This window comes from Micromonospora sp. NPDC023966 (genome assembly GCF_040639095.1).
Taxonomy (GTDB): domain Bacteria; phylum Actinomycetota; class Actinomycetes; order Mycobacteriales; family Micromonosporaceae; genus Micromonospora.
In genome coordinates, this window is sequence record NZ_JBEZZJ010000016.1 from 57,672 (window position 1) to 115,342 (window position 57,671).

The 57,671-nt window shown below is 70.7% G+C and carries 47 protein-coding genes (2 of these 47 cut by a window edge); 28 read left to right on the forward strand and 19 right to left on the reverse strand.

The features are described from left to right. From AB0F68_RS21020 to AB0F68_RS21030, 3 genes are all read left to right on the forward strand, one after another. A protein-coding gene (locus AB0F68_RS21020) for a substrate-binding domain-containing protein (protein ID WP_357340852.1) crosses the window boundary here: on the forward strand, positions 1–963 show its 3' portion. 39 nt of this gene lie to the left of the window's left edge; the window shows 963 of its 1,002 coding nt (coding positions 40–1,002); its start codon lies beyond the left edge, outside the window; the stop codon is at positions 961–963. Between the two features lie 99 nt (positions 964–1,062). Beyond that, positions 1,063–2,754, forward strand: coding sequence for a family 43 glycosylhydrolase (locus tag AB0F68_RS21025; RefSeq protein WP_357340854.1), 1,692 nt, complete (start codon positions 1,063–1,065; stop codon positions 2,752–2,754). A gap of 131 nt (positions 2,755–2,885) precedes the next feature. Further along, positions 2,886–3,659, forward strand: a complete 774-nt coding sequence (locus tag AB0F68_RS21030; RefSeq protein WP_357340869.1) for a hypothetical protein — start codon at positions 2,886–2,888, stop codon at positions 3,657–3,659. Positions 3,660–3,737: 78 nt separating this feature from the next. Here AB0F68_RS21030 and AB0F68_RS21035 read toward each other — a convergent pair whose 3' ends face one another. Genes AB0F68_RS21035 through AB0F68_RS21075 form a run of 9 tightly spaced genes read right to left on the reverse strand, consistent with a single transcriptional unit; the run spans position 3,738 to position 12,510 of the window. Beyond that, positions 3,738–5,162 carry an FAD-dependent oxidoreductase gene (locus AB0F68_RS21035; protein WP_357340871.1) on the reverse strand — a complete coding sequence of 475 codons (1,425 nt, stop codon included), beginning with the start codon at positions 5,160–5,162 and terminating at the stop codon, positions 3,738–3,740. Continuing rightward, the gene (locus AB0F68_RS21040; RefSeq protein WP_357340873.1) at positions 5,146–5,421 is read right to left on the reverse strand and encodes a (2Fe-2S)-binding protein; all 276 of its coding nucleotides are present in this window, start codon (positions 5,419–5,421) and stop codon (positions 5,146–5,148) included. The genes AB0F68_RS21035 and AB0F68_RS21040 overlap by 17 nt, the downstream gene beginning before the upstream one ends. Beyond that, on the reverse strand, positions 5,418–6,569 hold the full coding sequence (locus tag AB0F68_RS21045; protein ID WP_357340875.1) for an FAD-dependent oxidoreductase: 1,152 nt from the start codon (positions 6,567–6,569) through the stop codon (positions 5,418–5,420). Before AB0F68_RS21045 ends, AB0F68_RS21040 begins: the two co-directional genes overlap by 4 nt. Next, positions 6,562–7,497 (reverse strand): ornithine cyclodeaminase family protein, encoded by a 936-nt coding sequence (locus AB0F68_RS21050; RefSeq protein ID WP_357340877.1) that lies wholly within the window; start codon positions 7,495–7,497, stop codon positions 6,562–6,564. The genes AB0F68_RS21045 and AB0F68_RS21050 overlap by 8 nt, the downstream gene beginning before the upstream one ends. After that, complete coding sequence (locus AB0F68_RS21055; protein WP_357340894.1) at positions 7,494–7,946, reverse strand: DUF126 domain-containing protein; 453 nt, start codon at positions 7,944–7,946, stop codon at positions 7,494–7,496. The genes AB0F68_RS21050 and AB0F68_RS21055 overlap by 4 nt, the downstream gene beginning before the upstream one ends. Beyond that, positions 7,927–9,213: an aconitase X catalytic domain-containing protein gene (locus tag AB0F68_RS21060; RefSeq protein WP_357340897.1), complete on the reverse strand. Its 1,287-nt coding sequence runs from the start codon at positions 9,211–9,213 to the stop codon at positions 7,927–7,929. Before AB0F68_RS21060 ends, AB0F68_RS21055 begins: the two co-directional genes overlap by 20 nt. Continuing rightward, positions 9,213–10,586: an aldehyde dehydrogenase family protein gene (locus tag AB0F68_RS21065; protein ID WP_357340899.1), complete on the reverse strand. Its 1,374-nt coding sequence runs from the start codon at positions 10,584–10,586 to the stop codon at positions 9,213–9,215. Before AB0F68_RS21065 ends, AB0F68_RS21060 begins: the two co-directional genes overlap by 1 nt. A gap of 49 nt (positions 10,587–10,635) precedes the next feature. After that, complete coding sequence (locus AB0F68_RS21070) at positions 10,636–11,640, reverse strand: proline racemase family protein (RefSeq protein ID WP_357340901.1); 1,005 nt, start codon at positions 11,638–11,640, stop codon at positions 10,636–10,638. 3 nt (positions 11,641–11,643) lie between these two features. Further along, entirely contained in the window at positions 11,644–12,510 is an 867-nt protein-coding gene (locus AB0F68_RS21075) for a dihydrodipicolinate synthase family protein (protein WP_357340903.1), read from the reverse strand. A 245-nt stretch (positions 12,511–12,755) separates the two neighbouring features. On the opposite strand from AB0F68_RS21075, the gene AB0F68_RS21080 reads away from it, so the two are divergent. The 7 genes from AB0F68_RS21080 to AB0F68_RS21110 all read left to right on the forward strand — a co-directional run bounded on the left by AB0F68_RS21080 (position 12,756) and on the right by AB0F68_RS21110 (position 19,190). After that, a complete protein-coding gene (locus AB0F68_RS21080) occupies positions 12,756–13,928 on the forward strand; it encodes a branched-chain amino acid ABC transporter substrate-binding protein (protein WP_357340905.1) in 1,173 nt (390 codons plus the stop codon). Positions 13,929–13,992: 64 nt separating this feature from the next. Continuing rightward, positions 13,993–14,886: a branched-chain amino acid ABC transporter permease gene (locus AB0F68_RS21085; protein WP_357340907.1), complete on the forward strand. Its 894-nt coding sequence runs from the start codon at positions 13,993–13,995 to the stop codon at positions 14,884–14,886. Further along, a complete protein-coding gene (locus tag AB0F68_RS21090; protein WP_357340910.1) occupies positions 14,886–15,923 on the forward strand; it encodes a branched-chain amino acid ABC transporter permease in 1,038 nt (345 codons plus the stop codon). Before AB0F68_RS21085 ends, AB0F68_RS21090 begins: the two co-directional genes overlap by 1 nt. Next, positions 15,920–16,738 (forward strand): ABC transporter ATP-binding protein, encoded by an 819-nt coding sequence (locus AB0F68_RS21095; protein ID WP_357340912.1) that lies wholly within the window; start codon positions 15,920–15,922, stop codon positions 16,736–16,738. The genes AB0F68_RS21090 and AB0F68_RS21095 overlap by 4 nt, the downstream gene beginning before the upstream one ends. Next, on the forward strand, positions 16,731–17,459 hold the full coding sequence (locus AB0F68_RS21100; RefSeq protein ID WP_357340915.1) for an ABC transporter ATP-binding protein: 729 nt from the start codon (positions 16,731–16,733) through the stop codon (positions 17,457–17,459). Before AB0F68_RS21095 ends, AB0F68_RS21100 begins: the two co-directional genes overlap by 8 nt. A 4-nt stretch (positions 17,460–17,463) precedes the next feature. Next, positions 17,464–18,474, forward strand: a complete 1,011-nt coding sequence (locus tag AB0F68_RS21105; protein ID WP_357340918.1) for a proline racemase family protein — start codon at positions 17,464–17,466, stop codon at positions 18,472–18,474. Then, on the forward strand, positions 18,471–19,190 hold the full coding sequence (locus tag AB0F68_RS21110; protein WP_357340920.1) for a GntR family transcriptional regulator: 720 nt from the start codon (positions 18,471–18,473) through the stop codon (positions 19,188–19,190). Before AB0F68_RS21105 ends, AB0F68_RS21110 begins: the two co-directional genes overlap by 4 nt. A gap of 160 nt (positions 19,191–19,350) precedes the next feature. On the opposite strand, the gene AB0F68_RS21115 is transcribed toward AB0F68_RS21110, so the two are convergent. Then, positions 19,351–21,837 carry a M14 family zinc carboxypeptidase gene (locus tag AB0F68_RS21115; protein ID WP_357340923.1) on the reverse strand — a complete coding sequence of 829 codons (2,487 nt, stop codon included), beginning with the start codon at positions 21,835–21,837 and terminating at the stop codon, positions 19,351–19,353. Positions 21,838–22,280: 443 nt separating this feature from the next. Between AB0F68_RS21115 and AB0F68_RS21120 the strand changes: the two genes are divergently transcribed. From AB0F68_RS21120 to AB0F68_RS21135, 4 genes are read left to right on the forward strand one after another with little or no spacing between them, the layout of a single operon-like run. Then, on the forward strand, positions 22,281–23,768 hold the full coding sequence (locus tag AB0F68_RS21120; RefSeq protein WP_357340925.1) for a TldD/PmbA family protein: 1,488 nt from the start codon (positions 22,281–22,283) through the stop codon (positions 23,766–23,768). After that, entirely contained in the window at positions 23,765–25,132 is a 1,368-nt protein-coding gene (locus AB0F68_RS21125) for a metallopeptidase TldD-related protein (protein WP_357340927.1), read from the forward strand. Before AB0F68_RS21120 ends, AB0F68_RS21125 begins: the two co-directional genes overlap by 4 nt. A 1-nt stretch (position 25,133) precedes the next feature. After that, the gene (rocD, locus tag AB0F68_RS21130; RefSeq protein WP_357340930.1) at positions 25,134–26,342 is read left to right on the forward strand and encodes an ornithine--oxo-acid transaminase; all 1,209 of its coding nucleotides are present in this window, start codon (positions 25,134–25,136) and stop codon (positions 26,340–26,342) included. Continuing rightward, a complete protein-coding gene (locus tag AB0F68_RS21135) occupies positions 26,342–27,367 on the forward strand; it encodes an SGNH/GDSL hydrolase family protein (RefSeq protein WP_357340932.1) in 1,026 nt (341 codons plus the stop codon). Before rocD ends, AB0F68_RS21135 begins: the two co-directional genes overlap by 1 nt. A 133-nt stretch (positions 27,368–27,500) precedes the next feature. Here AB0F68_RS21135 and AB0F68_RS21140 read toward each other — a convergent pair whose 3' ends face one another. Further along, a complete protein-coding gene (locus AB0F68_RS21140) occupies positions 27,501–28,649 on the reverse strand; it encodes a C45 family peptidase (RefSeq protein WP_357340935.1) in 1,149 nt (382 codons plus the stop codon). A gap of 135 nt (positions 28,650–28,784) precedes the next feature. On the opposite strand from AB0F68_RS21140, the gene AB0F68_RS21145 reads away from it, so the two are divergent. From AB0F68_RS21145 to acnA, 11 genes are all read left to right on the forward strand, one after another. After that, entirely contained in the window at positions 28,785–29,735 is a 951-nt protein-coding gene (locus tag AB0F68_RS21145; RefSeq protein WP_357340937.1) for a MurR/RpiR family transcriptional regulator, read from the forward strand. 130 nt (positions 29,736–29,865) lie between these two features. Next, positions 29,866–30,951, forward strand: a complete 1,086-nt coding sequence (locus tag AB0F68_RS21150) for an isocitrate/isopropylmalate family dehydrogenase (RefSeq protein ID WP_357340940.1) — start codon at positions 29,866–29,868, stop codon at positions 30,949–30,951. Beyond that, on the forward strand, positions 30,948–32,750 hold the full coding sequence (locus AB0F68_RS21155; RefSeq protein ID WP_357340942.1) for an aldehyde dehydrogenase family protein: 1,803 nt from the start codon (positions 30,948–30,950) through the stop codon (positions 32,748–32,750). Before AB0F68_RS21150 ends, AB0F68_RS21155 begins: the two co-directional genes overlap by 4 nt. A 76-nt stretch (positions 32,751–32,826) precedes the next feature. Then, a complete protein-coding gene (locus tag AB0F68_RS21160; RefSeq protein WP_357340945.1) occupies positions 32,827–33,720 on the forward strand; it encodes a GntR family transcriptional regulator in 894 nt (297 codons plus the stop codon). Between the two features lie 219 nt (positions 33,721–33,939). Next, positions 33,940–34,743, forward strand: a complete 804-nt coding sequence (locus AB0F68_RS21165; protein ID WP_357340948.1) for a hypothetical protein — start codon at positions 33,940–33,942, stop codon at positions 34,741–34,743. After that, on the forward strand, positions 34,744–34,959 hold the full coding sequence (locus AB0F68_RS21170) for a hypothetical protein (protein ID WP_357340954.1): 216 nt from the start codon (positions 34,744–34,746) through the stop codon (positions 34,957–34,959). Between the two features lie 560 nt (positions 34,960–35,519). Beyond that, the gene (locus tag AB0F68_RS21175) at positions 35,520–36,512 is read left to right on the forward strand and encodes a Fe(3+) dicitrate ABC transporter substrate-binding protein (RefSeq protein WP_357340956.1); all 993 of its coding nucleotides are present in this window, start codon (positions 35,520–35,522) and stop codon (positions 36,510–36,512) included. Position 36,513: 1 nt separating this feature from the next. Further along, positions 36,514–37,572, forward strand: a complete 1,059-nt coding sequence (locus tag AB0F68_RS21180; RefSeq protein WP_357340958.1) for an iron ABC transporter permease — start codon at positions 36,514–36,516, stop codon at positions 37,570–37,572. Beyond that, positions 37,569–38,600, forward strand: a complete 1,032-nt coding sequence (locus AB0F68_RS21185; RefSeq protein ID WP_357340964.1) for an iron ABC transporter permease — start codon at positions 37,569–37,571, stop codon at positions 38,598–38,600. The genes AB0F68_RS21180 and AB0F68_RS21185 overlap by 4 nt, the downstream gene beginning before the upstream one ends. 9 nt (positions 38,601–38,609) lie before the next feature. Next, positions 38,610–39,452 carry an ABC transporter ATP-binding protein gene (locus AB0F68_RS21190; RefSeq protein WP_357340967.1) on the forward strand — a complete coding sequence of 281 codons (843 nt, stop codon included), beginning with the start codon at positions 38,610–38,612 and terminating at the stop codon, positions 39,450–39,452. Then, the gene (gene acnA, locus AB0F68_RS21195) at positions 39,449–42,163 is read left to right on the forward strand and encodes an aconitate hydratase AcnA (RefSeq protein ID WP_357340973.1); all 2,715 of its coding nucleotides are present in this window, start codon (positions 39,449–39,451) and stop codon (positions 42,161–42,163) included. The genes AB0F68_RS21190 and acnA overlap by 4 nt, the downstream gene beginning before the upstream one ends. Positions 42,164–42,246: 83 nt before the next feature. Here acnA and AB0F68_RS21200 read toward each other — a convergent pair whose 3' ends face one another. The 6 genes from AB0F68_RS21200 to AB0F68_RS21225 form a co-directional block, all read right to left on the reverse strand. Further along, positions 42,247–43,974, reverse strand: coding sequence for an FAD-binding protein (locus tag AB0F68_RS21200; protein ID WP_357340979.1), 1,728 nt, complete (start codon positions 43,972–43,974; stop codon positions 42,247–42,249). Further along, positions 43,971–44,678: a VIT1/CCC1 transporter family protein gene (locus tag AB0F68_RS21205; RefSeq protein ID WP_357340982.1), complete on the reverse strand. Its 708-nt coding sequence runs from the start codon at positions 44,676–44,678 to the stop codon at positions 43,971–43,973. The genes AB0F68_RS21200 and AB0F68_RS21205 overlap by 4 nt, the downstream gene beginning before the upstream one ends. Before the next feature lie 231 nt (positions 44,679–44,909). Beyond that, positions 44,910–45,926: an MBL fold metallo-hydrolase gene (locus tag AB0F68_RS21210; RefSeq protein WP_357340984.1), complete on the reverse strand. Its 1,017-nt coding sequence runs from the start codon at positions 45,924–45,926 to the stop codon at positions 44,910–44,912. A 249-nt stretch (positions 45,927–46,175) separates the two neighbouring features. Continuing rightward, entirely contained in the window at positions 46,176–46,781 is a 606-nt protein-coding gene (wrbA, locus tag AB0F68_RS21215) for an NAD(P)H:quinone oxidoreductase (protein ID WP_357340988.1), read from the reverse strand. Positions 46,782–46,939: 158 nt separating this feature from the next. After that, positions 46,940–47,404, reverse strand: a complete 465-nt coding sequence (locus AB0F68_RS21220; RefSeq protein ID WP_357340991.1) for a nuclear transport factor 2 family protein — start codon at positions 47,402–47,404, stop codon at positions 46,940–46,942. Between the two features lie 183 nt (positions 47,405–47,587). After that, the gene (locus tag AB0F68_RS21225) at positions 47,588–48,490 is read right to left on the reverse strand and encodes a LysR family transcriptional regulator (protein ID WP_357340994.1); all 903 of its coding nucleotides are present in this window, start codon (positions 48,488–48,490) and stop codon (positions 47,588–47,590) included. A 102-nt stretch (positions 48,491–48,592) separates the two neighbouring features. Between AB0F68_RS21225 and AB0F68_RS21230 the strand changes: the two genes are divergently transcribed. After that, the gene (locus AB0F68_RS21230; protein ID WP_357340997.1) at positions 48,593–49,426 is read left to right on the forward strand and encodes an oxidoreductase; all 834 of its coding nucleotides are present in this window, start codon (positions 48,593–48,595) and stop codon (positions 49,424–49,426) included. A 76-nt stretch (positions 49,427–49,502) separates the two neighbouring features. On the opposite strand, the gene AB0F68_RS21235 is transcribed toward AB0F68_RS21230, so the two are convergent. Both AB0F68_RS21235 and AB0F68_RS21240 read right to left on the reverse strand, forming a co-directional pair. Further along, on the reverse strand, positions 49,503–50,324 hold the full coding sequence (locus tag AB0F68_RS21235) for an alpha/beta hydrolase (RefSeq protein ID WP_357341000.1): 822 nt from the start codon (positions 50,322–50,324) through the stop codon (positions 49,503–49,505). A 331-nt stretch (positions 50,325–50,655) separates the two neighbouring features. Then, entirely contained in the window at positions 50,656–54,744 is a 4,089-nt protein-coding gene (locus AB0F68_RS21240) for a carboxypeptidase regulatory-like domain-containing protein (RefSeq protein ID WP_357341003.1), read from the reverse strand. Positions 54,745–55,124: 380 nt separating this feature from the next. Between AB0F68_RS21240 and AB0F68_RS21245 the strand changes: the two genes are divergently transcribed. Then, positions 55,125–56,123 (forward strand): hypothetical protein, encoded by a 999-nt coding sequence (locus tag AB0F68_RS21245; protein WP_357341006.1) that lies wholly within the window; start codon positions 55,125–55,127, stop codon positions 56,121–56,123. Positions 56,124–56,328: 205 nt separating this feature from the next. Next, positions 56,329–57,671, forward strand: the 5' portion of a protein-coding gene (locus tag AB0F68_RS21250; RefSeq protein WP_357341009.1) for an FAD-dependent monooxygenase. 241 nt of this gene lie beyond the right edge of the window; the window shows 1,343 of its 1,584 coding nt (coding positions 1–1,343); it begins with the start codon at positions 56,329–56,331; the stop codon falls past the right edge of the window.

A 57,671-nucleotide genomic window follows, 5' to 3' on the forward strand; every position in this document is an offset into this window, starting at 1 on the left:
GCCGCGCTCGTCGCCACCTCGGCGTGCAGCGTCGAGGACGACCCCGGCAAGAGCTCCGACGCCTCGGCGAAGTGCGGCAGCGGCAAGGAATTTCTGATCGGCATGTCCCAGGCCAACAACGCCGAGCCGTACCGGCAGGTCATGAACGACGACGTGAGCAACGCCGCGAAGTCCGTGCCCGGTTTCAGGGTGGTCGTCTCGGACGCGGCTCAGGACAACAGCAAGCAGGTGGCCGACGTGGAGAACTTCCTCTCCCAGGGCATCAACCTGCTGATCATCTCGCCGAACGAGGCGAAGCCGCTGACCGCGGTGGTCAAGAAGGCGTACGACCAGGGCATCCCGGTCATCGTGCTGGACCGCAAGGTCGAGGGTGACGCGTACACGGCCTTCATCGGTGGCGACAACGTCGCGATCGGCCGGGCGGCGGGGGAGTACTACGCGAAGACGCTGCTGCCGCAGGGCGGCAAGGTCGTGGAGATCTCCGGCCTGCCGGGCTCCACCCCGGCCGCCGAGCGCGCCCAGGGCTTCCGGGAGGGCATCGCGAGCAACCCGAAGATCGAGATCGTGGCGAGCCAGACCGCCGAGTGGTTGCGGGAGAAGGGCCAGAGCGTCATGGACGCGATGCTGAAGGCGAATCCCCAGATCGACGCGGTGTACGCGCACAACGACCCGATGGCCGAGGGTGCCTACCTGGCGGCGAAGGCGGCCGGCAAGGAGACCGCCATCAAGTTCACCGGGATCGACGCCCTGCCCGTCCCCTCGGGCGGGATCAAGGCCGTCGAGCAGGGCCGCCTCCAGGCGACGTTCCAGTATCCGACCGGCGGCCGTGAGGCGATCGACATGGCCAAGAAGATCCTCGTCGACTGCGCGAAGGACGTCCCGAAGACGACCACGCTCGGCACCATGCAGATCACCAAGGACAACGCCGCGCAGACCTACACCACGCTCGGCGGCAAGCAGTAGAGCTTCGGCCCGGGCCCGCCGCCGAGGCAGGCGGCGGACCCGCGGCCGCGCACACGTCCGGGTCACCAGCACGCCACCCGTCGAGCTCTGGAGGAACGCATGCCCCGCCCACCGTCCCACGTCGGTCGGCTGTCCGCGCTGCTCGCCCTCGCCCTGGGACTGATCGTGGCCCCGGCGCCGGCCCGGGCCGCCGATCCCGCCGAGCCGAGCAACCAGCCGTACGAGAACCGGTCCGTCCAGGTCACCGCCGGCGAGTTCGTCAACGTGCACGACCCCAGCGTCGGCGAGAACGAGCGCTGGTACTACAACGACCACACCATGGTGCGTGACCGCGCGACCGGCCTGTGGCACGTCTTCGCCATCACCCACGCCGAGCCGGCCAACCCGTTGGACGAGAAGTTCTTCGGCCATGCCACGGCGCCGTCGCCCCGTGGCCCCTGGACGAAGCAGCAGTTCGCCCTGGAGGCCGACCCGAGCGCGGGGGAGACGCACATCTGGGCGCCGTACGTGCTGTTCAACGGCGGCACCTACTACATGTTCTACGCGGGCGGCACCGCCGACCACGAGGCGTACCGGATGCACCTCGCCACGTCGAAGGACCTGACGACCTGGACGCGGCACCCGGGCAACCCGCTCTTCACCGACGGCTTCGACGGTCGGGACCCGATGGTGACCCGGGTCGGCAACCAGTGGGTCATGTACTACACCGCCAACAGCACCCCGGCCGGTGGCCACCACATCGTCGCCTACCGCACGAGCGATGACCTCGTGCACTGGAGCGGCCGGCGGACGGCCTTCGAACACCCGGCCACCGGCACCTTCGGCGGGCCGACCGAATCGCCGTTCGTGGTGCACCACAACGGCTCGTGGTATCTCTTTGTCTGCTGCGAGAGCGGCTACCAGGACACCCGCGTGTACCGCAGCGAAGACCCGTTCCACTTCACCATCGACCAGCTCGCCGGCCGGATCGAGGCGCACGCCGCCGAGGTGGTCAAGGACGACTCCGGCACCGGCCAGTGGTACGTCACGGGCGCCGGCTGGGGTCAGGGCGGGCTCTGGCTGGCGCCGCTGAACTGGCGTACGCCGGTGGTGACGAAGGGGCGGCTCGTCAGCACGCCCTACTACCGGGCCGTCGTGCAGACCGCCCCCGAGTCCCGGCTGGTCTCCTACGAGGCCGACCCGACCGGCCGAGGCGCGTACCGGCCCATGACGGACTCGTCGTTCCGTTCCACGGCGCCCTACCTGGCCGTCGGGACCTTCGGGCCCACCGACACGGCGGGCGCCGCCCGGACCGTGACCGTCTCGGCCGACGGCACGGACACGCTCCTGGCCGGCATTCCGCTCGGCGACGAGCCGGTGACCGTCGACTGGCGCTTCCGGTTCGCAGCGACCACGGTGGACGTCGACCTCGTCTGGCACGTGACCGGCCCGACCAGCGCGCCGGTCTGGGAGGCCGCCTGGAACATCGACTCGGCCCTGCCCCGGCTCGCGGACCCCGCCGGCGCCGATCGCGACGGGGACGCGGCGGGCTTCACGCCGTGGACGCTCGCCACGGACGACACGACCACACTGGCGGTCGCGTACCGGGACGGGTCGGCCTGGAGCGAGGACAACCGGTGGTTCAACCGTCCGAGCGGCTCGATCGCCTGGCAGCCGCTGTGGCAGCCGGGCGGGCGGCCGCTGCCGGTCGGCGACCTCGCGGGCGGAACCTGGCGCATCGGCGTGAGCGGCACGCCCGCCGACACCGGGCTCGCGGAGGCGCTGGCCGCCTCACTGAACGGCGCGGCATAACCTCCGGCCCCGGGGCCGTCGGGCCCCGGGGCCGTCGGCGCATGAGGGGCCGTGAAGGGCGCGTGGGGCGAGCTGACCGGTTCGCCTCCCCTAGGGTCGGGTCGTCGAGGTTTCCGTGCGGGGAAGCGGGAGTGCTGTCCGTGATCGATGATCGGTGTCATGTGGGGCAGGCGGCGGCGGTCGTGCACGTTGCCGGACGGCAGGCGGGGCTGGACTACTACCTGCTTCTCGCCCGGACCGACGGCGCAAACCCAGGTGCCGAGGTGGAAGGCGTCCTGGCCGAGGAGTTCGTCCGGGACCACGATCACTCGACGGTGGGTCTGTACGGCACAGTCTGGACGCGTACGGAGTCTCGTTGGTTGAGTGCCGCGTCGTTCAGTCGTGCCCTGCGCACGGACCCGGATCTGCTCGCGCGCGTGGTGCCGACCGACCGGAGCGGCGCCGAGGCTGCATACCAGCGGCTCGGCGGTGGACCGATGCCGACCGAGGCGGCGCTGCGGGCCGGTTTCCTCGACTACGAACCGTTTGCGACTGCAGCCCCGTTGCGGCTGGGGCCGACGCACCCGCCGGACGGGTTCTGTGAGAAGCGGGTCTACCGGGTCCTGTTCGCCAAGGACCTTCGCGCCGATCAGCTGGCGGCCCTGAGGGCATCCTGGCAGACGACGCCCGACAGGGAGGATGCCGATCAGATGGTGTCAGGGATGCCCGCCGGCCGCCGGAAGGCAGGGGACGATCTCTTCACGTGGAATCTTCGACGGGTCGGCCGGGGCATCGCCTGGGCGCTCGATGTGACCGTGCTGCTGGCGACCAGAGCCGACGACGAGGTAGGGCCGATGCTGCAGAACCTGACCGTCGTCATGCGGCGGCAAGGGCTGGTACCCATGACCACCGAACGGTTCGCCTGATCATCGTGAACAGGCCCTGCGGCCACCCCTGCCGTCTTCACTTTCCGCAGGTCATCGGTATGGGGCCTCCCATCCTCCTCACTCAGCTGGCGGTGGATCGTTCTCCGTCGGGGAGGACGTTGCCAACGCGCCGAGGGTGAGGGGAGACGAGACGGGGCGTTCGGCGAAGCCGGAGGTGCGGGAGGCCTCTTGACCGAGGATGCAGCCGACGGCGTAGCCGCAGGTGCGTGCCTGGCAGTAACCCATGCCGGCCCGGGTGAGCATCTTCGCCGACCGGCCGTCGTGCCCGACGAGGTCCTGCCGCACGGACCGCAGTGCCCCGAAGGGAACCTCCTCGCAGCGGCAGACGGTCGTGTCGTCGGACAACCGGTCCACCCATCCAGGGGGCACCGGGTGGGACCGGTGCATCGCCTGCGCGAAGCGGCGGAGCGCCGCCCGCGAGCGGCGTAGCCGAGGTGCGATCGACGAGGCGCCCGCCGCGACGGTACCGGCGATCTCGCCTTCCACCGTCGCAAGCGCGGCGCCGCCCACGCCGCAGGCTTCGCCGGCGACGAAGACGCCCTCGACCGATGAGCGCTGCTCGTCGTCGACCTCGCAGACCAGCGACCCGTCGACATCCACGCGCGTCGCGCAGCCGAGCGCCAGCGGCAGCTCCAGTTGCGGGGTGAAGCCCCATCCCACGGCCAGCACGTCCACTGCGATCGTGCGCTCACTTCCGGGTAGCAACCGGCCCCGGCGGTCCGATCGCATGGTGGTGACCCGTTCCACGGCGTCCGTGCCGTGGGCGGAGACCACGACGGACCGGGTGAGGACCGGAATGCGGTGCCGCGCCAGCACCCGGGCGTAGCCGGCGCCCTCACCGAGCTTGCTGACGTTACGGATCACGGCGCCGAACTCACCCAGCCACGCCAACGGGGAGGCGGCCTCGTGAACGCCCACAACGCTCGCTCCCGACTCGGCCAGACCGGCCGCGACCGGAAGCAGGAAGGGGCCGGTTCCGGCCACCAGCACCCGCTGTCCGGCAACGACGCCGTGCCCCTTGAGCAGAGCCTGCACACCCCCCGCCGTCATCACGCCCGGAAGATCCCATCCGGGGAACGGGATCTGACGGTCGTACGCCCCCGGGGCCAGGATGAGCCGACGGCTGCGGAGCTCGGCGGCTTGTTCGCCTCCACCGGTCCGGTCGACCACGTGCACGACGAATTCGCGCCGGTCCCGGGTGACGGTCCACACGTGGTGCTGGAAGAACTGGGCAACGGCCGGGAGTCCGGCCACGAGACGATGATATGTCGCCAGGTCGTGATGAAGGTGGGCCACCTCGGCGGCGGACACGCCGTGCTCGCCGGGTGCCGGGTGGCGCCAGTACTGGCCACCGGGCGCCACGCCGGCGTCCACGATGGCCGTGCGCGCGCCGGCGCGGGTGGCGCTGGTCGCGGCGGCCAGCCCGGCCGGCCCGGCGCCGACCACGAGCACGTCGAACCTCCGCTCAGACTTCGAGGTCACCGTGACCGGTTCCTTCCTGCGTACTGACCTCCATGCCCGGCTCGGCGAGCCGGAGGCAGCCGCGCTCGTTCGGGCGCCCGTCGACGACGAGGAGACAGTCGAAGCACACGCCGATACCGCAGAACAGGCCTCGCGGCCGGCCGGCGCGTCGGGTGCTGCGCCACGACCGCACCCCGGCCGCGGTCAGCGCGGCGCCCACGCTCTGCCCGGGGCGGAAGGGGATCTGGCTGCCGTCGAAGGAGAAGTGTGGCTGGCTCATCCTGCGGTCACCTGCGCGAACCTCGATGGCGTGAACGCCGAGGGGTCGATGTCCGGCTGACCGTTGGTCAGCATCTGGCTGATCAGCCTGCCGGTCGCCGGGGCGAGACCGATGCCGGCGCCCTCGTGCCCGCAGGCGTGGAACACCCCGGGAACCCGGGGGTCCGGACCGATGACCGGCAGGTGGTCCGGGCAGTACGGGCGAAACCCGTGATAGGTGCGCATCAGCCTGACGTCGGCGAGGAAGGGGAAGATGCGTACCGCCAGCGCGGCCAGCCGCCGCAGCGCCTCCACGGACATGGTGTCGTCGAACCCCACCCGCTCCCGGCTCGCGCCGATGAGGACCGTTCCGCCCCGGGTACCTTCGACGACCGTGGACGTCTCCAGCCCGGCGACGTCGGACGCGACGTTCTCGACGTAGTCGGCGGAGTAGACCTTGTGCCGGACCACCCGGGGCAGCGGCTCGGTCACCAGGATGAACCCGCGGCGGGGGAGGATCGGGACCGGCGCGCCGAGCCGCTCGCCGACCTGACCACCCCAGGTTCCGGCGGCGTTGACGACCGCGTCGGTGGGATAGCGGCCGGTGCGCGTCCGGACCGCCGTGACGCGCCCGTCCGGACCCCGTTCGACCGACACGACCTCCTCGCCGCAGGCGACCGTGGCGCCGAGGGCCCGGGCCGCCGCGAGGAGTGACACCGCCGCGAGCACCGGCTGTACCTGCATGTCCTGGGGGTAGAGGACTCCGGCGGGCAGATCCGGGGCGAGGTTCGGCTCGTGGTCGTGGAGCTGGTCCGCGCTCACCGCGACCGTCTCCACTCCGGTGGCCCGTTGCCCCTCGGCGAACCGGGTCAGTGCTGCGGCACCCGGATCCGAGGTGGCCACGACCAGGCCACCCTTCTCGTCGAGTTCGAACGAGTCGGGGCCGAACTCGGCGGCCAGTTCCAGCCAGCGCGTACGGGATGCCAGAGCCAGGTTCAGTTCGGGGCCGGGTTCCTTGTCCGAGACGAGGATGTTGCCCTCACCGCGGCTGGTGGTGCCGCCGGCCAGCTTTCCCCGTTCGAGGACGGTCACCGACAGCCCCTCGCGCGCGGCATAGTAGGCGCAGGCGGCCCCCACGATGCCCGCGCCGACGATGACCACGTCAGGCATGCCCGTTCTCCGTCCAGCGCTGGTGGGCCAGATCGGCCACCACGAGGTCCTGCCAGCCCATGCCGACGCTCTTGAAAACTGATGAACCGGTGGTGGGTGTCAGGTGTACCGCATCGCGAAGCTCGATGAGGCTGTCCTCGCGGACGACGCCGGCGCGTACGGCCTGGATGATGTCGCCGGCTTCGCGCAGGGCGACGCCGTGGGACTCGACCACCACCCGTTCGGCAGAGCCGATCGTCGCGTCGTCGAGTTCACGGGCGTCCGGCTCGTGGGAGCCCACCGCGACGACACAGGTACCCGGGCGCAACCGGCGGCCGTCGAAGAGCGGCTGGCGGGCTGTGGTGGCGCACACCACCACGTCCGCATCCGCGACGTCGTCGTGGCTGCCCACGCGCGCGTCCAGACCGCTGTCCCGGACCCTGGCCACCAGGGCCGCCGCGCGGTCGGGGTCCCGGCCGGCCACCGTGACGCTGTCGAGGGGGCGAACGGCTCGCAGCGCCTCCACATGCCCCCACGCCTGTGGGCCGGAGCCGAGCACGACCAGGTGTCGCGCCTCGGGCGCGGCGAGGTGGTCCACCGCGACCGCGGAGACGGCAGGGGTTCGCAACGTCGTCAGGGCCGTGCCGTCCAGCAGCGCCACCGGCGTCAGCGTGGCCCGGTCGTAGAGCACGTACAGCGCCTGGACGCGTGGGATCCCACGGTCGGCGTTGCCCGGAGCCACCGTGCTCAGCTTCACTCCCACGCCGGCCGCGGTCTCGGCGGGCATCAGCAGCAGTTGTCCGTGCTCCACGTCGTGGATGGAGCGCTGCAGGGACGCCTGCGGATCGAGCCCGTCGGACAGGGCCTTCGCCAGTGCGGTGACGGCGTCGGCGAACGGCACCAGGCCGAAGATGTCAGCCTCGTCGAGGTACGGCAGTGCCGCGGTCATCGGCTTGTCGCAGTCACGGTTGCCGCGAGGGGCGCGGTGTGGGCGAGGACGGCGGCTCGGGTGCCGGTGTGCAGTCGTGCCAGATCGCCGGGGGCGAGCTGCACGATGGGCAGCGTGGTGCCGTAGATCTCGGCGGCGACAAGGGCCCCGATCACCAGGATCGCGTCGCACTCGGCCAGGAGAAGGGCCGCCGGCGCGTGCCCCGACCGGATCAGCTCCGCGAGCACGGCCGTCGAGGAGCTGGAGCCGCGCCCGACCTGCATCGCGAGGACCTGCCCGGCGACCGTGGAGCCGCGTTGCGGATGGTGAGCGTCGACGATCACTCCGCAGGGGTCGACCCCGCCCCAGAACGAGAGCGGTTCGTCGAGCGCGAGTACGACGCCGTTCGCCTGTCCCGGATGAAGGGAGCGGCCTGACAGCGTCACCGGGTCATCCCCACAGCCGCTCATCGCGCACCACCCTCCCGGCTCTCGCCGAGGCGACACACTCGGCCAGGCTTCCCAATACGGTGTCGATCCCGAGGTTGGCCGGCGCGTACCAGGCCCACTTGCCCGAGTTCGTCATCACGGTGCGGATCCCGTCGCGCAGCACCTGCGTCACGTACGTGCAGGTGTCGGTGAGGATGCGGCCCCCCGCGTCGCGCACGGTGTCGGCGTACCCGCGTGCCTCCGCCTCGGCCAGCACGGCCCGGCTGGTCGACACGAACACGTCAATCGACGAGCTGAACGACGGCCCGTCCCGCAACTCGCGCGCCAGCGCCGCGAACTCGGACAGCGAGAAGTGCGGGGTGCCGAGGCTGACGGCGTCGAGTGACTTCGTAGCGGCGGTGCTCAGCCGCTCGCGCGCCCGCCTGAGGTCGTGTGCCGTCACCGGCACGGTGGTGGCCGCAGGCCCGAGCACCGCGGCCAGCGTCGGCGCCTCCGGGGTCATTCCCACGATGTGGAACAGCGCGACGCCGCCGGCGGACGCGGCGGTCGCGCCGAGCGCCTTGACCCGGTCCTCGGTGACCCCGCCGTCGTTCAGGTCGCCCGGCAGGCCGGTGAGCGCCGCGACCCGGGTTCCGGCGAGTTCGCCGAGCAGCGCCCCGATTGCGGGCCAGGCGACGTCGTCGTCGAGCAGCGCAGCGGGGACCGCTGAGAAGTCGAGCACCAGCGCGGCGGCGCGGTTTCGCGTCAGGTGCAGGCCCGAGTAGGGGACCCGCCCGGCAACGCCGGCGGCGATGTCGATGAAGTCGCCGTACCGGTCCGTGCGCGCCCCGAGTACCGAGTTGACGAAGGCGATGGCGTTCGACTCCGCCCACGCCACGTGGCTGCCCTCTGCCGGGCGGTGGCCGGACTGGTACGGCGCGCACGACCAGATCGGCTCGCAGCCGAGGGCCACGTGCGCGTCCATGAGGCGGCGGCCGTTCTCGGCCACCTCGGGGTCGGCGCGTACCAGTCCGGGATGCAGCAGATCGAGAGAGCCGACGTTGAGCGTCGTGCGCACCCGCACCCGGGCGCCGAGGGAGACCAGCCGCTCGGTGAACTCCAGTCCCGCCACGCCGTGGTAGAGGCAGCCATCGGCGTGCGCTGACTCGATCGGCACCAGTCGTTCGGCCCCGTTCGCGCGCGCGACCCCGACGATCAGACGCATGCACATCGCGGTGGCCGGGCCCTGCTCTCCGGCCAGCATCGACTGTTCCTCGGCCGTGAGGACCAGGGCGTCGTCGCCGGGCATCAGGCTCCTTCGGCGGGGGCCAGCGTCACGGTGTGCAGCGAGGTGAAGAAGTCCTGCGCGGCCTTGCCCTGCTCGCGGCCGCCCACGCTGGATGCCTTCTCGCCGCCGAACGGCAGGTAGAAGTCGACCCCGGTGGTCGGTGCGTTGACCTTCACGAGGCCGGCTGCCAACGCGTCCGCCGTCGCGAGCGCGGCGGTGAGATCGCGCGTGTAGACGCCGGCGGCCAGTCCCTGTGGAACATTGTTGGCCACCGCCACCGCTTCCTGGAGCGTGGGCACCGCGTGCAGCGTGGCGATCGGCCCGAACACCTCGTCGCACGAGAGCGGGTGGTCGGCGGGGACGTCCTCGAGCAGGGTCGGACGGACGAACCAACCGGGGTCGTCGGTCGCCACGCCGCCGGTCAGGAGACGGGCCCCGGCCGCGGTCGCGCTGCCGGCGGCGGCCAGCACCCGGTCCCGGGCGGCTTCGTTGATGACCGGTCCCACCGCGGTCGTCGCCTGCGCCGGGTCGCCGAACCCGAGCGCCTCGATGGCCGCGACGAGGGCGTCCCGCATCGGCGCGGCGTCCCCAACGACGATCACCCGCTTGGTCGCTGTGCACTTCTGGCCCGCGAACCCCATCGCGGCCGCGGCGATCTGCCTGGCGGTGGACTCCACGTCGGCGTCGGGCAGGACGATCGCCGAATTCTGGCCGCCCATTTCCGCCTGTACCCGCACCCCGCGGGCCGCGGCCGAGCGCACCACGTCGCCACCGACCGCCGTGGATCCGGTGAACGACACCACGTCGGCCTCGGCCACGATCGCCCGGCCGGTGTCGCCGTCACCGGGAAGGACCGTGAACAGTCCCTCGGGCAGCACCTCGTCGAGCAGGGCGGCCAGCCGCAGCGCTGTCGCCGTGGCGTCCGGCGACGGCTTGAGCACCACGGCGTTGCCGAACGCCAATGCCGGTGCGGCCTTCCACAGCGGGATGGCGATGGGGAAGTTCCACGGGGTGACGAGCCCGGCGACGCCGAGCGGCCGGCGCCGGGTGAAGAGCAGACCGAGGGCCGACGGCTCGTGCATCGCGCCCACCGGGTCGTACACCTGCTGGGCGTAGTAGCGAAGGATGGCCACCGCCCGAGCCACCTCACCGCGCGCTTCGCCGAGGGGTTTGCCGACCTCGCGAACCACCAGTTGGGTCAGTTCCTCGGATGCTGCCGCCACCGCGTCGGCAGCGTCGGACAGTGCCTGCGCCCGGGCGGCCGCGGGGCCGCGCCCCCACTGGGCCTGGGCCGCGCGAGCGCGGTCGAACGCCTTCGCCACGTCGTCGGCGCCGGTCACGGGCGCCTCGGCGACGAGGTCTTCGGGTGCGTGCGGTGAGTAGCTCTTGATCACGAAGGCTCCCTCAGCGTCGGTACGTGGGCCGGGTGGGGATGAGGTCACGTCAAAGCAGGAAACCCGCTGAAAACGGGTCGTCCGGATCGAGGAAGTACTGTGCCGTGCCGGTCAGCCAGGCACGCCCGGTGATGGTCGGCACCACCGCGGTGACGTCGCCGGTGAGCCGGGTCTCCTCGACGATCCGGCCGATGAAGCGCGTGCCGATGAAGGACTCGTTGACGAAGTCGACGTCCAACGGCAGTTCGCCACGCGCGTGCAGCTGCGCCATGCGGGCGCTCGTGCCCGTACCGCACGGGCTCCGGTCGAACCAACCCGGGTGGATGGCCATCGCGTGGCGCGAGTGCCGGGCGTCCGAGCCGGGAGCGATGAGCTGTACGTGGTGACATCCGCTGATGTCGGGGTCGTCGACGTGGACGGGGCGGTCCTGTTCGTTGATCGCTTCCATGATCGCCAGCCCGGCGTCCAGCAGTGCCTGCTTGTGTCCCCGGTCGAACGGCAGGCCGAGGTCGTCGAGGTGGACCATCGCGTAGAAATTGCCGCCGTACGCGAGGTCGTAGCGGACCGTCCCGAAACCGGGCACCTCGACCGTCGCGTCCAACTGCTGCGAGTAGGACGGCACGTTGCGAATCGTGACCGCCTTGGCCGCGCCGTCGGAGACGGCGACCTCCGCGACCACGAGGCCGGCGGGCGTGTCCAGGCGGATTGTCGTGACCGGCTCGGTCACCTCCACCATGCCGGTCTCCACCAGCACGGTGGCGACCCCGATGGTGCCGTGTCCGCACATCGGCAGGCAGCCGGACACCTCGATGTAGAGCACGCCCCAGTCTGCGTCGGGCCGCGTCGGCGGCTGCAGGATCGCTCCGGACATGGCGGAATGCCCGCGTGGCTCGTACATCAGCATGGTGCGCAGGTCATCGCTGTTGTCGAGGAACCAGCGGCGGCGCTCCATCATGGTGGCGCCGGGCAGTGGTGCCACGCCGCCCGTGATGACCCTGGTCGGCATGCCCTCGGTGTGCGAGTCGACGGCGTGCAGTAGTCGGCGGCCGCGCATGTCTCAGGCCAGTCCGGCTTCGAGGGCCGCCTCGGTCGCGGCGCGGACCGACTGCTCCTGCTCGGCGGTCAGCGGCTGCCGCGGCGGCCGGCAGACGCCGCCCTTACGGCCGACGATGTCCATGGAGAGCTTGATCGCCTGTACGAACTCGGTCTTCGAGTCCCAGCGCAGCAGGGGGTGCAGCAGCCGGTACAGCGGCAGCGCGGTCTCCAGGTCCCCTGCCGTGGAGGCCTCGTACAGCGCCACGGTCGAGCGGGGAAAGGCGTTCGTGTATCCGGCGACCCACCCCTTGGCGCCTGCGATGCCGACCTCGAGCACGACGTCGTCGGTGCCGATCATCAGGTCCAGTCCGGGCGCGAGCTCCGAGATCTCGTAGGCCCGGCGCACGTCCCCGCTGAACTCCTTGACGCCCACGATGAGGCCCTCGTTGTGCAGCGTGGCGAGGATCCGCGGCGTCAGGTCGGTCTTGGTGTCGATCGGGTTGTTGTACGCCGTCACCGGCAGGCCGGCCTTGGCGATCTCGCGGTAGTGCTCCAGGACGGCCCGCTCGTCCGTGCGGTACGCGTTCGGGGGGAGCGCCATGACGGCCTGCGCACCGGCCTCGGCCGCCTGCTCGGCCCAGCGCCGCGACTCGAGGGCGCCGTAGGCGCCGACGCCCGGCATGACGACGAAGCCCTCGGGTGCGGCCTGGACCGCCACCTCGACGACCTTCGCACGCTCCTCATTGGTCAGCACCTGGTACTCGCCCAGGGACCCGTTCGGGGTCACACCGTGGGCGCCGTTGTCGGCCAGCCACCGCACGTGGTCGGCGTAGGCGTCGAAGTCCACGGACAGGTCGTCGCGGTAGGGAAGGGCGGTCGCGACGAGCACACCTTGCCAAGGACGGGTACGGGCAGCGGGGGAAGCAGTCATGTCGGAAGCCCTTTCGTGACGGTCAGTAAAATATCACACAGCAGTCCGATGGGCTCAAGTCACGCGTCGGTAACACCCTGACAAGCGCCTCTAGAGCGACGATGTGTCCTGTGCCATAGTTCAGTGCTACGTCACACAGCAGTGCTACCTGTCGCTACTTGGGCCGTCCACGTGATCGGTCCTTGAGGGAAGTGGGTTTGGACATGACGGCACACCTGACCCGCCGGCTGTCGCGAGTCGCCCTCGTGGGCGGCGCGGCGGTGGCGGCCATGATGCTCTCCGCCTGCGGCAACGGGCTCGCCTCCGGAGGGGGCGAAAAGTCGGACAACGGGCCGATCGTCCTCGGCATGCTGACGCCGCTGTCCGGCAGCAGCTCGGCCATCGGCCCCTACATGAAGAACGGGGCGCAACTCGCCGTCGACGAGATCAACGGCAAGGGCGGCGTCAACGGGCGCAAGCTCGAGCTCAAGGTCGAGGACGAGGCCTGCGACGCCAAGAGCGCCACGGCGGGCGCCAACAAGCTGGTCACCGCGGGGGTGAAGATCTCGGTCGGCGGCTACTGCTCGGGTGCGACGCTCCCGACGTTGCCGATCTTCGAGAAGGCCGACGTGCCCATGCTCATTCCGGCCGCCAACTCCAACGAACTGGTCAAGCAGAACAAGAAGAACGTCTTCCTGATCAACGGCACCGGCGCGCAGCAGTCCGATGCGGCGCTCAAGTTCATGAAGAAGGTGGGTGCCACCAAGGTCGCCCTCATGGACGACAACACCAGCTACTCCAAGGACATCGCCGACACCACCGCCAAGCTGCTGACCGGCTCGCCGGCGCTCGCCGGACGCGAGTCGGTCACCGCGGGTGAGAGCGACTACAGCGCCAACGTCAACGCCATCCTGAAGGGCCGGCCGGACTTCATCTACTGGACCGGCTACTACCAGGAGGGTGGCCTCATCATCCGTCAGCTGCGGCAGGCCGGCTACACCGGCAAGGTCATGGTGGCCGACGGGTCGGTCGACCAGAAGCTGGTGGACATCGCCGGCTCCGAGGCCGCCGAAGGCGTCTTCGCCACCATGACGCAGACCCCGGAGACGATCCAGGGCGCCGACAAGTGGATCGCGGACTACAAGAGCAAGTTCGGCGCCGCCCCCGGTCCGTACTCCACCCAGGCCTACGACGCCGTCCGGGTGGCCGCCGAGGCGGTCAAGCAGGCCGGCTCGACCGACGGCAGCGCCGTCATCAAGGCACTCGAGGGGATCGACGGTTTCCAGCTGTTCTCCGGGCCGCTGAAGTTCACGCCCGACCACACGCTCTCCAGCGGTGGCTTCCAGATCCTCATGGTGGAGAAGGGCAAGATCGTCCTCAAGGACACCCTGCAGTAGATGGCCTGCTCCTGGCGGCGCCCTCCCAGGAGCGCGCCGCCGGGGCGTTCCCCGGAGGGCTCCCATGACCCAACTCCTCTGGAACGGTCTCTTCGTCGGATCGTTCTACGCCCTGGTCGCCCTGGGCTACACCATGGTGTACGGCATCATCAGGCTCCTCAACTTCGCCCACGGCGACCTGTACATGCTCGGTGCGTTCGTCGGTTTCGGCGTCTTGAGCGTCGCCGGCGGGCTGGTGACCGGCCTCGGCTTCGTAGCGCTGCTCATCGTCCTGATCATCGCGATGCTGGTGACCGGAACGGCCGGCCTGCTGCTCGAGCGGATCGCCTACCGTCCCCTGCGCAGCGCGCCCCGGCTCTCCGTACTGATCACCGCGGTGGGCGCCTCATTCGCGATCGAGTACGGGATGCGCCTGGTGGCCGGGCCCAACCCGGAGGTCTACCCGGTCCGGCTGGCGGGCGACTCGATCAATCTGCTCGGCGCCCGCATCACCATCCAGCAGGCCAGTCTCATCCTGATCGCGGTCCTGCTGATGGCCGGCCTGCAATGGCTCGTCATGGGGACCGGGACCGGACGGGCCATGCGCGCCATCGCCCAGGACCCGACGGCAGCCCTGTACATGGGCATCAACGTCGACGCCGTCATCGCGCGCACCTTCTTCATCGGTTCCGCCCTCGCCGGCGCCGCCGGCGTGATGGCCGGCGGTTACTACGGGAAGATCGACTTCCTGATGGGGTTCATCATCGGCCTCAAGGCGTTCACCGCGGCCGTCATCGGCGGCATCGGCAACATCAAGGGAGCGATGCTCGGCGGCCTGGCGCTCGGCCTGCTCGAGTCGATCGGCACCGCCTGGATCGGCGGGCAGTGGCGCGATGTCTTCGCCTTCAGCTTCCTCATCATCTTCCTCACGCTCCGCCCGACCGGCATCCTCGGCGAGCGCGTTACGGAGCGTGTCTGATGACCACCAACCTCGCCACGTCACCCACCCGCGCCAGTGCGCTCTTCGACCGAATTCAGCAGAACCGCTACCTCGGCCTGATCGGACTGGCCGTCGCGGTGTTGGCGCCGTTCATCACCGCGACCAACTACGCCCTGTCGGTCATGACCTCCGCGCTGCTCTTCGTGATGCTCGCGGTCGGCCTCAACATCGTCGTCGGCTACTGCGGCCTGCTCGACCTCGGTTACGCCGCGTTCTTCGCCATCGGCGCCTACGTCAGCGGAGTCCTCGCCACCCGCTACGGCTGGCCGCTGCTGGCCACGGTGCCCGTCGTCATCGTCGCGGCGGTGGTCGCGGGCATCGTGATCGGTGGGCCCACCCTGCGGCTTCGCAGCGACTACCTGGCGATCGTGACGCTCGGCTTCGGGGAGATCATCCGGATCACGGCCAACAACCTCACCATCACCGGTGGGCCGTCGGGCATCTACGGGATCCCCGGCATCATGCTGCTCGGGATCGACCTGAGCGGCCCGGTCGGCCTCTACTACACCTGTGTGGTCGTCGTCGCCCTGGCCGTCCTCGGCGCGGCGCGGCTCGGACGCAGCCGGCTCGGACGCGCCTGGCGGTTCATCCGCGAGGACGAGGACGCCGCCGAGGCGATGGGCATCAACACGTACCGGGTGAAGCTGGCCGCCTACGTCGGCGGCGCCATCTGGGGTGGCCTCGCCGGCATCCTCTTCGGCGCCCAACTGTCCGCCATCTCCCCACCGAGCTTCACCTTCCTGTGGTCGGCCCTCATCCTGATGGCCGTCGTGCTCGGTGGCATGGGCTCGACGCCCGGGGTCGTGCTCGGCGCCATCTTCATCAGCGTGCTGCCCGAGCTTCTCCGGGAGGCCGCGGACTACCGGTACTTCGTATTCGGGATCCTGCTCATCGTAGTGATGATCTTCCGTCGGCAGGGACTGTGGCCGGCGCGGGCCGTGGAACGGCAGTCCCGGCGTGACCTGCGCAAGGCCGAGAAGCATGACGTGCGCAAGGCCGAGGAGGTAGTGCCGTGAGCACCCGAGGACCCGTACCGCTCCTGCGGGTGCAGGATCTGCACCTGGACTTCGGCGGCGTGAAGGCCGTCGACGGGCTGACCTTCCAGGTCAACGAAGGCGACCTCCTCTCACTCGTCGGACCCAACGGCGCGGGCAAGACCAGCGCGTTCAACTGCGTCACGGGCTTCTACAAGCCCACCGGCGGCTCGATCATGCTGCACGGCGCGGACATCACCGGCCTGCGGCCGTCCGCGATCGCGGCCCGGGGCATGTCGCGCACCTTCCAGAACCTGCGCCTGTTCGGTGAGCTGACGGTGCTCGACAACGTCCGCGCCGGGATGCACCTCCGGCTGCGGCAGAACGCCCTCGACGCGCTCCTGCACACGCCGCGGTTCCGGCGCTCGGAACAGGAGGCGACCGACGAGGCGAACCGTTGGCTCGACTTCGTGGGCCTGCGCGGTGACCGTGGTGGCCTGGCGCGGAACCTCCCGTACGGTGAGCAGCGGCGCGTCGAGATCGCCCGCGCCCTCGCCCGCGAGCCCAAGGTGCTCCTGCTGGACGAGCCCGCCGCGGGCCTCAACTACGGAGAGAAGAGCGAGCTGCTCGATCTGCTGCACCGCATCAGTGGGCTGGGCACCGCCATCGTGCTCATCGAGCACGACATGGATCTCGTCATGCAGGTGTCGCGCCGAATCGTCGTGCTGAACTTCGGCCGGGAGATCGCCGACGGCACGCCCGAGGAGGTACGCCGCGACCCGGCCGTGATCGAGGCGTACCTCGGCAAGGACGACGAGGAGGAAGCCACGAGCGAGGAGATGATGAGCCGTGAGTGACGCCGCCGGCCGCTGTGCACTCGAAATCGACGCCCTCGACGTCCACTATGGCCGCGTCCACGCCCTCCGGGGCCTGACCCTGACCGTCGGCGAGGGCGAGATCATCACTCTGCTCGGCAACAACGGCGCGGGTAAGACCAGTACCCTCGCCACCGTTTCCGGGGTGGTGCGGTCCACCGGCGGCACCGTGCGTGCGTTCGGCACGGACATCACCAGGGCCAAGCCCTGGGAGATCGTCGGCGCCGGGGTGGTGCACGTGCCGGAGGGGCGCCGCATCTTCTCCCGTCTGACCGTTCACGAGAACCTCCAACTCGGCGGCTACCTGGTGAACGACAAGGCCGCGGTCAGCCGCCGGATCGACGAGGTCTACTCTCTGCTGCCCCGGCTCGCCGAGCGGCGCAGCCAGCAGGGCGGGAACCTGTCCGGCGGCGAGCAGCAGATGCTCGCCGTCGGTCGCGCGCTGGTCGCCGGGCCCAAACTGCTGATGCTGGACGAGCCCTCGATGGGGCTCGCACCACTCGTGGTGGCCCAGATCATGGATCTGATCCGCCGCATCAACGCCGACGGCACCTCGGTGTTGCTCGTCGAGCAGAACGCCCGTGCCGCGCTCAAGATCGCCCACCGCGCGTACGTGGTGGAGAACGGTGTGATCACCCTGCAGGGAGCGGCCCGCGAGCTCGCGCGCGACTCCCGCGTGGTCGAGGCGTACCTGGGGGCCTGAGGCGATGCAGGACATTCGTGCCACCGACTACCACACGGCGGGAGAGCCGTTCCGCATCGTCACCGAAGGCGTCCCGGAGATTCCCGGCGCCACCGTGCTGGAACGGCGCGAACACGCCCAGCGCGATGAACAGGTCGACGCGGTGCGCCGGCTCCTGGTCAACGAACCTCGTGGCCACGCCGACATGTACGGCTGCTTCGTCGTGCCACCCGACGACGAGGGAGCACACTTCGGGGTGCTGTTCTGGCACAAGGACGGCTACTCGACGGCGTGCGGACACGGCACCATCGCGCTGGGTACGTGGGCCGTCCGGAGCGGGCTCGTGGACGCCGCCCCGGACGGGGAGACCGACGTCGTGATCGACGTACCGTCAGGCCGCGTCACGGCCACGGTCTCCTGCGTGGCCGGCGAGGTCCACGAGGTCAGCTTCCGCAACGTGCCCGCGTACGTTCTCGGTCAGGGCATCGCCGTGAACACCAGCCGAGGCCCGGTACGCGCGGACATCAGCTACGGGGGAGCGATCTACGCCTCCGTCGACGCCTCGGTCCTCGGGCTGTCGGTCAACCCCGAGCATTACGGTGATCTGCTGGCGCTCGGCCGCGAAATCAAATGGAAACTCAACGGCACCGAATGGGCGCGGCATCCGAGCGAACCGCGGCTCGACGGTATCTACGGCACCATTCTGTTCGAGGATCTCGGCCGACGGTCCGACGGCCCACACCAGCGCAACATCACCGTCTTCGCCGACGGTGAAGTGGACCGGTCGCCGTGTGGGTCCGGCACCTCGGCGCGGGTCGCGCTGCTAGCATCATCGGGGCAACTCGCCCCTGACCAGGTGCTAACACACGACTCGGTGGTCGGAACACGGTTCCTGGGCCGCGTCGTGCAGGAGTTGGAAGCAGAAGGCCGCCCGGCCTACGTTTCGGAGGTGCGGGGGATGGCCTACCGAACTGGTGAACATCATTTCGTTCTTGAGGCCAATGACCCCGTCGGACTGGGATTTGCGCTGCGATGAAGGAGACAAGGGGTGACACCGCGACCGGGCGCCTGGCCCCGGACGCCCTCTCTCTGCCTCAGTTCGGCGGCCGGCCCAACCTTCGGCAGGAGATCGCCCACATCCTGCGGGGCGCGGTTATCACGGGACAGATGCGGCCCGGCGTGCTCTACTCCGCGCCGACCCTCGCCGAGCAGTTCGGTGTCTCCGCCACGCCCGTGCGCGAAGCGATGCTCGACCTCGCCAACGAGGAACTGGTCACGATCGTTCGAAACAAGGGCTTCCGGATCAAGGAGCTCAGTGACCGCGACCTGGACGAGATCACGTCGCTGCGCGCACTGATCGAGGTGCCCACCGTGGCCGAGATCGCCCGGGCCATCAACGAGCCCACCAGGGCGGCGGTCGAGGAGCTGCGTCCGCTGGCGAAGGAGGTGGAGCGGCTCGCCGAAACCGGCGACCTCATCGGCTATGTCGAGGTCGACCGGCGTTTCCATCTCTCGTTGCTCGCCCTCGCCGGCAACCGCCATCTCATCGACGTGGTGGGGAACCTCCGGGCCCGCAGCCGCCTGTACGGCCTGCAGGGGCTCGCCGAGCGCGGCGAGCTGGGGCGTTCGGCCGCCGAGCACGAGCAGATCGTCGATCTGGTGGTGGCCGGGGACGCGCAGGGGGTGGCGGAGCTGATGCGACGCCACATCGGCCACGTTCGCGGCTCCTGGGCCGGCTACCACGAGCCCTGACCGGCAGCACCACGCGAAGCCCTGTCCACCGGGCGAACGGCGGGATGCCACATGAATCGTCGCTGGGACCAGCAAGGCGTGCACGCGACCATTGCCTCGTCAGCGAGGGGGGAACCCCACTGACGAGGCAATGATCACTGGAGGGCGTCGCGGCGCCTGACTACTGCTCGACGACCGTGATCGTCGCCGTGCGGTAGTTGTCGCGCTTGTCGTTGTTCGACGGGTCGTAGTTCTGCTCGATGTTGCCGGCGCTGTCGACCGAGAACCAGCGGAACGTGGTGGTCTCGGCCACGTGGAACACCTGCCCCGGCTCACGGAACTCGGTCGCCGCGTAGCGCGGCGACTCGAGGGTGGGCCGGCTGCCGTCCGTCGTGTAGTAGATGGTGGCCGGCTCGCTCGTCTCGAAGCGCACGTCGACGGGCCCGGAGTACGTCCCGTCGCCGGGAACGAGCCGGGACGTCGGCTTCTGGTTGTCCTTGCCCCACTCCGCCGCGATCCGGAACATCTCCATGATGCCGTTGGCGTATTCCATCGTCTCGGAGTGGCCGCTGACGAGGTCCGGGTTTCCCACCCACGCCGGCTGGAACGAACCGCCCTGCCAGTTGCCAGTGGCCGGGTTGTAGACCGAGCCGCCGACCTCCCAGCCGAAGGCGTAGATCCCGTAGGTGTGGTAGAGGTCCTCACGCACGTTGCCCGCGGAGGAGTAGAGGACGTCCGACGAGCCGCCGACGTTCTCCGGCGTGACGACGGTCTGCCGGTGCGCCTTGACCTGCGACAGGATCCTGGCGGCCGACTGCCAGTAGAACGCCTCGTCACCCAGCGGCGGACGCGGTGTGGTGATCCGCCCGTCCGCGATGTAGGCGCCCGGCTGCCAGAACAGCTGGCCGCCGTTGGAGTGCACCGACATCATGAACTTGATGTTCGAGTACTTCTCGACCAGCCAGATGATGTTCTTCGACTCGGGCTCGGACAGCTTCTCCGGTCCCTGGTAGGTGTCGCTGACGCAGCTGTTCGACCCGCCCGAGTAGCCGTCCTGAGCCGACCCGACCCGGTAGTTCCGGTTCAGGTCCACGCCCCAGGAGTTGCGCCGGGCCGGATCGGCGTTGTCGTCCGCGCAGTGGTTCGTCATGTTCCGACGCTGTGAGGCGAAGTTGTAGAAGCTGTAGTTCGCCCCGTCGGGGTTGTTGGACAGGATGAGGAAGATGTCGGTGTTGTCGACGATCTTCTTCGTCTCCCAGTCGGACTTGTAGTTGTGCACCAGACGCTCGGCCGCCTCCAGGCTGGTCGTCGCGGGCACCCATTCGCGGGCGTGGTCCTGCGCCTGGATCAGCACACCCGGGTTCCTGCCGTCGCGGTGCTTGCCGATCCGCAGGACGGGGATCGTGGCCGGGCCACGTGGCACCTCGCCCTCCGGCGCGCCGACGCGCTTCTGGTCGAGGAAGTCGGTCAGCGCGACCGGGCCGGAGGTCGCCGCGACGATGCCGGTGCCCGCGTTGGTGCGATACGGGTGTGCCCGGTCGACCAGGCCCTGGGACTGGCTCTCCAGCGCCGCCGCCACCTGTGCGGCCGTACTCGCCGGCCCACCGGAGGCGTCCTTCGCGAGGAGGACGCGGATCGCCTTGCCCGCAACCTCGACCCCGAGCGGGAGGTTCGCCCCCGGCCGGTTCACGAACTCGACGGTGATGTCGTTGCCGCCCTCGTGGCCCCATGCGGCCGAGCTGACGACGACAGCGCTCTGCCCCGTGCCGCCGATCGTGGCCTGCGCCTTCCGCTGGTAGCCGTTCGTCTTGTTCGGCAGGTAGACGATCTCGGCGATGTCCGGGTACTGGCGGGCGATCTCCTCGGCGCGGCTGAAGAGCTGCTGCGGGTGCCGGTAACCGTCGACGAAGTCCCACTTGTAGGAGGGGTTCGCCGTCAGCGGAGGCGCGCCGTCCTCGAGCCAGTTGGAGACGTAGCCGGTGGCCACGCCCCCCGTCGAGCTCGTGACCCGGATCTGGCTCGGGCGGGTGTCGAGCTTGAACAGGTTCCGGTGGAACATGTACTGCCCGGAATCGACGAACCGGCTCATTGTCCGGGCGGAGCCGAACGAGGTGTCCGGGCCCGAGTCGTTCTCGAGCTGCATCGTGACGATCGGGTCCGTCTGCGCCCCTTCGGTGGTCCGCGCCTCGACGTAGAGGAAGCCCTGGCCCTTCGTCGTGAACCAGTCGGCACGAGCGATCCGTACCGTCTCCTGGTGAGCCAGCGGCTGCACAGCCTCCGCGCGGAGGGCCTGGGCCTGGAGGCCGCCGTCGGCCTCCTCGCTCCAGGCGAAGCCCTCGCCGTCGGCGAGGATCTCGACGCCCAGCGCCTCGAGTTCGGCGACCTGCTCCGCGGTTGCCACCGCCTCGCCTTCGATTCCGGTCGGCACGCGCCGGAGACCGTGTTCGAGATCGAAGCCGGCGGCGACCACCTTGTCCAGCATGTCGGCGCCGGTCAGGTGGATGCGTACGAGGCGTGCGGCCTCCGGAACCTCGAGGCTGGATCGTCCTGAGCCCGCCGTGGCTGCCGATCCGGCGGGATCCGCAGCCGCGGGGCCGGTTGCCATGAGGACACTTCCCACCAGGGTGGGCAGCGCGAGAAGCGCGATGCGTCGTTGTATGCGCCGCATTCTCCCCTCCTTCTGCTTGGGACATGTGGTTGACGTGGTGGTCGGCCCGGCTGCGGGCGGGTCGAACCACCGCGACGGTCATGCCGAGCTCGCGCAGGGTCGGCCCGTGCGCGACGGTGGTCGCCGTCGTGACGGAGTCGGGGAGGACCGTGAGAGAGCTGGGTGCGTCGAGCGTATGCAGGGTCTTCGCTTCGAAGGATCGGCCGACCTGGATTTGAGAATTACTTGAGGCGTCGCGCGACGGTGAGGATGACGTCGCCTTGCCCCGGCGGCGAGGACGAGCAGCCCCTCGCTGCACTCCGCGCGACGCGACCACCGCGCCGGACTCGGTCGGCAATGGAGCACTCCCGCCTGAAGGATCCACGACAGATGTTGACCGTACATGTAGCGTCTACTACATTGGCGTCAGTGGTTACTACCGCGCGGACCTTGGGAGGTTGACTTTGCCTGCCGATTCCTACGGAGGCAGCCCGGCGCTGCGCGACCCCGCCTTACACGTGCTGGGGTTGCTGCCGGCGGAGGTCGAGTACGCAGACGTACGGGTCGTGAACCGGACCCACGAACTGGTGTTGGTCGAACTCGCCGGTCCGGGTGACGTGGTTTACGAGGAGTCGGTCGGCCTGGGTGTCCGGGTGCTGGTCGATGGCCAGTGGGGCTTCGCCGCCACCCACCGGTTGGACTCGCGCGGCCTCTCGGAGGCGGTGCGTCAGGCCGTCGGCCAAGCCCGGGCGGCCGGGAGCGGACCACCGGTTCGGCTCGGTGAACCGGTGACCACGCGCACCCGGTGGGCCTCGCCGATGATCCAGGACCCGTTCCGGGCGCCACTGTCGGACAAGCTCGATCTGTTGTCGTCGGTGGTCGACGAGGCGCGGACAGCGGGTCCGCAGGTCCAGCGGATCGAGGCGTCGATGGACTTCTTCCGCGATGAGAAGGTGTTCGCCAACACCGAGGGCGCGCTGATCGAACAGTCCGTGACGGAGAGCGGCGCCGGCCTCGTCGTGTACGCCAGCAACGGCGACGACGTGCAGCGACGGTCCTACCCGCAGGCGGTACCGCGCAACATCCGTGGCCAGCGGGGTGACTTCGCCACCGCGGGCTACGAACACATCCCGACGCTGCGGTTGCCCGACGAGGCGGCCCGGGTGGCGTCCGAGGCGGTGGCGCTGTTGACCGCACCCGAGTGCCCGGACGAGACCACCACGCTCGTCGTCTCCGGTTCGCAGCTCGCCCTGCTGCTGCACGAATGCGCGGGGCACCCGATGGAGGCCGACCGGGCGCTGGGCACCGAGGCCAGCCTGGCCGGCGGCACGTACGCATCCCCGGAGCGCCTGGGCAGCTTCCAGTTCGGTGCGCCGATCGTCTCCGTCTACGCCGACGCGACGATCCCCGGGGCACTCGGCTCGTACGGATACGACGACGAGGGCGTACCGGCGCAGCGGACCCAGTTGGTGCGCGACGGCGTCTTCGTCGGTTACCTGTCGGGCCGGGAGTCGGCCGCCGCCCTGGGCGAGCAGTCCTCCGGCGCCGCGCGCGCCGACGGCTGGCAGCGGGTGCCGCTGGTGCGGATGACCAATCTCTGCCTGGAACCCGGGGACTCCTCGTTGGCCGAGATGGTGGCGGGGACCAAGCGGGGCGTCCTGGTCGACATGACGAAGAGCGTCTCCATCGACGATCAGCGCCTCTCCTTCCGTCTCGGGGCCGAGGCGGGGTGGGAGATCCGCGACGGCAAGCTCGGCCGGCTGCTGAAGAACTGTTCCTACTCAGGGGTGACGCCCCGGTTCTGGGCCAGGTGCGACGCGCTCGGCGGCCCGGACGAGTTCCGGGTGCACGGCATCCCCTCGTGCAACAAGGGAGAGCCGTTGCAGGTGGCGCACATCGGCCACGGCACGGTTCCGGCTCGCTTCCGAGAGGTCCAGGTGGGGATCAGGTGAGTGTCGACGAGAGCGTCCGTGCCGACGAGGTCGGCATCGATCCCGCCGCGGTGCGGGACGCACTGCGGGAGTTCGGTGCGGGCACCCGGCTCGACGTGTCCGGCGAGCGCATCGGGCTGCTGCGCTACGCCTGCTCGCGGGTGATCACCCAGCACAGCGAGCGGCGGTTGCGGGTGCGGGTGCGGGTGGCCCGCGACGGCCGCGTCGCCTCCGGCGCGCTGGAGTCTCTGGCGCCGTCGGAGGTACGGGCGCTGGCCGGCAGGCTCGCCGACGCGTTGGCCGTGCTGCCGAAGTGCGAGTCGGGCCGGGTGGACACCAGGCCCGACGCGCGCGAGGCGGTGCCGCCCCAGGTCAGCGAGGCGACGCTGCGGGCCGGCGCGGCGGAGCGGTACGCCTGGTTCGACGGCGTCCGGACCGGACTGGGTGACCGGCTGCAGCTCGGGGGCGCGGCGCGGCACAGCGTGACCGAGCGGATCGTCGCGGACACCGACGGGCTCTTTCAAGCCGAGACCCTGACCCGGGCCTCGTTTCAGGCGATAGCCGACGCCGGCGGCCGGTCGGCCAGCGTACGCCTGCTGGACTGGGACTCCGCCCGTATCGGGGTCGACGGGGTGGCCGACCGACTGCGCGCCGAACTGGCGCCGCTGCCCACGCGGGAGAAATTCGCCGGCACCTGCCGGGTGGTGCTCCGGCCGCAGGCCGCCATCACGCTGCTCGCCACCTACGGGTACGCGGCGCTCGGCGCGGCCGGGTACGCCGACGGTCGTACCGCGGTCGCCGGGCGGCTGGGCGAACAGGTGGTCAGCGATCTGCTCACGCTCGTCGACGATGGCGCGGACCCGGACGGGCTGCCCAGCGCATTCGACGTCGAGGGCACCCCGCGCCGGCGGACGTCGCTGATCGAGGACGGCGTACTGACGGGGGTCGTGTCCAACCTGGAGCAGGCGGGAGTCACGGGAGGTGCCTCCACCGGACACGGCGTACCGCTGGGCTGGCGGTTCGGGGCGGAACCGGCGCCGTCGCACCTCCTGCTCCGGTCCGGCGAGGCGACCGAGGCGGACCTGCTGGCCGGCTGCGAGGACGGCCTCGTGGTCAGCCGGCTCGACTACCTGCGGGTGCTGCACCCCAAGGACACGCTCGTCACCGGTACGACCCGGGACGCCACGTTCTGGGTGCGCGGTGGTCGCATCGTCGCCTGGCATCCTCAGGTGCGGCTGACCTTCCGGATGGATGAGGTGCTGCGCGCGGTACTGGCCGTGGGGCGGGACCGGGAGCGCGGCGAGGCGCCGTTCATGGAGAGTGTGGTGGCGCCCGCACTGCTCATCGACGCCGGGCCGTTCGTGCTGGGCGGCGCAGGTGACTAGCGTGCCGGTCCGGGACGACTCGGCCGCGTTGCTCGCCGAAGCGGAGCGATGGACGGCCCACAACTACCACCCGCTGCCCGTGGTGATCGCGGCGGCCGAGGGCGCCTGGGTCACCGACGTCGCCGGCGAGCGTTACCTGGACTGCCTGGCCGGCTACTCCGCCCTCAACTTCGGCCATCGGCACCCGGCGTTGGTGGAGGCGGCCCGCAAGCAGCTCGACAGCGTGACGCTGACCAGCCGGGCGTTCGTGCACGACCAGTTCGGGCCGTTCTGCCGGGAGCTGGCGCAGCTCTGCGACGCCGACATGGTGCTGCCCATGAACACCGGCGCCGAGGCGGTGGAGACGGCGGTCAAGGTGGCGCGGGCGTGGGGCTACCGGGTGAAGGGGGTACCGGACGGCCAAGCCACCATCGTGGTGGCCGCCAACAACTTCCACGGCCGGACCACCACCATCGTCAGCTTCTCGACCGACCCCGACGCGCGCGCCGACTTCGGCCCGTACACCCCGGGCTTCCGGATCGTGCCGTACGGCGATCTGGCCGCCGCCGCGGCGGCGGTGGACGGGACCACCGTGGCGGTGCTGGTCGAGCCGATCCAGGGCGAGGCCGGGGTGCTGGTGCCGCCGGACGGCTACCTCGCCGGACTGCGCGCGCTCTGCACCGCGCGCGGGGTGCTGCTGGTGGCCGACGAGATCCAGTCCGGGCTGGGCCGCACCGGCCGGACGTTCGCGTGTGAGCATGAGGGTGTCCGGCCCGACCTTTACGTGCTGGGCAAGGCGCTCGGGGGAGGGGTGGTGCCGGTGTCCGCGGTGGTCGGTCGAGGCGACGTGCTCGGCGTGCTACGGCCGGGCGAGCACGGGTCCACCTTCGGCGGCAACCCGTTGGCCTGCGCGGTCGGACGCGCGGTGGTCGGACTGCTGCGCACCGGGGAGTACCAGGAGCGAGCCCGCCGGCTCGGCGCGCTGCTGCACCGACGGCTGGCCGCCCTGCTGGGGCACGGTGTGACGGCGGTACGCGGCCGGGGACTGTGGGCCGGGGTGGACATCGATCCGAGGCTGATGACCGGCCGGCAGGCGTCCGAGCGGCTGCTCGCGCGGGGCGTACTGGTCAAGGACACGCACGGCTCGACGATCCGGCTGGCGCCGCCACTGCTGATCGAGGCGGACGAGGTGGACTGGGCCGTGGCGCAGCTCCGCGAGGTGCTCGTGTGATGGACCTGGCGCCGGACGACTCCCGCCTCGGCCTGACCGCCCACGCGGAGCTGCTCCGCCAGGGCGGCTGGCTGGTGCCACGCCGGTTGCCGGCCGCGGGACGCGAGCCGACCATCGATCCGGGACTGCTCGAGTCGGCCGGCATGCCGGCCGGGGTGCGGTTGGAGTTCACCACCGACGCACGGGCCCTCGAATGGGACGTCGACGTGCGGTTGCCGAAGGTGCCGGTACGGCCGCTGGCCCCGTTCGACGTGGTCGTCGACGGCCGGCGGGTGGCGCGCCGGTTCATCGAAGGGACCGGGGTGGTGGCCGTCGACGGCCTGCCCGCCGGGCGCAAGCGGGTCCAGATCTGGCTGCCCCAGTACGGGTCCAGCCGGCTGGGCCGGCTGCGGCTGCGCGGGGCGAGCCTGGTGGTGCCGACACCGGCCCGGTCCCGCTGGATCACCTATGGCAGCTCCATCACGCACTGCACCGGCGCCGACGGTCCCTCCGAGACGTGGCCGGGCCTGATCGCGACGGCCAACGACTGGCACCTCCGCTGCCTCGGCTTCGCCGGCGAGTGCCACCTGGATCCGGTGGTCGCGCGGTACATCCGGGACACCCCGGCCGATCTGATCAGCCTCTGCGTCGGTGTCAACATCCACGGGGCGTCGTCGTTCGCCGCGCGCTCGCTGGCACCGGCGCTGGTCGGCTTCGTGCAGACCATCCGGGACGGACATCCCCGTACCCCGATCGTGCTGATCACCCCGATCGCCGCCCCGGAGCGGGAGCGGGCGACCAACGCGGTCGGGCTGAGCCTGGGGGAGATCCGGCAGCGCGTCGCCGCGGTCGCCGTCGGCTTGCGCTCGGCGGGCGATGACGATCTGCACGTGCTCGACGGGCTGACGGTGCTCTGCATGGCGGACGGCCACCTGCTGCCGGACGGCCTGCACCCGAATCAGGACGGCTTCCGCTTGATCGCCGAGCGGCTGGCGCCGCGTCTGGCCGGGCTGCTGGCCGCCGGTTCCGGCCGCGCGACGCCGTAGGCAGCACTTCGTCCAACATCCTCAGCGGGACAGGGCCGTGATCGCCCGGGTACGGGCGGCACAGGGCGGTCGCCCTCCGCGGTGGTGCATCGCGGCCGGCGACCGCCCTGTGTGCGGAATCGTGTCCGGCCTGTCAGGCGGACGCCAGCGCCGGAGCGTGGCGCTTGCCGGGCCGGGTGGGGCCGTCGTAGAGGTTGTGGGGCACCACGGCGTAGTCGTTGGTGCACGGCGGCCCGGCGGCGATGCGGTATTCGCCGGTCGTCAGGTCGACCAGGCTCGAGGCGATCGTCAGCTGCGCGTCCACTGGATGATCGGCCTCGTCGGGGTGGGTGCACACCGAGTACGGCGCGGAGAAGTGGTCACTCATGGCGGTCCGTGCGACCGCCGGAATGTCCCGCTCGGTACGCGCCCGCCGCAGCGCCTGGCGCACCCGGTAGCCGCGGTAGAGGGAGTCGATGCTCGACGGCCGGTACGTGGGCTCGATCTGGCTGGGCACGAAGGCCTCGAAGTGGTTGGCGTGCACCAGCAGGCCGTCGGTCGGGTAGAGCCAGCCGTGCCGTCCCGGCGTGGTCTCCACGTCGATCGCGAAGTCGTCGCGGTGGGTCAGCAGCACGTTGGTGGAGAACGACTGGCGCACCCGCAGCACCGCACGCAGGGCCGCGTTCATGTCCCACTGCTCGAGCACCTTGCGGCGGATGAAGTTCAGCGGCACGCCCATGCCGGCGGGGATCGACGCGACGAGTCCGTTGCCGTTGAGGGCGAGTCCGGCGGAGTTGGCGCCGTGCTTGCCGATCTGGCCGGCCTCGACCTGCATCAGGATGGTGGGCTTGCCGGGCTGCTCGATGCGGAGCAGGACGACCGTGTCCCGTACGCCCTCGCGCCAGTCCCAGTTCTGTCCGCAGTAGACGTGACCGTCGCCGCTCGCCTCCGACATGATCGCGAACGAGGTGCACTCGCCCGGTACGTCGTCGAAGGGATTGACGTGGGAGAGCTCGGCGCGTCCGTTGAGCGCGAGGATCTCGCCGAGGTTCCGTCCCGATCCCTCGGCGATGCCCCGCATCTCGTCCACGGCTCCGGGCAGGTAGTCGTCGATGTACGGCACCCAGGCGTGTGAGCGCTCGACGACCTGATTCCAGGACAGGGAGGCCGACCGGGCGAACAGTTCCGCGTAGAACGCGATGGCGGTCTCGATCTGCGGCCGCGCCGCCTCGCCGTAGACGCGGCCCCGCTGTACCGGGTCGGCGCCGGAGATCTCGATCAGTGGGATGGTCAGTGCTGTCACGCGCACTCCTTCCGGTCGCCCAGGCTGTGTGCGGGGCGACGGTCAAAACATGCGACCATCGAGCCGGCGGACGCGCGACCGCGTCGACGGCAGGTACCGGTAATGTAGGCTCTACTACATAGGGGGTCAATAGCTGTGGTAAATACTACGGACCGGCGGGAGCCGACGCTGGCCGAGCGGGTGGCCGCCAGCCGGGACAACCTGAGCCGGGCCGAGTACGCCGTCGCGCGGTACATGGCCGAGAACCCGCAGGAGGTCGCGTTCGCCTCGGCCGAGGAGTTGGGGCAGCTCACTGGGACCAGTGACGCCACGGTGATCCGTACCGTCAAGGCGCTCGGCTACCCCGGCCTGCCCAACCTGAAGCGTTCCCTGCAGGCCTCGCTGCGGGAGCACTTCACCCCGGCCGGTCGCCTCACCCGGGCGCTCGACGCGGTCAGCGACGATCCCGAGCAGATCTTCGACGCGGTCGTCGCGGAGCAGATCTCGCTCCTGCAGGCCGCCCAGCGCACGGTGCGGCAGGGGGAGTTCAACAAGGCCGTCTCCATCATCAGCAACGCCCGGTACGTGCTGACCTGCGCGGTCGGGGTGCACGGGCAGCTGGCCAAGTACTTCACCACCCGGATGCTGCGGCAGGGCCGGTACGCCCACGTCATCGCGGATTCGGGCTTCCTGGTCGCCGACGCGTTGGTCCCGCTGGCCGAGGGGGACGCCGTCATCCTCGTCTGTCATGAGCCGGCCCAGCCCGAAGACGAAGCGGTCATCGATCACGCCCGTAGCGTGGGCGCCAGGATCATCCTGATCACGGACACCCTCGGCAGCGCGCTGACGGACCAGGTCGACGCGGTGCTCTCGGCCGAGATCGGCCCGCACGGCCTGAGCAGCATCACAGTGACCATCACCATCCTCGAGGCGCTGACCCTGGCGCTGGCCGCCGCCGAGCGGGAACGGGTGTCGGGTGCCATGCGGAAGTTGGTCGCGGTGCGCGAACGCCTCGCCGAAGCGGTCGTCACCGAGGCGACCAAGAAGCGGGGCGTCGTCGGCCGGCGTGGGCGAGGCTCTCGCTCCGTCGCCCCTGAACGGGGCTGATACCGCAACCATTCGGCTCACCGGTGCCGGGCCGGGCGCTTGGTATTTCCTCCTTGCAAAAAACCATTGACCGCGGGTAGTGTCCTGATCGCCGGGCGCCGGTGGCGCCCCATCCCGTGAGGTCAACGGCATGAGACTGCTCGTCCTACCCGGTGACGGCATCGGCACCGAGATCACCGAGGCAACCCTGCGCGTCCTGCACGCCACCGACGAGGTCTTCCGGCTGGGGCTCGAATTCGAAACCGCGGAGATCGGCTTGGCGAGCCTCGCCGAGCACGGCACCACCCTGCCCCAGCGGGTGGTGGAGCGGATTCCACAGGTCGACGGAGTGATCCTCGGCCCCGTCTCGCACTACGACTACCCGAGCCGCGACGAAGGGGGCATCAACCCTTCGGCCGAGCTGCGGGTGAGGTTCCAGCTCTTCGCCAACATCCGACCCTGCCGCTCCCACCCCGGCCTCAGCGTGCTGCGGACACCGATGGACCTGGTGATCGTGCGCGAGAACACCGAGGGCTTCTACTCCGACCGCAACATGTACGCCGGTTCGGGCGAGTTCATGCCCGACCCGGACCTGGCCCTGTCGGTGCGCAAGGTCAGCGCCGGCGCGTCCGCACGTGTCGCCCGGGCCGCCTTCGAGCTCGCGCGGCGGCGGCGACGGAAGGTCACCGCGGTGCACAAGGCCAACGTGCTCAAACTCTCCGACGGCCTCTTCCTGCGAGAGGTCCGCCGGGTCGCGGCCGAATACCCGGCCGTCGAGCTGGAAGAACTGATCGTCGACGCCACCGCGGCACTGCTCGTCCGCCAGCCGGAACGCTTCGACGTCATCGTCACCACGAACATGTTCGGCGACATCCTCTCCGACGCGGCCTGCGAACTCTCCGGCAGCCTCGGCTTGGGCGGCTCCATCAACGCCGGGCACGACACCTGCGTGGCCCAGGCGCAACACGGCTCCGCCCCGGACATCGCCGGTCGTAACATCGCCAATCCCGCCTCGCTCATCCTCAGTGCCGCGATGCTGCTCGAGTGGCGCGGCAACCGCGACGGCGTACCGGCCCTCGTCGACGCCGCCGAGGCCGTCACCCGCGCGGTCGACACCGTGGTCGCCGATCCCGCCACCCGCACCCCCGACCTCGGCGGAGCGCTCGCCACGGACGCGTTCGCCGATGCCGTCGCCAGCGCTGTCGAACGCCTCGCCCGGAAGGGAGCCACCGCATGATCGCCTCCGTCGACCCGCACACCGGACAGGAGGTCGCCCGCTTTCCCGCGCTGGCGCCGGCCGAGGTCGACGCGGCGCTCACCGCCGCCGTACGCGCGCAGGCGCAGTGGCGGCAGCGGGGGCTCGCGGCCCGGCTCGCCCTGCTGCGAGACCTCGCCGCCGTGCTCCGCGCCGGGAAGCGGCGGTACGCGCGGCTCATCACCGCGGAGATGGGCAAGCCGCTCGGGCAGGCCGAGGCGGAGATCGAGAAGTGCGCGCTCACCTGCGAGCACTACGCCGCGCACGCCCCGTCGTACCTGGCGGACGAGACCGTCGACACCCCAGGCCGGCACAGTTCCGTGGTCTACGACCCACTCGGGGTGATCCTCGCGGTCATGCCGTGGAACTTCCCGTTCTGGCAGTTCTTCCGCTTCGCCGTACCCGCGCTCGCGGCCGGCAACGGCGCGCTGCTCAAGCCGGCCGAGAACGTTCCCCGGTGCGCGCTCGCCATCGAGGAGGTCTGGCGCGACGCGGGCGGCCCGGACGGCCTGGTCCGCAGCCTGCTCGTCGAGGTGGAGCAGGTCGCCGGGATCGTCGCCGACGACCGGGTGGCCGCGGTCACCATGACCGGCTCGACCCGGGTTGGCGGCCTGCTGGCGGCGCAGGCCGGCGCGGCGTTGAAGAAGCAGGTGCTCGAACTGGGCGGCTCCGACCCGTTCATCGTGCTGGCCGACGCGGACGTCCCGGCCGCGGCTGCCGCGGCGGTCGACTCGCGCTTCCTCAACACCGGGCAGAGCTGCGTCAACGCCAAGCGCTTCATCGTGGCGGACCGCGTCGCCGAGGACTTCGTGGCCGCGGTTTCGGAGCGCATCCGTGACCTGCGGGTGGGCGACCCGACGGAACCGGGCGTCACCGTCGGGCCGTTGGCCCGGGCGGACCTGCGCGACCAGCTGCACGACCAGGTGCGGCGTACGGTCGCCGAGGGGGCGACGCTGGTGCTGGGCGGTGCGCCGGTCGACGGGCCCGGCTTCCACTACCAGCCCACCCTGATCGACCACGTCACCCCGGCCATGACGGCATTCCGGGAGGAGACGTTCGGCCCGGTGGCCGCGGTGGTCCGAGTGGCCGACACGGAGGAGGCGATCCGGCTGGCCAACCAGAGCGAGTACGGTCTCGGCGCCGCGCTGTGGACGGCCGACGTGGCCCGCGCGCAGCGGTTGGCCCGCCGGATCGACGCCGGCGCGGTCTTCGTCAACGCGATGGTGGCCTCGGAGCCGAGCCTGCCCTTCGGTGGCATCAAGAAGTCCGGGTACGGCCGCGAGCTGGGGCGACACGGCATCCTCGAATTCGTCAACGCGAAGACGGTCTCCGTCGCCCCGGCGCCGGCGGTGGTCCCGGAGCCCGGTCAACGGACCACGGTGGAACCGGCCTTTCCGCCGGTGGTGCTGCGTCCGGCGCAGCTGCCGCCCCGCGAGCGCGGCGGCGGTGCCCGTACCGTCCAGCTCGTCACCCGCCGTCGCGGCGCCGACAGCTTCCTCAACGGCATCACGACGTTCGCACCGGGCGGAGCGATCCCCCTGCACGTCCACAACTGTGCCGAGAGCGTGGTCGTGCTGGCCGGACAGGCGATCGTCGAGATCGACGGGGTCGAGGACGAGCTGGGCCCGGAGGACACCACCTACGTGCCCGCGGGTGTCCCGCATCGCTTCCGCAACGCCTCGGCCACCGAACCGATGCGGATCCTCTGGACGTACGCCTCGGTGGAGGCCACCCGCACCATCGTGGCGACCGGCATGACGACCCGGGTGGACGCCGAGTAGGCCGGGTCATCAGGTTGCGTTCGATGCCGCGCCCTATGCTCTGGTGAACGCTGCCAGAGGAGGAGACGGAGCGCGGATGGCGCCGACACCGCTCACCCAGCAGGTCGCGGCGCGGATCCTCGACCACATCCGGGCCAGCGCGATGCCGCGCGGTGCCCGGTTGGTGGAGCGGACCTTGGCCGAGCAGCTGCGGGTGTCCCGGTCGCCGGTGCGCGAGGCGTTACGCCTGCTGGCCGCCGGAGGACTTGTCGAGGCGGCCGAGCGGGGCGGGTACGCCGTGCTGCGGACCGGGGTCGAGCTGCACGGGCCGGCGACCGCCGAGGACGTGGCGGACGACGACCGCGTCTATTTCCGGCTCGCGGAGGATCGACTCAACGGCGTCCTGCCCGACCGGGTCACCGAGAGCGCGCTGGCCCGGGGATACCGGCTCACCGAGCGGCAGCTGCTGCGCGTCCTGCACCGGATCGAGGCGGAGGGCTGGATCGAACGGCGGCCCGGTTACGGCTGGGAGTTCCGGCCGATGCTCACGTCGTTGGACGCCTACCGGGACAGTTACCGCTTCCGCTTGGCGATCGAGCCGGTGGCGATCCTCGAACCGGGGTTCGTGCTGGACCGGGCGGCCGTGCAGGAGGCCCGGGAGCGGCAGCAGCGACTGGTCGACGGGGAGATCTGGACGGTCTCCAAGGCCACCCTCTTCGATCTCAACAGCCACTTCCACCAGACCGTGTTGGCCTGCAGCCGCAACGTCTTCTTCACCGAGGGTCTGAAGCGGGTCGACACGGTGCGCCGGCTGATGGAGTACCGGCAGACGCTCGCCCGCGATCGGGCGCTGGTCCGCTGCCGTGAGCATGTGGCGATAGCCGACCTGCTGCTCGCGGGCGACCGCCAGGCGGCGGCAGCGGCGCTACGCCGTCACCTCTCCACCGTCGGGCCGGAGAAGCTCATCGCCGGCGGCAACGCACCCTCCTGATCGGATCGGCGCGGCAGGTCGATCGGTGCCGGGCCGATGAGGCGTGTCGACGTCTTGTAGCAATTACCACGACTATTGACCGTGTCTGTAGTGACCCCTACGATACCCTGAGCGGCCGCCGTTAGGCAGCGGTCGATCGTCGATGAACCAACTGTCCGACCGCATCCGGTGAAGCACGGTGCGTCGGTGTCCGCGCAGCCGAGAGACAGGAGTTCGAGCATGTTCACCAGTGCGGTAGCCGGGTTGGCCGTGGCAACCTTCGCCGCCTCATTCGTCGAGTTCGTTGAGGCCCTGACGATCGTCCTGGCCATGGGGATGACCCGCAGCTGGAAATCCGCCTGGGTCGGTACCGTGACCGCCCTGCTCGCGCTGGTGGTCTTCACGGCCGCGGCGGGTTACGCGCTGGCCAACTGGCTGCCGGAGTCGGCGCTCCAGCTGGTCGTGGGCACCCTGTTGCTGATCTTCGGGTTGCAGTGGCTGCGTAAGGCGGTGCTGCGCTCTTCGGGCCGGAAGGCCCTGCACGACGAGGCCGAGGAGTTCCGGGAGCAGACCGAGGCGGCGCGCCGGGCCGGCCGGGAGAGCCGCTTCGGCCTCGACTGGTTCGCCTTCGTGGTGAGCTTCAAGGGGGTCTTCCTCGAGGGCGTCGAGGTGGTGTTCATCGTCATCACCTTCGGCCTCAACGCCAAGAACATGCCGGTGGCGATCATCGGTGCCGCCGCCGCCGGCATCGTCGTGTTGGTGATCGGGGCCGTCGCGCACGGGCCGCTGACCAGGGTGCCCGAGAACACCCTCAAGTACGGCGTCGGCCTGCTGTTGGCGAGCTTCGGCCTCTACTGGGCCGTGGAGGGCCTGGGCATCCTGACCGACGGTGGAAACAGCATCGAGTGGCCCGGTGGCGACTGGATGCTTCTCGTACTCATCGCGGCGTGGCTGCTGCTGTCCCGCGCCCTGATCAGCGCACTGCGCCGCCCGGCGCGGCCCGCCGTCACCGCGCCCGTCGCGCGTGCTACTGAGGAGGTCTGAATGGCATTCGTCCGCGGTTTCTTCGCCTTCTGGTACGACTTCATCATCGGCGACGACTGGAAAATTGCGCTCGCGGTCGTGCTGGCGCTCGGTGCCGGCGCCGTCGCGGTGCTCGCCGGGTACGCGGCCAGCGCCCTGCTCGCGCCTCTGGTGGCGCTCGCCGTGCTGGTGGCGTTCACGATCGCGCTCGTCGTCGACGTTCGCGCCAGCAGCTGACGCGTCCGGGGTGAGCCGGGGCGGTGCGGCACCGCCCCGGCCCGATGCCCCGTCGACACAGGCGTCCTTCAGGTTTTCCAGGCCATGAAGGGCGCCTTTGTCGTAGCGCCTTCCCGGTGTTCCGCCGACGTGCCGCGTCAGCCAAGAGGATCGGCGAGGTTGTCCGACCCCGAAACACAAAGTATTGACGACAAGTATTGACGCTGTCTGTAGCGGTTACTACGGTCTTGCCATACCCGGTTGACCGGTCGAGGAGAGGAGCCGGCGATGCCAGGGACAGTAAGCCCCGTCATCGGCCTCCGTCCTTCGAACGGGCCGGCCGGCGAACATCGGGCAACACTTCTCAGCCGCACGGGGACGTACCGGAACGCAGCAGGCCCGACCAGCGAGGCACCTGGCACAGGTTCGGTACAGAGCTGCATCACGACGGGGCCGCTACCCGTCCGCGCGCGTCGCGAACCGACGCGCTGGTTCACCACCCACCCGGGAGCGACGGCGGACCCCGGTAGTTCGGAGCCGCCGCCATCCTCCTCCCTGGCTCGACCATGAGACGAGGAACGATGAGAACGAAATACGGCCTGGCACTGATCGCGACGACAGTCCTGGCGGGCGTAGCGCTCGCCGGCTGCACCACCGGCGACGGCACCGGCTCCACCTCCGCCGTCGGCCAGACGGCCAAGGTGGACGCCAGCAGCAACGCCGGCGCCTGCGGCCAGGAGACCCGCAGCATCACCCACGAGCTCGGCACCACCGAGATCAAGGGGGAGCCGCAGCGGGTGGTGGCGCTGGAGTTCTCCTTCGTCGACGCACTCGCGTCGATCGGCGTGAAGCCGGTTGGCGTGGCGGACGACAACGACCAGAAGCGCATCCTGCCCCAGGTGCTCGACCAGATCGCCGGGTACACGTCGGTCGGCCTTCGCCAGTCCCCGAACCTGCAGCAGATCAGCGCGCTGAAGCCCGACCTGATCATCGCGGACACCGAGCGGCACAAGGCGATCTACGACCAGCTGAAGGGCATCGCGCCGACGATCGCCTTCGACAGCCTGAACGCGAGTTACCAGGAGAACCTGAACAGCGCGGTCGCCATCTCCCAGGCCCTCAACCGGTGTGCGGCGATGGACGAGCGGCTGCGCAAGCACCGCGACACGATGGCCGCGTTCAAGGCCAAGATCCCCGCGGGGGAGAAGACCAAATACATGTTCGGCATCGCCTCGGAGAAGACGTTCGCGGTCTACACCGGCGACGCGTACGCCACGAGCGTGCTCAGGGAGCTGGGGCTGGAGAGCGTACCCCCGACCGAGGGCCAGAACACCCGGGTCGAGCTGAGCCTGGAGACGTTCGTCGCCACCGACCCGCCGGTGCTCTTCGTGGCGAAGTCCGCCGACAAGACGCTGTTCGACCAGTGGCAGACGAGCCCGCTCATCCGTCAGGTGACGGCGGTCAAGGAGCACCGGGTGTATCCGGTCACGCAGGCCGTCTGGTCCCGCTGGCGGGGCATCATCTGCGCCGAGCTGATCGCGCAGGACGTCATCACGAAGCTGTACGGCGGCTGACATGGCGACCGCGACGGTGGTCGCGCCCTCGGCGTCCGACAATGTCGAGCGGCAGACCCGTTTCCGGCACTGGCGGACGCCGCTGGTCAGCGCCGTGATCGTGGTGCTGCTCGGGCTCGGCCTCCTGTGGAGCATCGCCCTGGGCAACGTGGCGATCTCCATCGGCACGATCCTCGCCGCGCTGCTGCACCCGGGCAGCAGCGGGGTCCAGGAACTCGTCGTACGGACCATCCGGCTGCCGCGGGCGCTGCTGTCCGCGGTGGTCGGGGCGAACATGGGCGTTTCCGGCGTGCTCATGCAGACCATCACCGGCAACCCCTTGGCGGCGCCGGAGATCCTCGGCGTCAGCGCCGGGGCGGCGGTGGTGGTGGTAGGCGCGCTCACCTTCGTACCCGGGCTGGTCGGCGCGCCGGTCGTGCCGCTCGCCTTCGCCGGGGGCGCGGCGGCCGGCCTCCTGGTTCTCACCCTGGCCGGTCGTGGCCAGGGCAGAGTCGGCACCGTCCGGCTCGCCCTCGCCGGGTTCACCATCGCCTCGCTGCTGCTGTCGGTGACGCAGGGTCTGATCATCTTCAACGACAACGACACCAAGAACGTCTTCTTCTGGCTCGTCGGCGGAGTGAATTTCGCCCAGTGGTCGGACGTGACGACGGCGTTGCCGTGGGCGGCCGCCGGGCTGGTCGGGGCGCTGGCCCTGGCCCGTTCGCTGGACATGCTCGCCCTAGGCGAGGACATCGCGCGGGGGCTCGGCCTGCGGGTGCAGCGAACGCGGCTGTTCGGTGGGATAGTGATCATCGGGCTGGTCGCCGGCTCGGTGGCCGTGGCCGGGCCGATCACCTTCGTCGGCCTCGTCGTCCCGCACATCATCCGTCGGCTCGTCGGTAACCGCCACCGCGTCGTCCTACCGCTGTCCGCGCTGGGCGGCGCGACGCTGCTGGTCTACGCGGACATCGCGTCGCGGTTCGTCAACCCGCCGTTCGAGGTGCCGGCCGGCGTGGTCACGGCCCTCATCGGCGCCCCGTTCTTCATCGTGCTGGCCCGCCGGCAAAGGACTGTGGCATGACGTCTCACACCATGACCCGGCCGGTGACCGCGCCGGCCACCGCCGGACGCAACCGCCGCCAGTGGACCGTCGGCGTGTCGGCCACGGTGGTGGCGGCGCTGGGCAGCGTCCTCACCATCGGCGCCGGCGTCCCCGGAGTCGGCTGGCTCGACGGCTTCACCGCGCTGCTCGGACGGCTCGATCCGGACAAGACGCGGCTCCTGGAGCAGTTCATCCTGCCCCGGGTCCTGCTGTGCTGGCTGGTCGGCATCGCGCTCGCGGTCTCCGGGGGAGTGCTGCAGGGCGTGGTGCGGAATCCCCTCGCGGCGCCCGACATCATCGGAGTCACCAAGGGTGCCGGGCTGACTGCGATGCTCACGCTGCTGCTCTGGCCGACCGCTCCGGTCATCGCACTGCCGGTCGCCGCCTTCTGCGGCGGGATCGGCGCGGCGGTCGTCGTCTACCTCTTCGCCTACCGCCGCGGTGCGTCGCCGGCCCGCATCGCGCTGGTGGGCATCGCGGTGAGCGCCCTCTGCGAGGGAGGCATCCGGTACCTGCTGGTCCGCAATCCGCTCGACGTGAATGCCGCGATGAGCTGGCTGACCGGCAGCATGTTCGGCCGCACCATGACCCACGTCGGGCAGTTCCTGCCGTGGGTGCTGGTGCTCGTACCGCTGGTGCTGTATTACTCGCGCCGGCTCGACACCCTCGGGCTCGGCGACGACCTCGCCATCGGCCTGGGCGAGCCGGCGGAGCGGACGCGGCGCATCACCCTGCTCCTCGCGGTAGGGCTGGCCAGCGCGGCCGTCGCCGTCGCCGGCACGGTCGGCTTCGTCGGCCTGATCGCGCCGCACATGGCCCGCCGGCTCGTCGGCGGACGTCATCTCGCCCTGCTGCCCACATCCGCCGCCCTCGGCTCGCTGCTCATGGTCCTTGCCGATGCGGTGGGTCGCGGCGCCGTGCCGCCGTTGGAGATCCCTGTCGGGCTGATCACCGCGCTCGTCGGCGGCCCGTACTTCCTGTATCTGCTCACCAAGACCGGCAAGTAGGAGGTCGACGTGCGACTGCATACCGAGGCCATTCAACTCGCGTACGACAATCTCGTGATCGCCACAGATCTGTCGCTCGCCATTCCGGACGGCAAGGTGAGCGTGCTCATCGGCCCTAACGGTTGTGGCAAGTCGACCGCGCTGCGCGCCCTGTCCCGCCTGCTCAAGCCACGCCAGGGAAGCGTCGTGCTCGACGGCCGGACGATCCACGCCTACTCCACCAAGGAGGTCGCCCGGCGGCTCGCCGTGCTGCCACAGGTACTCGTCGCTCCCGAGGCGATCACCGTGGAGGACCTCATCTGGTTCGGCCGACACCCGCACCGACGCTCGCTGTCGGTCCCGTCGAGCGACGACAAGGACATGGTCGACTGGGCCATCGAGGTGACCGGCCTGGCGGGGCTGCGACGCAAGTCCGTCGACCAGCTGTCCGGCGGCCAACGCCAACGCGCCTGGATCGCGCTCTGCCTCGCCCAGGGCACCGAACTGATCCTGCTGGACGAGCCGACCACGTTCCTGGACGTCGCATACCAGCTGGAAGTGCTCGACCTGCTCCACGAGCTCAACATCGAGCAGGGCAAGACGGTGGCGATGGTGCTGCACGACTTCAACATGGCGGCGGAGTACGCCGACCACATCTTCGTGATGAAGGAGGGTTCACTGGTCACCGAGGGGTCACCGGCCGAGGTGCTCACCCCGGCCCTGCTTCACCAGGTCTTCGGCATCGAGGCCCGGGTGCACAGCCACCCGGTCAGCGGCAAGCCGCTCTGCATCCCGATCAAGGGTCGCGCCCGGTCCACGCCCGACGGCTCCGCCACACCGGTGCCGGCGCGCTCCCGAGCGGTGATCGGGTGAGCGCTGGCCGGGACAGCTTCGCGACCGCCGGCACCCTCACCGTCGGCGACGCCGTCTACTCCGTCCACCGCATCGCTGACGTCGCCCCGCCCCGGTTGCCCTACAGCATCCGGATCCTGCTGGAGAACCTGCTGCGTCACGAGGACGGCGAACGAGTCACCGGGGACCAGGTGCAGGCGCTGCTCGACTGGGGATCGGCCGGTTCCTTCGAGCGGGCTGTCGACATCACGCCGGCCCGGGCGTTCCTGCACGACACCAACGGGGTGCCCGCCGTGGCCGACCTGGCCGCCGTACGGGACGCGAGCGCCGCCCTCGGGCTCGACCCGGCCCGGGTCAATCCCGCGATCCCGGTCGAGCTGACCGTCGACCACTCGGTCATCGCCGACGTCTTCGGGCGCCCGGACGCGCTCACCCGCAACGTGGAGTTCGAATACGCCCGCAACGGCGAGCGGTACCGGTTCCTCAAGTGGGCGCAGTCCGCCTTCCGCAACTTCAGGTTGGTGCCGCCCGGCATGGGCATCATGCACCAGATCAACGCCGAGTACCTGGCCCGCGTGGTCATGGTCGAGGACGGCTGGGCGTACCCGGACCTGTGCCTGGGCACGGACTCGCACACCACGATGATCAACGGTCTGGGTGTGCTCGGCTGGGGTGTCGGCGGGATCGAGGCGGAGGCCGCGATGCTGGGCCAGTCGCTGTCGATGCTCGTGCCCCGGGTGATCGGCGTGCGGCTGCACGGCACACTGCCCGAGGGAGCGACGGCGACCGACCTGGTGCTGACGATCGTGGAGCGCCTGCGCCGGCACGGCGTCGTCGCCACGTTCGTCGAGTTCTTCGGACCGGGCGTGACGGAGCTGCCGATCGCCGATCGGCTCACCATCGCCAACATGAGCCCCGAGTTCGGTTCCACCTGCGCCTATTTCCCCATCGACGAGGAGACGTTGCGCTACCTGCGGTTCACCGGCCGCCCTCCGGAGCAGGTGGCGCTCGTCGAGGCGTACGCCAAGGAGCAGGGCCTGTGGCACGATCCGCAGGTTTCGCCCGACTACAGCGACCTGGTCGACCTGAGCCTGTCCGCGGTGGTGCCGTCCATCGCCGGGCCCCGTCGGCCGCAGGACCGTGTCCCGCTCGCGCATGCCCGCGTCGCCTTCCGGGAGGCGCTGGACTCCTCGGGCGGGGGCGCCGGCGCGGCATCGGACACGGGTGGTTCGGGCGGCGCGAGACCGGACGTGACGGGCCCGGTGGGTGGGGGTGAGTCGATCCGACCCGGCAGCGTCGCCATCGCGGCGATCACCTCGTGCACCAACACCTCCAACCCGGCGGTGATGGTGGCGGCCGGACTGCTGGCGCGCAACGCCGTGGAGCGCGGCCTGCGCAGCAAGCCCTGGGTGAAGACCAGCCTGTCACCCGGCTCCCGGGTGGTCACCGACTACTACGAGCGGGCCGGCCTGATGCCGTACCTGGCCGAGCTGGGCTTCCACCTCGCCGGGTACGGCTGCATGACCTGCATCGGCGGCTCCGGGCCACTGGTGCCGGAGGTGTCGTCGGCGGTCCGGAACCGGAACGTGGACGTGGTCGCCGTGCTCTCCGGAAACCGGAACTTCGACGGCCGCATCAATCCGGAGGTGCGGATGAACTACCTGGCCTCGCCGCCACTGGTCGTGGCATACGCGATCGCCGGGACCATGGACATCGACCTGACCACCGAGCCGCTCGGACTGGACCCGGCGGGCCGTCCGGTCCATCTGCGGGACATCTGGCCCGCGCCCCGTGAGGTGCGTGAGGTGATCGAGTCGACCCTGCGGCCGGAGATGTTCACCCGGGCGTACCGGGACGTCTTCGCCGGCGACGCGCGTTGGCGGGCGTTGCCGGCAGGTGCGGGGGAGAGGTTCGACTGGGAGCCGGACTCCACGTACCTGCGCCGGCCGCCCTATCTGGACGGGATGACCGACCGGCTGGAGCCGGTGACAGACATCCGCGACGCCCGCGTGCTCGTCAAGCTCGGCGACTCGGTGACCACCGATCACATTTCGCCGGCCGGCGCCATCCCGGCGCATACGCCGGCCGGGCGTTACCTGCGCGACCGCGGCGTCGGCCGGGGCGACCTCAACACGTACGCGTCCCGCCGGGGCAACCACGAGGTGATGATGCGTGGGACGTTCGCCAACGTGCGGCTGCGCAACCAGCTCCTGTCCGGTGTCGAGGGCGGCTACACCCGGGACCTCACCGCCGGACCCACCGCGTCGGCCGAGCCGGTGAGCATCTATGACGCTGCCATGACCTACCGGGCCGCCGGGATCCCGCAGCTGGTGCTGGCGGGCCGCGAGTACGGCACCGGGTCCTCCCGCGACTGGGCCGCCAAGGGTCCCGCGTTGCTGGGCGTACGGGCCGTGCTGGCCCGGTCGTTCGAGCGGATCCACCGGTCGAACCTGGTGGGCATGGGAATCCTGCCGCTCGAGTTCCTCAACGGCGACTCCGCCGAGTCGCTCGGCCTCACCGGTACGGAGGTGTTCCACATCACCGGGCTGGCCGGCGCCGACGCCGGGGCGTTTCCCGAGCGCGTCGACGTGCACGCCGGTGACCGTTCCTTCCCCGTGCGGGTACGCCTCGACACGCCACGGGAGGTGCTCCACTACCGGCACGGCGGGATCATGCCGTACCTGCTGCGCGAACTGGGCGCCAGCCACGGCGGGTCGTTGATCCACCGGTAGCCGGTCCATCAACCCAAGAGGCACCCGAATACCGAACCGGCCCCCGCTCCGTCGTGGCAGCGGGGGCCGGCTCGGTCGGGTGGTCAGGAGGCGGCGGACAGGGCACGGACGAGGGCGGGTACGGCCTCCTGCCAGGTCGCGACGATCCCGACGTCCGCGGCGTCGAACACCGGCGCGTCCGGATCCGGGTTGATCGCCAGGATGGTTCCCGACCCGGTGACGCCGGCCAGGTGGTGCGGGCGGCCGGAGAGTCCGATGGCGACGTAGAGCCGAGGCCGGACGCTGCGCCCGGTCGCCCCGATCTGCCGGCTGCGTGGCAGCACACCTGCGTCGGTCAGCTTGCGGGTGCCGGCCAGCTGCGCGTCGAGCACCTTCAGCAGTGGCCCGAGCGCGGCGTGGTCGGCGGCGGCGACGCCCCGACCGACACCCACCACCACCTCGGCGCGACTGAGCGCGGCCCAGTCGTCCAGCGTGCGGCGCGCCGTCTCGGCGACGTCGAGCGGACTCTCCGGTACACGCCACGGCCGTTCCACGGCGGACCGGTGAGCTCGCGGGCTGAGCAGCGGCAGCACGCCGGACCGTACCGTGACCACGGTCGGCGTCGTCCGGCTGACGATCTCCAGCAGACCCTGCCCGCTGAACCCGCACACCTGCGCGCGCACGGTCGAGCCGACCTGGCCGACGTCGATGGCGTCAGCGATGAGTCCGGCGCCGGTCGCCGCCGCGTACCGGCCGGCCACCTCCCGGCCCCAGGCCGTCGCGGGCACCAGCACTACGGCCGCGGACCCCAGGGTGGCGAGGCCGGCGGCGGTGGCGGCCGGACCCGGAGCGGAACCGGCCCAACGGCGCACGATGTCCGCCCCCTGTCCGGCGAGGAGGGTCGCGGACGGTCCGGGTCCGCACAGGGCGTGCACCTCACCGCCGATGCGCGCGCCGAGCCCGAGGAGTTCGGCAAGGCTGTCGTGGTACGGGTCGGACAGCACGTGGACGATCGGCCCGGCGGCGCCACGCGACGAGACCACGCGGGTGGCCGCACTCGGACCGGCCCGCAGGGCACCCGCGTCGCCCAGCAGCGCGACAGCGGCGGCGGCCTGTTCCTCAACCGGGCCGCGGAGCACCTTGCGCCAGCGGGTCGGGGTGACCAGCCGGACCGGACCCACCGAGGTCGGACTCGCGGCCGCGGGTAGGGCTCCCGGCAGAGCGGACAGGTCCCGGGTCGTCACCGCGGTGGGCGGGTAGCCGGGCGCCTTGGCCGGGTCGCAGAGCCGCTCGGCGACGGCGATCACGACGGGGGGCCGGACCCGTACCTCGACGAGCTGGTGGTCCTGCTCACAGCCCGCCTCGAACCCGTCCCCGGTCATCCGGAGGGTGCGGGCCGCGCCGGTGAACGGCCAACCCAGTAGGCCGGCGACCAGTTGGCCGAGCTGCCCGGTCTCGGCGTCCACCGAACTGTGTCCGACGAGTACCACGTCGAACGGCCCCTCGGCACGCAGCGCAGCGGTCAACGCGGCAGCGGTGACCTGCAGATCCGCCCCGGCGAGGGCCGGATCGCTGACCAGTACCCCGTGGTCGGCGCCCCAGGCGATCGCCTCGGCGAGCACCTCGCCCGCCGCCGGTGGGCCCATGGTCAGGACCGTGCAGCTGCCGCCGGTCTCCCGGGCCAGGATCACGCCCTGGGCGATAGCCCGTCGGCAGAACGGGTTGATCTCCGCCGGTCCGTCCCGCCGGACCCGGCCGTCATCCGTCATCGCCACGATGCCGCCTGCGGGAACCTGCTTGGCCAGGACGGCGATGCGCAGGCCGCGGATCATGCGAGGTTGGCGCCGATGAGGTGACCGATCCCGTACGTGACGGCGGCGGCCGCGGCGGCGAGCCCCAGCTGTCGCAGCCCGCCGAACCACGCGGGCACTTCCGTCATCCTGGCGACACCGGCCCCGGCCAGGAACAGGGCGACGCCGGTGAACGCCAGGGCCGCGGCGAGGTTTCCGAAGCCGAGCAGGAACGGCAGCATCGGCACCAGCGCTCCGAGCGAGAACGCGGCGAACGACGATCCGGCGGCCACCCACGGCGACGGCAGATCGTCCGGGTCCACCCCCATCTCCTCCCGCACGTGGACGCGCCACACCTGCCGGGGGTCACCGGACAACTGGTCGGCTACCTGCCGTGCCAGGGTCTCGTCGAGCCCTCGGGCGACGTAGATGGCGGCCAGTTCGGCGCGCTCCTCGTCCGGGTGCAGTTCGAGTTCCCGGCGCTCGCGCGCGATCTCGGCCCTGGTGAGCTCGGTCTGCGACGCGACGGACGTGTATTCGCCGCTGGCCATGGAGCAGGCGCCGGCGACCAGGCCGGCGAATCCGGTGAGGACGATCGTCCGGGTGGAGCCGCCGCCGCCGGCCACGCCGGCGATCAGGGCCGCGTTGGAAACCAGGCCGTCCATGATTCCGAACACGGCCGGCCGCAGCCAGCCTCCCGTCACGTCCCGGTGGTGCTGGTGGAATTCGACGCTCGCGACTGTCATCTCGCCCCCTGTGCTGTAGTGGAGACTACGTTAGTGGCGAGATGCTGTGGTGTCTACGACGGCTTGCCCTGACCATCGTCACGCCAAGGTCTTGGGTATCCATCGATTTCGGCGCAGACTCGATGATCCCGGTCATTGCCTGTCCATCCCGCCAAGCCGTCCAGGCTCGGCGCCGGGCCAGACCCGTTACACCCTTACTCGAACAGTCCGCCGCTCGGCACGAACAGGTGGTTACGAACGGACGCCGAAGGGGCCCAGGAGTCCGCCGTCGATCCGCTGGGACTCCAGCAGTGCGTAGGCGTTGTCGACGGTGAAGACATCGGCGGCGGCCAGGATGCCGGTGTACTTGGCGACCACCGGCTCAGCCGCCTGGCGGGCGACGGCGTCGAGGTAGGTCTTGAAGATCGCCCACGAGTTGCCGCTCGGTCCGTACTTCTGGAAGTAGGGCGTGGGGTCCAGCGTCGCCGAGGCGTTGCGGACCGCTGCGTCGAGGTCGGCCATGTACTGCTTCTGGATGTCGCCGTCGGCACGGACACCGAGGCGTCCGAGGTGGCCGCCGACCAGGGTCTGCCACGGGTACTCCATCGCCACGTCGTGCGCCTTCACCCAGGCGGGAATGTCCTGGGAGACGGCGAGGTTCTTGAACGGCACCCATCCCGGGTAGAGCACGTCCACGACCATGAGAGTTCTCTGCGCGGGTGCGTAGACGAAGATGTTGTCGGGCGAGTGGTTCGGACCGTGGTGGGCGAGTTCCAGCCGCTCACCACCCACGTTCAGAACGTATCGGTGGTCGAACGTCTCCGTCGGCACCGGCCTGTTGGGGTCCCGGTCGAGGCGGAGCAGTCGGCGGGTCTCCGAATGCCCGATGCGCACCACGTCCTTGCCCAGGATGGCCGAGGCGCCGATGTGGTCGGCGTGCGAGTGCGAGTAGACCAGGTGCGTGACCTTGCTGGGCATCCCGTTCGTCTTGGTGACGTCGTCGATGGCCCGCAGCAGGTTGTGTCCGATCGTGGGCGGTGCGTCGACGAGCACGACGCCTTCCGGGGTGGTCAGGAACATCGCCTGGTAAAAGGCGTCGGTCACCCAGTAGAGATTTCCCCGGATCCGGCCGACGTAGTACCCGGCGGCGTTCAGCGCCGGCCCGATCGAGGCTGCGGGCACCGGCGCGTACTCCGGCAGCGTGTCCGCCGCGCTCGCGCTGCCGGGAACCGCCAGACCTCCGCTGAGGAGTCCCGTCGCCGCGGGCACAGCAGCAATCACCGCCCCTTTCAGTACGGTTCGCCGCGTGGTGGATTCGGAGCGTTTAGGCATGGTCGTCATGACACGTCCTTTCGGTAAGAGGGAGCACCGCCACCTTTTGGGGACGTGGCCTGGTCGGAGTACGGCGGGTCACGCTGCGACCACCGGCCGGACCGGGCCGGAGGCCTTGACCCGCAGGGTTGTCCGATTTCGGGTAAACCGGAAATCGGACAACCCACGGGCAATCGGCGCGGCTCGTCAGGCGTTGAGCTTGCTGGCGATGTTCACGACCCGCTCGGCCATGTGGTCGAGGGCGGCGAGTTGGGCGTCACCCAGGGGGGCGTCATTGCTTCCGCCGGTGACGTGCGAGACGCCGTACGGGTTGCCGTCGGTGAACTTCAGCGGGTCGGTGTAGCCGGGGGCGACGACCAGGCCGCCAAAGTGGTGGATCGTGTTGTAGAGCGCCAGGAGCGTTGATTCCTGGCCGCCGTGGGCGGTCATGGACGCGGTGAAGCCGGCGTACACCTTGTTGGCCAGCAGTCCCTGTGCCCACTGCGGACCGAGGGTGTCGATGAACTGCTTGAGCTGGCTGGCGACGTTGCCGTAGCGCGTGGGGGTGCCGAACAGCACCGCGTCGGCCCAGACGATGTCGTCGGCGTTCGCCTTCGGCTCGTTCTTCGTGGCGTCGAAGTGCTGGCTCCAGGCGGCGTTGGAGGCGATGGCCTCCTCGGGAGCAAGTTCCGCAACCTGACGCAGCCGCACCTCCGCGCCGGCCTTCGCGCCGGCCTCGGCGAGCCGCTTGGCCATGGCGTGGATGGTGCCGGTGGAGGAGTAGTAGATGACGGCGAGCTTGGCCTGTGCCATCGGAGGCATCCTTTCATCACGATAGTTGCCAGCGATAAATTTGCGCTGTCAACAATCATGATAGTAGCAACGGCCCCGAGGGGTCGCACCGCCCCGGGCTCGACAGCCCAGTCAGGGAACGCCTGGCGGGTCTGGCTGCGTGCTGACTCCGTCGACCCTCAGGGCGTCGAGTTTCGGCGATCGATCCAGTCGGTGATGAGCTGGCGTTCGGCGAAGAACCACCGATCGTCCTGCCGGACGAAGGTGTCGTAGTACCGGATCGACATGACCATCAGGCTGCGCTGTCCCTCCTCGGTCCAGAGGTGGTGCGCCAGGCAGTAGGTCTCTCCGGTGGCGCGGTCCCCGTCGATGGTGACCGTGCTCTGACCGTTGAAGTGGGTCGTCTTGTCGTAGTTCTGGAGCGCGCCGAAGGCCGCGGCCAGTTCGTCCCGACCGATCAGGACCTGCGTCGGCTCGGTCGTGTCGGGCTCGCCGCCGTACACGGCGACGCGGGCGTCGGCGGTGAAGAGTGCGGCCTGTCCCTGAGCGTCGCGGCGGTCCGCGAGGCGGGCGTAGGCGTCGACCAGTTCGCGGAGGGCTGCCCGGTCGGTGGCCTGCTCGGGGGAAGGGTTGGGGTTGCTCATGGTGGTTCCTCGTTCTTCGCGGGACGTGATCCCGTTCCGTATTGGCAACGACGATACTGGTCCAGACCGGTCTGAACCGGCCAACACTGATTACCTGCCACGGCGGTAGCCGCAGCCTGTGGCCCCTTGGTGTTTCGTGCCGGTACCCCGCGGGCCGGCCGGTGTTCGGTCGATCGGTCGGACTCAGCCGGTGGTGGTGAGGTCCATCGTGGCGGCCAGCTCGGTCACCACGTCCGTTACGCGGCGCAGCGCGGTCGAGGGGTTGTCGGCCAGCCAGATCATTTCGGTGGTGGCGAATTCCCCGGCCAACGGTACGAACACCACACCGGTACGGCGCAGGTTGTGCGCCGACCAGCCGAGCCGCGTGATCCCGACACCGGCCGCGACCAGGCCGAGCAGCCCTTGAACGCTGGCGTCCCGGGCGACGATGTCGGGGGTGAACCCGGCGGCGCGGAAGTTTTCCTCGAACGTCTGGTGCCAGGGTTCCCAGGAACTGCGCGGGGTCATGACCCACCGCTCGTCTGCCAGCTCGGACAGGGTCAGCTCGGTGCGGTCGGCGAGCGGATGCCCCTCGGGCAGGACGGCGCACACCTTTTCGGTGGCGATCGTCCGTGCCGCCAGGCCCGGGACCTGTGGCGGTCGGGTGAACGCGAGGTCGTACCGGCCGCTGAGCACGCCTTCGACCAGCGGGGCGATGGTGGTCTCCTCGGTGATCAGCTCAAGGCCGGGGAGGCGTTCCCGGGCGGCCCGGACCACCGGCGGCAGCAGGTGGTTCGTGGTGGTGGCCAGGAACGCTACGCGGAGCCGGCCCGTCTCGCCACGCACGGCCCGCTGGACCACGGCGACGGCCTCGTCGGCGCGGTCCAGCACTGCGCGTGCCTCGGGCAGGAACAGTGCGCCGGTTTCGGTGAGTCTGGTACCCCGGCTGTCCCGGTCGAACAGTTTCGCGCGGAGGATCCGTTCCAGCGCGTTGATCTGCTGGGAGAGCGACTGTTGCGTGATCATCAGCCGGTTGGCGGCCCGGGTGAAGCTCGACTCCTCGGCAACGGCGACGAAGTACCGGAGCTGCCGAAGATCGGGGGTCACAGGCCGAGACTACCGCCGTGGCAGGTAACCGGTGTTGGTCGCGCCAGATGCCCGCCAGCAGCATTGTTCCTGTTCACGACGACACGTAACGGGAGCCGAAAGATGCAGGACAACACGCAGGGCCGGGTCTGGTTGATCACCGGCTGTTCCTCCGGCTTCGGCCGGGAACTGGCGCTGGCGGCGGTGGCCGCCGGCGACCGGGTAATGGCCACTGCTCGCCGGCCGGAGGCCCTGGCCGACCTGGCGGAGCAGGACGGGATCGGCACGACGGCGCTGGACGTCACCGATCCGGTCTCGATTGACGCCGCGGTACAGGCCACGCTGGCTGCCTACGGCCGGATCGACGTCCTGGTCAACAACGCCGGTTCGTTGGTCCTCGGCGCGGTGGAGGAGGTCACCATGGCGGAACTGCGCCAGCAGATGGAGGTGGTCTTCTTTGGCGCGGCCGAGGTCACCAAGGCGGTCCTGCCGCTGATGCGCGAGCAGGGCAGCGGGACCATCGTGCAGATGAGCTCGCTGGGTGGACAGAAGACGTACCCGGGATTCGGGGCCTACCACGCCGCCAAGTGGGCCCTCGAAGGGCTGTCCGAGACGCTGGCGACGGAGCTGGCGCCGCTGGGCGTACGGGTGCTGATCGTGGAACCGGGCGCGTTCCGTACCGAGTTCAACAACAACAAGTACGTCACCGAGCAGACGGCGGCGTACCAGGACACGGCCGGGGCGACCCGCCGCTTGACCCACGAGTTGTCGGGCGTGGAGCCGAACGACCCGGTGAAGGGTGCGGCGGCGATCCTGAAGGTGCTGGACAGTGACCGCCTGCCGTTGCGGCTCCTGCTCGGTGGTGACGCGGTGGACGGGCTGCGCGAGCACCACGAGGCACTGCTGGCCGAGGTGGCGGCCTGGGAAGAGATCAGCCGCTCGACGGCGATCGCCTGACATCTTCGTCTTGTGAGCGAGTCGTCGGGGGAGTAGCAGAGGCCGGCTCGGGAGCCGGCGGCGATATCGCCTCGGGTCAACTCCTCAGGAACGCGAGCAGATCGTTGTTGACCTGGTCCTGGAGCGTGGACGTGATGCCGTGCGGCGCGCCCGGGTAGTAGATGTCCTTCGCGTTCGCGATGAGCTGGGCGGTCTTCTTCGCCGAGTCCTTGACCGGGACGATCTGGTCGTCCTCGCCGTGCATCACCAGCGTGGGGATGTCGAACTTGGCGAGATCGTCGCGGAAGTCCGTCTCGGAGAAGGCCTTGATGCTCTCGTACGCGTTCAACAGGCCGGCCTGCATGCTCCACAGCCAGAACTGGTCGAGGATCCCCTTCGAGACCCTCGCCCCCTGCCGGTTGGCACCGTAGAACATCTGCGCCAGGTCCTGGTAGAACTGCGATCGGTCCTTCATCAGGTTGGCGCGCATCTCGTCGAAGACGGCGATGGGCAGGCCCTCGGGGTTGTCCGGCGTCTGCACCATGATCGGCGGCACGGCGGAGATGAGAACGGCTTTGGCGACCCGTCCCGTTCCGTGGCGGCCGATGTAGCGCGCCACCTCTCCACCGCCGGTCGAGTGCCCGATCAGTGTGGCGTCGGTGAGGTCGAGGGCCTCGATGACCGCCGCGAGGTCGTCGGCGTAGCCGTTCATGTCGTTGCCGCTGGAGGCCTGGCTCGACCGGCCGTGACCACGGCGGTCGTGCGCGACGACCCGGAAACCGTTCTGCACCAGGAAGAGCATCTGCCCGTCCCACGCATCCGCGTTCAGCGGCCAGCCGTGGGAGAAGGTGACAGCCGGGCCGGCACCCCAGTCCTTGTAATAGATCTCGGTGCCGTCCTTGGCGTTGATGTAGCTCATGCCGGTGTCCTTCCGACTCGTTACGGGCGGCGTGCCGGCCGGGGCCGGTGCCGCGGAACCGACGAGATGTTGCGAGAGGGCGCAGCAGCAGCGTGCGCCCGCAATGCCGGTTTTACCCGATGTTAGAGGTCAGTGCGTGAACCACGCGGCCGGTCGGGTGAACGTGAGGATGACCCACGAGCAGGGCAAGCGATCTTGCTGCGCGCCGGCGCCGGGCCCGCCGCCAGGTTCCGGTCTCGGAGGGCTTGGCTGAGGCCCGCGGGCTCCCGGGCGCCCCCAACGGGTACGGGCCGGCCCCCGCCGAAGCGTTGGCCGGCCCGTACTCTCGGGCTCAGCAGCCGGCTGGCTGCAGGACGACCTCGGTGTTGACCGTGCCACCGGACCGCACCTTGACCGTCCTCGTCAGACTGTTGAATCCGTCCTTCGAGAAGACCAGCGTGATCGGGCTGTCCCGCTGGTCGGCCCAGACCGACCAGTGGCCGGCGTCGTCGGTCCACAAGGTGGTAGTGGAGTGTTTCGTCCGGAGCGTGACGGTGGCGCGCGACAGCGGCGCGGCCGGACCGGTGCACCCTGCCCCGCTGACCGTGCCGCTCAGCCGGCCCCAACTCTTCGGCGGATCGACGTGCATCGTGACCTGTAGTGGTGCGGGCTGCGCGGGGCCGTCGACCCGGACCGCCAGCGCGGCCGTGTAGTCCCCCGGCTGGTCCACGGTTGACGCGTCGCCGGCGTCCAGCGTGAGCGTCACGGTCCTGCTCTTTCCAGCGTCAAGAGTAAAGGCGCTGCTGCTCGCGGAGAGCCACGGCACGTCGCCGGACGGCCCGCAGATGTCGTATCCCGGCAGTTCCTGGGTGCTCGCCGTGGCCTCGAAATGTTGCCGTGCCCCGCCGACCCGGTAGATGCCACACGCGGCAGCGCCGCGGTAGAACGGCGCGGGCGCGTTCGGCAGGGCGTGCCAGCCGGCCGCCACCGGGTCGTACGCGTGCCCCTCGTTGGTGATGGCCGACGTCGGGCCCGTGCCACCGGCAACGCCGCCGCTCATCAACAGCTGCCCGTTGGCGACCGTCGACGCCGCGCCCCACCAACCGGTCGGCAGGTCCGCGACGCGACTCCACGCGTCCGTGCGCGGCTCGTACGAGTAGGCGGCGGCCGACCCGTCGCCGGTTTCGAGGTCGAGACCCCCGGCGCAGACGACCCGTCCGGCCAGTCCGCCGCAGGACATGAACGCCTCCCTCGCCGGGTAGTCCGCCCGCTGGCTCCACCGGTCGCGTACCGGGTCGTAGGCGAAGACGGTGGTGGTGGCGGGCAGGCAGTCGCCCACGGTGCAACCGGACACGACGTACAGCAGGCCGTCGAGTACGGCACTGCCGGCCGCGGCGCGCGGTGCGGGCAGCGGCGCGCCGCGCGTCCACACGCCTGTCGCCGGGTCGTAGATCTGCACCTCGGTGACCGCGTCCAGCGGGCCCCAGCCGCCGACGACGACGAGCCAGCCGGAGAGGAACGCCGCCGCCGGTCGCTGCACGGGCACCGGCAGCTTCGGCAGTGCCGACCACAGCAGCCGGACCGGGTCGTAGACGTACCCCCTCGCCGTGGGCCCGTACCCGTCGGGCGTGCCACCGACGACGTAGACCTTGCCGTCGTCGCCGCGGGCCATGGCGTGGTCCATGATCGGGCCGCCCGGGTAGTCGGCCAGCGGCGTCCAGGCCGGAGCGTCCGACGCCGCCGAGGCGGTCGTCGGGGAGGTGACGGTCGGCAAGGCGGCTGCCCACTGCCCGGCCGGGGCGCGCCGGCCGCCGGCGGCGCCGCCGCCGGGGACACGGCGCGCGGGAACCGCCGCGGCGGCGGCCGGTCCGCCGGCCGGGCTGAAGCCGCCGGGCTGTTCCACGAGGGAGACGTGCGCCGGCGCTGACCCGGAGTTCGTGACGGTGAACGTCGCCTGCGCGCTCTTGCCGAGCCGCACGCTACGCGTCACGGTCGCGGGGCTGATGGTCAGCGCTGCGGCGGCCAGCGAGAAGTCGGCCCTGGTGACGGCGTCGGCTGCGACGTGCACCGATCGGGTGAGGCTGATCCGGTTGCGCGCCGACGCGGTGAATCCCTGGTCACCGTCGCCGGGCGCGAACAGGGCGAAGTAGCCGTCGCCGATGCTGTCGTCGTCGGGCGTGGCCACCGACCTGGTCTGCGCGTCCGGGTGGGCGAGCGCTGTGACGGTGGCCCCGTCGACGCCGTCGCCGGTGTTCGCGTCGAGGACTCGTCCGGCGACGATCCCGCCGGCCACCGGGTCACAGGTGCGCTCGCCGACGTACACGTCGTCGAGTTCCCAGTAGCGGGCGAACTGCCCCTCGTAGTGGAACCGCACCAGCACCCCGCGGTGGTGGGCGGCCTGCGGGATCGGCAGGGCCAGCGGCCCGTTGATGATGGCCAGCCCGTCCTGCTTCCAGATCGTCGACCAGGTGGCGCCGCCGTCGATGGAGAAGCCCACGTCGGCCGACTGCGTCGGCAGGTACCCGACGAAGCGGGTGCGCAGCCCGACGACGGGATGGTCGACGCCGGTCAGGTCGACCGGCGGTGTGGTGAGGGTGGTGTCCTTGCGGTCCTGGAACTGGGTGTCGATGAGGGCGAAGTTCCCGCTGCCCGTCGTCTCGTTGGTGCGCGGGATCACCCGGCCCCGGTCGAACTCCCATCCGCCGTCTTCGGTCGCGTCGTCGACCCGCCAGCCGGCCGGCACGCCGGTGGAGTCGAACGGCTCGGCGGGCAGCCCGGCGTAGTTGTGGTGGTAGCCGGCGGTCGCGCAGGTCTCGTCGTCCACGGGCACCGCGAGGTCCCGGCCGACGTCGGCGGCGTCGACGGTGACCTGCGCGTCGGCGGTGCGGTATCCGGCCGCCTCGGCCTGCACGCGCAGGGTCAGGGCGGACTGTACCGGCACCCGCATGTGGTAGCGGCCAGTGAACGGATCGGTGCGCACGGCCGGCAACGGCGTCCCGGGTGCGGACACCGTGGCGTACAGCGGCCAGCCGTGCCCGGAACCGTCGGTCACCGTGCCGGACAGCGTGACCAGCGGCTGTGCCTGCAGCGACACATCCACCGTGGACGTCTGCCCGTCGGTGACGTCAGCGGTACGGGTCGCGGCGGCGTAGCCGAACGCGGCGACCGCCACGGTGAACGTGCCGACGGGTTCGGTGACGTCGAACCGCCCGGCGGCGTCGGTGGTGGCGGTGACGGCGTGACCACCGCCGCTCACCGTGACGGTGGCGTTCGCGACCGGCCCGTGGCTGGTCGCGTCGGTCACGGTGCCGGCGACATGACCGTGGGGGCCGGGTGCCCTGAAGGCGGAGACACCGTTCGGGGTGCCGAGGCCCGTCGGGCCGTCGAATCCCTCGCCGGCGGTGCAGAGGTACGTCGCCGGCTGGTCGCAGGTGCCGTTCCGGCCCACCGTGATGTCGTTGAGTCCGCCGGCCGACGCCGCGTAGGGGTACCAGTTCGATGCGTCGCCGGCCGGCACCTGGCCGGCGAGGGCGTACACGCCGGCGATGATCGGGGCCGCCAGGCTCGTGCCGCCGTACTGCGCCCAGCCGTAACCGCCGAAGGTCTGGTAGACGGCCAGACCGTTGAGCGGGTCGGCGAGGGCGGACACGTCGGCGACGGTGCGGCCGTGGCATCCGGGGTCGGCCTGGAAGAACGGCTTCGGTTCCACCGCGGAACATCCGCTGCCGGGTGCGCCGGCGTAGTTGTCCCACACCTGCTCGGTCCAGCCGCGGCCCGTGGTGTCGTCACGGGTGAGCGACGTGCCGCCGACGGCCGTCACGTGCGGCGACGAGGCGGGATAGGACATGCCGTACCCGTAGTCGCCGGAGGACGCGACGATCGCCACCCCGGGGTGCCGGTAGTGCTTCTCGTTGGCGGAGATCATGTCGGCGTCCTCAGGACCGCCGTAGGAGATCGACACCACCTGCGCGCCACTGGCGACGGCCCGGTCGACGGCCTGGCCCAGGTCGTCAGCCGAGTTGCTGTCGGCCTCGACCAACAGGATGTGGCAGCGTGGGCACACCGCCGACACGGCGTCGAGGTCGAGTGAGATCTCCCCGGCCCACGATTCGTCCGGTACGGGGTAGTCGTGGCCGCCCCGCTGGTCGATCTTCGTGAAGCAGCCGTTGTCGGTGGTGCACGGGGGCAGGCCCCAGTGCTCCCGATAGACCGCGAGGTCGGCCTCGGCTGTCGGGCCGTCGAAGGCGTCCACGATCGCGACAGTGATGCCGTCACCCGCCACGGCGGGCAGGCGGTACGCCGAGGCGAGGTCGGCGGGCCCGTACCCGTAGACCGTCTCGGCGGGGCTGGCCTGCCTGGACGTCGTCGACGGCGACGGTTGCGCCGAGGCCGTCGGCGGGGTACGGCGGATCGAATGACACTGTGCGTACCCCGCTCGCACGGGCCCGGTGCACAGCCGCTCGGTCCTCCACTCGCCGGAGCCGCCAGGGCCCGTCGCGGTGGTGGCGAAACCTGTGGATGCCGTGGTCACCGGAGCCGCCTGGGCCACGCCCACGGCACCGGTAAGGCTCTGGGTGACCACTGTGCTGACGACTGTGGCAGTCACCGCGAGCGCGCGTAACAGACGACGCGACATGATTGCTCCTCCTCGATCGTGCCGGCACCGAGGGTCACGGAGGTCACGCGTCGTCACGTGGCGGGATTTCACATGGTCCGTGGACCAGACACACCGGCGGCGAGACGATAACAGCGGGATGACGCGCAACGGTGCCTGATTCGGCCAGGTGCCCGTTCCGGACACAAGGGCCTATGCTCGCGGCTGTGACGGACAACGGTGAGCGGGCGGGGTGGGACCTGGTCGGGCTGTCCGACCTGGACCAACAGGTGTACCGGCGGCTCCTGCTCGACCCCAGGGCCGACGTCGACTCACATGGCGACGCGCTGGAGTGTTCCACCGCGCAGGTACGCGCCGCGCTGGACCGGCTGGTCTCGTTGGGCCTGGTACGCCACGACACCTGGACCGACGGCCGTTACCAGGCGGTGGACCCCCTCGCCGGTGTCGCCGCGCTGGTGCGGGAACGCCGACATGCGCTGGACCGGCTCGAGACCGCGTCGTACGAGCTGTCCCGGGTGTTCGCCGCCGGACTGATGCGCACCGAACCGCGACGGCTGTTCGAGGTGGTCGAGGGGCGCGCGGCGACCGCGAGCCGCATCCACGACCTGCTCGGATCGGCGAGGACGGAGGTGGTCGGGATCGACACCCCGCCGTACGTGGCCCCGAACAGCACGCCCATCAGCGACGCCGAACTCGGTCTGCTGCGCCGAGGCGTCCGGTTCCGCGCGCTCTACGCCAGCCAGGTCCTCGACGAACCGGCGCTGGTCGCCCGCATCCAGTGGATGGTCGACATCGGCGAGGAGGCCCGGACCCTGCCACAGGTACCCATGAAGCTGTTGGTGGTCGACCGCGAGACCGCCGTGGTGCTCCTCGCCGGCGAAGAGACCGCGCCGGAGACCCTTTCTGTCGTGGCGGCGCGTTCGGCGCTGACCGACGGTCTTCAGGCCATCTTCGAGCAACTGTGGTCGCACGCCAGCCCCGTCCGGTTCGGGTCGGGCCACCACGGCTCCACGGTGGCGCGCGACGCCGACACCAGCGAACTCGTCGACCTGCTCAACGCGGGGATGAAGGACGAGTCGATCGCCCGCCACCTCGGGGTGAGCCCACGGACGGTCCGCCGCCGGATCGCCGCGCTGCTCGACGAGCTCGACGCCACCGGCCGGTTCCAGGCCGGTGTCCGCGCGGTCCAGCGCGGCCTGCTCTGAGTTCGAGAGGCGGAGCAGAACCGACTGAGGCGGCCACGACGACAAGCCCGGCCGACCGCCCCAGGAGCCTGGCTACCCCGCGTTGATCATCAGCAGCCCAGATCCGCGCAGCTGAGGTTCGCCGCGGGCACCACGTCGGCACGCCGGGCGCTACCGTGACCTTGACTGGGAGGTGCGATCCTCACCGCGAACCAGGGGGCTGCCGATGACGGGCGCTATGGGCTCGGAGATGGAGGTGCTGGTGGTCGGCGCGGGGCCGACCGGCCTCACCATGGCCGGTCAGCTCGCCGGGCACGGGGTGCGGGTGCGTGTGGTCGACCGGGCTCTCGACCGGGTGCACGAATCGCGGGCGCTGGCGGTCCAGCCCCGCACACTGGAGGTTCTCGCCGGTTCCGGGTTGGCCGACGAGATGGTGGCGGCCGGGAACCCGGCGGTCCGGTTGACCCTGCACGCGGGGCGGCGGCAGCGGTCGGTGCCGCTGTTCGACCTGGGCCTGCCCGATACCGCGTACCCGCATCTGCTGTTCCTGTCGCAGGCGGAGACCGAGCGGTTGCTCGGCGAGCGCCTCGCGGCCCTCGGGGTGAGCATCGAGCGCGGCGTCGAACTGGTCGGCCTGGACCGTACCGATCGGGCGGCCGTCGCGACGCTGCGCGACCGCGACGGCCGCGTCGAGCGGATGTCGGCCCGATACGTGGTGGGCTGCGACGGCGCGCACAGCGCTGTGCGGCAGTTCGCCGGGATCGGCTTCGAGGGTGGCGCGTACCCGCAGACCTTCGTGTTGGCCGACCTGGAGGTCGACGGCGTCGAACCGGGCGCGGCACACGCCTTCCTCGCCGGGCGAGGGCTGCTGTTCCTCTTCCCCCTCGGGCACCCGGCCAGCTGGCGGATGGTGGCCATGCGGCCCGTCGGCGACTCGACCCCGCCGACCGCGCCGGTCCACCTCACCGAACTGCAGGCGCTGGCCGACGCGTACGCGGGCGGCGCGCTCCGGCTGCACGACCCGGTGTGGGCGACGAACTTCCGGTTGCACCACCGGGCCGCCAGCGCCTACCGGGCCGGACCGGTGTTCCTGGCCGGCGACGCCGCGCACATACACAGCCCGGCCGGCGCGCAGGGCATGAACACCGGCATCCAGGACGCCGTGAACCTCGGCTGGAAACTCGCCCAGGCCCTGCACACCGACGCCGACCCGGCCCTGCTGGACAGCTACCACGCGGAGCGGGCACCGGTCGGCCGGATGGTGCTCCGGTTCAGCGACCGGGCCTTCACCGTCGCCACCACCACCAACCCCATGGTCCGCTTCGCCCGTACCCGGATCGCGCCCGCCCTGCTGCCGGCGGTGCTCGCGCCGCGGTTCGTGCGGGCCACCGCGTTCCGCACGGTCGCCCAGCTCGGTATCCGCTACCGGCGCAGCCCGCTGTCCACCGAGGGCCCACACGCGACGCGGACCGGTCCGCGAGCCGGGGACCGGCTGCCCGACGCCCCGCTGGCCGACGGCGGTTCGCTGCACCGGCTCACCGCCACCCCCGGCTGGCACCTGCTGCTCTG

Bases quoted from the DNA above. Each gene is read 5' to 3' on its own strand.
- AB0F68_RS21085 (WP_357340907.1), top strand. From the start codon at position 13,993: ATGACCCAACTCCTCTGGAACGGTCTCTTCGTCGGATCGTTCTACGCC.
- AB0F68_RS21235 (WP_357341000.1), bottom strand. From the start codon at position 50,324: ATGAGCTACATCAACGCCAAGGACGGCACCGAGATCTATTACAAGGAC.
- AB0F68_RS21155 (WP_357340942.1), top strand. From the start codon at position 30,948: ATGATCGCCTCCGTCGACCCGCACACCGGACAGGAGGTCGCCCGCTTT.
- AB0F68_RS21105 (WP_357340918.1), top strand. From the start codon at position 17,464: ATGCAGGACATTCGTGCCACCGACTACCACACGGCGGGAGAGCCGTTC.
- AB0F68_RS21200 (WP_357340979.1), bottom strand. From the start codon at position 43,974: ATGATCCGCGGCCTGCGCATCGCCGTCCTGGCCAAGCAGGTTCCCGCA.
- AB0F68_RS21205 (WP_357340982.1), bottom strand. From the start codon at position 44,678: ATGACAGTCGCGAGCGTCGAATTCCACCAGCACCACCGGGACGTGACG.
- AB0F68_RS21115 (WP_357340923.1), bottom strand. From the start codon at position 21,837: ATGCGGCGCATACAACGACGCATCGCGCTTCTCGCGCTGCCCACCCTG.
- wrbA (WP_357340988.1), bottom strand. From the start codon at position 46,781: ATGGCACAGGCCAAGCTCGCCGTCATCTACTACTCCTCCACCGGCACC.
- AB0F68_RS21055 (WP_357340894.1), bottom strand. From the start codon at position 7,946: ATGAGCGGCTGTGGGGATGACCCGGTGACGCTGTCAGGCCGCTCCCTT.
- AB0F68_RS21180 (WP_357340958.1), top strand. From the start codon at position 36,514: ATGGCGACCGCGACGGTGGTCGCGCCCTCGGCGTCCGACAATGTCGAG.
- AB0F68_RS21090 (WP_357340910.1), top strand. From the start codon at position 14,886: ATGACCACCAACCTCGCCACGTCACCCACCCGCGCCAGTGCGCTCTTC.
- AB0F68_RS21185 (WP_357340964.1), top strand. From the start codon at position 37,569: ATGACGTCTCACACCATGACCCGGCCGGTGACCGCGCCGGCCACCGCC.
- AB0F68_RS21230 (WP_357340997.1), top strand. From the start codon at position 48,593: ATGCAGGACAACACGCAGGGCCGGGTCTGGTTGATCACCGGCTGTTCC.
- AB0F68_RS21135 (WP_357340932.1), top strand. From the start codon at position 26,342: ATGGACCTGGCGCCGGACGACTCCCGCCTCGGCCTGACCGCCCACGCG.
- AB0F68_RS21050 (WP_357340877.1), bottom strand. From the start codon at position 7,497: ATGACCGCGGCACTGCCGTACCTCGACGAGGCTGACATCTTCGGCCTG.
- AB0F68_RS21060 (WP_357340897.1), bottom strand. From the start codon at position 9,213: ATGCCCGGCGACGACGCCCTGGTCCTCACGGCCGAGGAACAGTCGATG.
- AB0F68_RS21170 (WP_357340954.1), top strand. From the start codon at position 34,744: ATGGCATTCGTCCGCGGTTTCTTCGCCTTCTGGTACGACTTCATCATC.
- AB0F68_RS21165 (WP_357340948.1), top strand. From the start codon at position 33,940: ATGTTCACCAGTGCGGTAGCCGGGTTGGCCGTGGCAACCTTCGCCGCC.
- AB0F68_RS21070 (WP_357340901.1), bottom strand. From the start codon at position 11,640: ATGCGCGGCCGCCGACTACTGCACGCCGTCGACTCGCACACCGAGGGC.
- AB0F68_RS21160 (WP_357340945.1), top strand. From the start codon at position 32,827: ATGGCGCCGACACCGCTCACCCAGCAGGTCGCGGCGCGGATCCTCGAC.
- AB0F68_RS21045 (WP_357340875.1), bottom strand. From the start codon at position 6,569: ATGCCTGACGTGGTCATCGTCGGCGCGGGCATCGTGGGGGCCGCCTGC.
- AB0F68_RS21040 (WP_357340873.1), bottom strand. From the start codon at position 5,421: ATGAGCCAGCCACACTTCTCCTTCGACGGCAGCCAGATCCCCTTCCGC.
- AB0F68_RS21175 (WP_357340956.1), top strand. From the start codon at position 35,520: ATGAGAACGAAATACGGCCTGGCACTGATCGCGACGACAGTCCTGGCG.
- AB0F68_RS21220 (WP_357340991.1), bottom strand. From the start codon at position 47,404: ATGAGCAACCCCAACCCTTCCCCCGAGCAGGCCACCGACCGGGCAGCC.
- AB0F68_RS21025 (WP_357340854.1), top strand. From the start codon at position 1,063: ATGCCCCGCCCACCGTCCCACGTCGGTCGGCTGTCCGCGCTGCTCGCC.
- AB0F68_RS21150 (WP_357340940.1), top strand. From the start codon at position 29,866: ATGAGACTGCTCGTCCTACCCGGTGACGGCATCGGCACCGAGATCACC.
- AB0F68_RS21080 (WP_357340905.1), top strand. From the start codon at position 12,756: ATGACGGCACACCTGACCCGCCGGCTGTCGCGAGTCGCCCTCGTGGGC.
- AB0F68_RS21110 (WP_357340920.1), top strand. From the start codon at position 18,471: ATGAAGGAGACAAGGGGTGACACCGCGACCGGGCGCCTGGCCCCGGAC.